General features: G+C 69.7%; 44 protein-coding genes and 3 tRNA genes (1 of these 47 running past the window's edge). 17 read left to right on the plus strand and 30 right to left on the minus strand.

The annotated features are described in order from the left end of the window. Positions 1-303, plus strand: a 303-nt coding sequence (locus HZB25_14155; GenBank protein ID MBI5838378.1) for a hypothetical protein, incomplete at its 5' end; no start/stop codon positions are given. A gap of 43 nt (positions 304-346) precedes the next feature. After that, positions 347-3,316: a protein kinase gene (locus HZB25_14160; GenBank protein ID MBI5838379.1), complete on the plus strand. Its 2,970-nt coding sequence runs from the start codon at positions 347-349 to the stop codon at positions 3,314-3,316. Here HZB25_14160 and HZB25_14165 read toward each other — a convergent pair. After that, complete coding sequence (locus tag HZB25_14165) at positions 3,313-4,374, minus strand: hypothetical protein (protein ID MBI5838380.1); 1,062 nt, start codon at positions 4,372-4,374, stop codon at positions 3,313-3,315. The genes HZB25_14160 and HZB25_14165 overlap by 4 nt on opposite strands. Before the next feature lie 411 nt (positions 4,375-4,785). On the opposite strand from HZB25_14165, the gene HZB25_14170 reads away from it, so the two are divergent. Then, a complete protein-coding gene (locus HZB25_14170; protein MBI5838381.1) occupies positions 4,786-6,654 on the plus strand; it encodes an OPT/YSL family transporter in 1,869 nt (622 codons plus the stop codon). A gap of 46 nt (positions 6,655-6,700) precedes the next feature. After that, positions 6,701-8,584 (plus strand): OPT/YSL family transporter, encoded by a 1,884-nt coding sequence (locus HZB25_14175; protein MBI5838382.1) that lies wholly within the window; start codon positions 6,701-6,703, stop codon positions 8,582-8,584. Here HZB25_14175 and HZB25_14180 read toward each other — a convergent pair. From HZB25_14180 to HZB25_14210, 7 genes are all read right to left on the minus strand, one after another. Further along, entirely contained in the window at positions 8,568-9,113 is a 546-nt protein-coding gene (locus HZB25_14180) for an archaemetzincin family Zn-dependent metalloprotease (GenBank protein MBI5838383.1), read from the minus strand. The two genes, HZB25_14175 and HZB25_14180, sit on opposite strands and share 17 nt — an antisense overlap. Next, entirely contained in the window at positions 9,113-10,459 is a 1,347-nt protein-coding gene (locus tag HZB25_14185) for a sigma-54-dependent Fis family transcriptional regulator (protein MBI5838384.1), read from the minus strand. The genes HZB25_14180 and HZB25_14185 overlap by 1 nt, the downstream gene beginning before the upstream one ends. Then, positions 10,456-12,060, minus strand: a complete 1,605-nt coding sequence (locus tag HZB25_14190; protein ID MBI5838385.1) for a HAMP domain-containing protein — start codon at positions 12,058-12,060, stop codon at positions 10,456-10,458. Before HZB25_14190 ends, HZB25_14185 begins: the two co-directional genes overlap by 4 nt. A 583-nt stretch (positions 12,061-12,643) precedes the next feature. Then, complete coding sequence (locus HZB25_14195) at positions 12,644-13,348, minus strand: hypothetical protein (GenBank protein ID MBI5838386.1); 705 nt, start codon at positions 13,346-13,348, stop codon at positions 12,644-12,646. A gap of 43 nt (positions 13,349-13,391) precedes the next feature. Further along, the gene (hybB, locus tag HZB25_14200) at positions 13,392-14,618 is read right to left on the minus strand and encodes a Ni/Fe-hydrogenase cytochrome b subunit (GenBank protein ID MBI5838387.1); all 1,227 of its coding nucleotides are present in this window, start codon (positions 14,616-14,618) and stop codon (positions 13,392-13,394) included. Between the two features lie 14 nt (positions 14,619-14,632). Next, positions 14,633-15,436 carry a 4Fe-4S dicluster domain-containing protein gene (locus HZB25_14205; protein MBI5838388.1) on the minus strand — a complete coding sequence of 268 codons (804 nt, stop codon included), beginning with the start codon at positions 15,434-15,436 and terminating at the stop codon, positions 14,633-14,635. A gap of 25 nt (positions 15,437-15,461) precedes the next feature. Continuing rightward, positions 15,462-16,127 (minus strand): hypothetical protein, encoded by a 666-nt coding sequence (locus tag HZB25_14210; GenBank protein ID MBI5838389.1) that lies wholly within the window; start codon positions 16,125-16,127, stop codon positions 15,462-15,464. A 637-nt stretch (positions 16,128-16,764) separates the two neighbouring features. Between HZB25_14210 and HZB25_14215 the strand changes: the two genes are divergently transcribed. From HZB25_14215 to HZB25_14235, 5 genes are all read left to right on the plus strand, one after another. Then, entirely contained in the window at positions 16,765-17,277 is a 513-nt protein-coding gene (locus HZB25_14215) for a type II secretion system protein (protein MBI5838390.1), read from the plus strand. A 14-nt stretch (positions 17,278-17,291) separates the two neighbouring features. After that, a complete protein-coding gene (locus HZB25_14220) occupies positions 17,292-17,726 on the plus strand; it encodes a prepilin-type N-terminal cleavage/methylation domain-containing protein (protein ID MBI5838391.1) in 435 nt (144 codons plus the stop codon). Positions 17,727-17,824: 98 nt separating this feature from the next. Next, positions 17,825-18,289, plus strand: a complete 465-nt coding sequence (locus HZB25_14225) for a hypothetical protein (GenBank protein MBI5838392.1) — start codon at positions 17,825-17,827, stop codon at positions 18,287-18,289. Next, entirely contained in the window at positions 18,276-18,755 is a 480-nt protein-coding gene (locus HZB25_14230) for a hypothetical protein (GenBank protein MBI5838393.1), read from the plus strand. Before HZB25_14225 ends, HZB25_14230 begins: the two co-directional genes overlap by 14 nt. Further along, positions 18,755-19,357, plus strand: coding sequence for a hypothetical protein (locus HZB25_14235; protein ID MBI5838394.1), 603 nt, complete (start codon positions 18,755-18,757; stop codon positions 19,355-19,357). The genes HZB25_14230 and HZB25_14235 overlap by 1 nt, the downstream gene beginning before the upstream one ends. 7 nt (positions 19,358-19,364) lie before the next feature. Here HZB25_14235 and HZB25_14240 read toward each other — a convergent pair whose 3' ends face one another. From HZB25_14240 to HZB25_14270, 7 genes are all read right to left on the minus strand, one after another. Then, entirely contained in the window at positions 19,365-19,802 is a 438-nt protein-coding gene (locus HZB25_14240) for a nucleoside deaminase (protein ID MBI5838395.1), read from the minus strand. Positions 19,803-19,837: 35 nt separating this feature from the next. Continuing rightward, positions 19,838-21,400 carry a hypothetical protein gene (locus HZB25_14245; GenBank protein ID MBI5838396.1) on the minus strand — a complete coding sequence of 521 codons (1,563 nt, stop codon included), beginning with the start codon at positions 21,398-21,400 and terminating at the stop codon, positions 19,838-19,840. A gap of 63 nt (positions 21,401-21,463) precedes the next feature. Further along, positions 21,464-21,540: transfer RNA gene (locus HZB25_14250), tRNA-Arg, on the minus strand. Positions 21,541-21,590: 50 nt separating this feature from the next. Then, positions 21,591-21,683, minus strand: a tRNA-Ser gene (locus HZB25_14255). 276 nt (positions 21,684-21,959) lie between these two features. Then, a tRNA-Ser gene (locus HZB25_14260) sits at positions 21,960-22,049 on the minus strand. 58 nt (positions 22,050-22,107) lie between these two features. Continuing rightward, complete coding sequence (locus HZB25_14265; GenBank protein ID MBI5838397.1) at positions 22,108-23,085, minus strand: HNH endonuclease; 978 nt, start codon at positions 23,083-23,085, stop codon at positions 22,108-22,110. Positions 23,086-23,401: 316 nt separating this feature from the next. Continuing rightward, on the minus strand, positions 23,402-25,024 hold the full coding sequence (locus tag HZB25_14270; protein ID MBI5838398.1) for a T9SS type A sorting domain-containing protein: 1,623 nt from the start codon (positions 25,022-25,024) through the stop codon (positions 23,402-23,404). Between the two features lie 274 nt (positions 25,025-25,298). Here HZB25_14270 and HZB25_14275 point away from each other — a divergent pair, with 274 nt between their 5' ends. The 3 genes from HZB25_14275 to HZB25_14285 all read left to right on the plus strand — a co-directional run bounded on the left by HZB25_14275 (position 25,299) and on the right by HZB25_14285 (position 29,288). Further along, positions 25,299-26,261, plus strand: a complete 963-nt coding sequence (locus HZB25_14275) for an HNH endonuclease (GenBank protein ID MBI5838399.1) — start codon at positions 25,299-25,301, stop codon at positions 26,259-26,261. A 9-nt stretch (positions 26,262-26,270) separates the two neighbouring features. Next, the gene (locus tag HZB25_14280; protein ID MBI5838400.1) at positions 26,271-26,762 is read left to right on the plus strand and encodes a hypothetical protein; all 492 of its coding nucleotides are present in this window, start codon (positions 26,271-26,273) and stop codon (positions 26,760-26,762) included. Positions 26,763-26,861: 99 nt separating this feature from the next. Then, positions 26,862-29,288, plus strand: coding sequence for a hypothetical protein (locus HZB25_14285; GenBank protein MBI5838401.1), 2,427 nt, complete (start codon positions 26,862-26,864; stop codon positions 29,286-29,288). Position 29,289: 1 nt separating this feature from the next. Here the strand turns inward: HZB25_14285 and HZB25_14290 are convergent, their stop codons facing one another. The 3 genes from HZB25_14290 to HZB25_14300 form a co-directional block, all read right to left on the minus strand. Then, the gene (locus HZB25_14290) at positions 29,290-29,631 is read right to left on the minus strand and encodes a DUF86 domain-containing protein (protein MBI5838402.1); all 342 of its coding nucleotides are present in this window, start codon (positions 29,629-29,631) and stop codon (positions 29,290-29,292) included. Continuing rightward, the gene (locus HZB25_14295) at positions 29,621-29,929 is read right to left on the minus strand and encodes a nucleotidyltransferase domain-containing protein (GenBank protein ID MBI5838403.1); all 309 of its coding nucleotides are present in this window, start codon (positions 29,927-29,929) and stop codon (positions 29,621-29,623) included. Before HZB25_14295 ends, HZB25_14290 begins: the two co-directional genes overlap by 11 nt. Positions 29,930-30,141: 212 nt before the next feature. Beyond that, entirely contained in the window at positions 30,142-31,800 is a 1,659-nt protein-coding gene (locus HZB25_14300; protein MBI5838404.1) for an ATP-binding protein, read from the minus strand. A 396-nt stretch (positions 31,801-32,196) separates the two neighbouring features. Between HZB25_14300 and HZB25_14305 the strand changes: the two genes are divergently transcribed. After that, positions 32,197-32,973, plus strand: coding sequence for a VOC family protein (locus HZB25_14305; protein ID MBI5838405.1), 777 nt, complete (start codon positions 32,197-32,199; stop codon positions 32,971-32,973). Between the two features lie 79 nt (positions 32,974-33,052). Here HZB25_14305 and HZB25_14310 read toward each other — a convergent pair whose 3' ends face one another. From HZB25_14310 to HZB25_14335, 6 genes are all read right to left on the minus strand, one after another. Then, positions 33,053-34,183 carry a hypothetical protein gene (locus HZB25_14310; protein ID MBI5838406.1) on the minus strand — a complete coding sequence of 377 codons (1,131 nt, stop codon included), beginning with the start codon at positions 34,181-34,183 and terminating at the stop codon, positions 33,053-33,055. A 70-nt stretch (positions 34,184-34,253) separates the two neighbouring features. Then, complete coding sequence (locus tag HZB25_14315) at positions 34,254-35,600, minus strand: PQQ-binding-like beta-propeller repeat protein (protein MBI5838407.1); 1,347 nt, start codon at positions 35,598-35,600, stop codon at positions 34,254-34,256. After that, positions 35,597-36,523 carry a DUF882 domain-containing protein gene (locus HZB25_14320; protein MBI5838408.1) on the minus strand — a complete coding sequence of 309 codons (927 nt, stop codon included), beginning with the start codon at positions 36,521-36,523 and terminating at the stop codon, positions 35,597-35,599. The genes HZB25_14315 and HZB25_14320 overlap by 4 nt, the downstream gene beginning before the upstream one ends. A gap of 156 nt (positions 36,524-36,679) precedes the next feature. Next, positions 36,680-37,405 carry a PRC-barrel domain-containing protein gene (locus HZB25_14325; protein MBI5838409.1) on the minus strand — a complete coding sequence of 242 codons (726 nt, stop codon included), beginning with the start codon at positions 37,403-37,405 and terminating at the stop codon, positions 36,680-36,682. A 179-nt stretch (positions 37,406-37,584) separates the two neighbouring features. Continuing rightward, positions 37,585-38,979: an OmpA family protein gene (locus HZB25_14330; GenBank protein MBI5838410.1), complete on the minus strand. Its 1,395-nt coding sequence runs from the start codon at positions 38,977-38,979 to the stop codon at positions 37,585-37,587. 70 nt (positions 38,980-39,049) lie between these two features. Next, positions 39,050-39,244, minus strand: coding sequence for a hypothetical protein (locus HZB25_14335; GenBank protein MBI5838411.1), 195 nt, complete (start codon positions 39,242-39,244; stop codon positions 39,050-39,052). A gap of 1,081 nt (positions 39,245-40,325) precedes the next feature. On the opposite strand from HZB25_14335, the gene HZB25_14340 reads away from it, so the two are divergent. From HZB25_14340 to HZB25_14350, 3 genes are all read left to right on the plus strand, one after another. Then, positions 40,326-40,748: a hypothetical protein gene (locus tag HZB25_14340; protein ID MBI5838412.1), complete on the plus strand. Its 423-nt coding sequence runs from the start codon at positions 40,326-40,328 to the stop codon at positions 40,746-40,748. A gap of 26 nt (positions 40,749-40,774) precedes the next feature. Beyond that, complete coding sequence (locus HZB25_14345; GenBank protein MBI5838413.1) at positions 40,775-40,969, plus strand: hypothetical protein; 195 nt, start codon at positions 40,775-40,777, stop codon at positions 40,967-40,969. Positions 40,970-41,065: 96 nt separating this feature from the next. Continuing rightward, entirely contained in the window at positions 41,066-41,353 is a 288-nt protein-coding gene (locus HZB25_14350; GenBank protein MBI5838414.1) for a hypothetical protein, read from the plus strand. Between the two features lie 114 nt (positions 41,354-41,467). On the opposite strand, the gene HZB25_14355 is transcribed toward HZB25_14350, so the two are convergent. The 4 genes from HZB25_14355 to HZB25_14370 all read right to left on the minus strand — a co-directional run bounded on the left by HZB25_14355 (position 41,468) and on the right by HZB25_14370 (position 52,327). Then, positions 41,468-42,532 (minus strand): BON domain-containing protein, encoded by a 1,065-nt coding sequence (locus tag HZB25_14355; protein MBI5838415.1) that lies wholly within the window; start codon positions 42,530-42,532, stop codon positions 41,468-41,470. 393 nt (positions 42,533-42,925) lie between these two features. Beyond that, the gene (locus HZB25_14360; protein ID MBI5838416.1) at positions 42,926-47,116 is read right to left on the minus strand and encodes a T9SS type A sorting domain-containing protein; all 4,191 of its coding nucleotides are present in this window, start codon (positions 47,114-47,116) and stop codon (positions 42,926-42,928) included. Positions 47,117-47,373: 257 nt separating this feature from the next. After that, on the minus strand, positions 47,374-48,570 hold the full coding sequence (locus HZB25_14365; protein MBI5838417.1) for a PP2C family protein-serine/threonine phosphatase: 1,197 nt from the start codon (positions 48,568-48,570) through the stop codon (positions 47,374-47,376). A gap of 28 nt (positions 48,571-48,598) precedes the next feature. Further along, positions 48,599-52,327 (minus strand): alpha-amylase, encoded by a 3,729-nt coding sequence (locus HZB25_14370; protein ID MBI5838418.1) that lies wholly within the window; start codon positions 52,325-52,327, stop codon positions 48,599-48,601. Between the two features lie 485 nt (positions 52,328-52,812). Between HZB25_14370 and HZB25_14375 the strand changes: the two genes are divergently transcribed. Further along, positions 52,813-54,150 carry a cytochrome C gene (locus HZB25_14375; GenBank protein ID MBI5838419.1) on the plus strand — a complete coding sequence of 446 codons (1,338 nt, stop codon included), beginning with the start codon at positions 52,813-52,815 and terminating at the stop codon, positions 54,148-54,150. Positions 54,151-54,334: 184 nt separating this feature from the next. Here HZB25_14375 and HZB25_14380 read toward each other — a convergent pair whose 3' ends face one another. Then, on the minus strand, positions 54,335-56,056 hold the full coding sequence (locus HZB25_14380) for a hypothetical protein (GenBank protein MBI5838420.1): 1,722 nt from the start codon (positions 56,054-56,056) through the stop codon (positions 54,335-54,337). After that, positions 56,053-57,671, minus strand: the 3' end of a protein-coding gene (locus tag HZB25_14385) for a hypothetical protein (GenBank protein MBI5838421.1). Its footprint extends 3,169 nt past the window's final position; only the last 1,619 of its 4,788 coding nucleotides appear in the window; its start codon lies off the right edge, out of view; it ends in the stop codon at positions 56,053-56,055. The genes HZB25_14380 and HZB25_14385 overlap by 4 nt, the downstream gene beginning before the upstream one ends.

A 57,671-nucleotide genomic window follows, 5' to 3' on the forward strand; every position in this document is an offset into this window, starting at 1 on the left:
GACGGGGCCGCGGGGCTCCAGGGCCCCGCGGCCCACCTGTCGCTGCACGACTGGGGGGTGGCGGAGACGCTTCGCGCGATGAGCCTGCTGGGACTGCATCCGCACCACCTCACCGTCGTGGGCGCCGAGCCGGGGCGAATGGACCCCGGCACGGAGCTCTCGCCGGAGCTGGCCCGGGCCCGCGACAGTCTCGTGACCCTGCTCCTGCAGCAGGCACCCGAGCCCGGGGAGCCGCGGCCCGGAGGAGACCACCCGCCCCAGGCGGACCACCCGCCCCACCCCACCGGCCCGCCGGTGGTGTAGACTCCACGCAGTCGCACCCACGCTGGCCGCGGGGACACGCTCCTTGGCAGCCCCCGGCACCCGCTTCGGTTCCTACACGATTCTCGGCCCGCTCGGTTCGGGTGGCATGGGCGAAGTGTACCTGGCGTCCGACTCGCGGCTGAACCGCGAGGTGGCCCTCAAGTTCCTGCCCGACGAGCTCTCGCACGATCCCGACCAGCTGGCCCGGTTCCAGCGCGAGGCGCTGGCGCTGGCCTCGCTCAACCACCCCAACATCGCGATCATCCACGGGCTGGAGGAAACCCCCGGCGGGGACCGCTACCTGGTGCTGGAGCGCGTGGAGGGCGAGACCCTCGCGGCGCGCCTGGGACGCGGGCGCCTGCCCCTCGAGGAGACGCTGTCCGTCTGCGGCCAGCTGGCCGAGGCGCTCGATGCAGCCCACGAGCGCGGCGTGATCCACCGCGACCTCAAGCCCGGCAACCTGATGGTCACCCCGCGCGGGCGGGTCAAGGTGCTGGATTTCGGCCTGGCCCGGCGGGGAGGCGAAGCGGCGCCGGGGAACGCGGGCCGGGAAGGCGCCGACGCGGAGGATCCGGGCGAGGCCGGCCTGGTGATGGGCACGCCCGGCTACATGAGCCCGGAGCAGGCGGTGGCCCTGCCCCACGATCACCGCACCGACTTGTTCTCGTTCGGGTGCATCCTGTACGAGTGCCTCTCGGGACGCCGGGCTTTCCCGGGTGGGCACGCACTGGAGATCACCGCGGCGCTGCTCAACGAGGACCCCGACTGGGGCGCGCTGCCGGCGGAACTCCCCGGCCCGCTCGACGAGCTGCTGCGCGCGTGCCTGCGCAAGGATCCCGGCGGGCGTCCCGCCAGCGCCACGGCGGTGTGCGCCGCGCTCGCCGCCGCAGCCTCCGCTCCCGCTCCCGGCGCCCCCGCGCCCACCGCCATCCCCCACAACCTGCCACCGGCGCTCACCAGCTTCGTGGGCCGCGAGGCGGTGGCGGCGGAGTGCCTGCGCCTGGTGGGACAGGCGCGCCTGCTCACGCTCACCGGCGCGGGCGGCTGCGGCAAGACGCGCCTGGGGCTGCACCTGGCCGGGCGACTGCTCCCGGAGCACCCCCACGGCGCATGGTTCGTGGACCTGGCGCCACTTTCGGACCCGGAGCGCGTCCCCGGTGCGGTGGCCGCGGCGCTGGGCGTGCGCGAGGAGCCCGGCCGCACGCCGCTGGAAGCGCTCGTGGAGCACTTCCGCGCCCGCCGCACGCTGCTGGCGCTGGACAACTGCGAGCACCTGCTGGCCGCCTGCGTCTCGCTCACCGGCGCGCTGCTGGCGGCCTGCCCCGGGTTGCGCGTGCTGGCCACCAGCCGCGAGGCCCTGGGCATGCCGGGCGAGCAGGTGTACGCGGTGCCCACGCTCGCCGTGCCCGGCCCGGGCGCGGTGCGCGACGCATCGGGCGCGGCGGCGTTCGAGTCGGTGCGGCTGTTCGTGGAGCGGGCCGCGCTGGTGCGCCCCGACTTCGTGCTCGACGACGCCGGCGCGCCCGCCGTGGCCGAGATCTGCCGCCGGCTCGACGGGATCCCGCTGGCGCTGGAGCTGGCCGCGGCGCGGGTGAAGATGCTCACCGTGGAACAGATCCGCGCGCGCCTCGACGACCGCTTCCGGCTGCTCACCGGCGGCAGCCGCTCCGCGCTGCCGCGCCACCAGACGCTGCGCGCCACGATCCAGTGGAGCTACGACCAGCTGGTGGACGAGGAACAGCACCTCCTGCGCGCGCTCTCGGTGTTCCACGGCGGCTGGAGCCTGGAGACCGCCGCGCGGGTGCTCCCTGGAGCCGCGGACGAGTTCGAGGTCCTGGACCGGATCACCCGCCTGGTGGACAAGTCCCTGGTGGTGGTGGAGCGCTCCCGCGCCGAGGACGCCCGCTACCGCTTCCTCGAAACGGTCCGTCAGTACGCCCAGGAGAAGCTGGGCGAATCCGGCGAGGGCGAGGCGGTGCGCGCCCGCCACCTGGAGTGCTTCCTGGCGCTCGCCGCCATGGCGGAGCCATACCTGCGCGGACACGACCAGGCGCAGTGGCTGCGGCGGCTGGAGCTGGAGCACGAGAACCTGCTCGCGGCGCTCGACTGGTGCCCGCACTCCGCGGACGGTGCGGAACAGGCGCTGCGGCTCTCCGGCTCGCTGTGGCGGTTCTGGTACGCCCACGGCCACTTCCGGCTCGGCCGGCGGCTGCTGGCCGGGGCGCTGCAGGGCACGACCGCGGCCAGCCCCGCGCGGGCCGCGGCGCTGCGCGGCGCGGGGGCCATGGCCTACGTGCAGGGCGACACCCAGTCCGCCCGTCCGGTGTACCAGGAGCTGCTCGAAGTGTGCCGCGGGCTGGGGGACCGGCTGGGAGTGGCGCGCGCGCTGAACGGCCTGGGGCTGGTGGCTCAGGGCGCCGATGACGCCGCCACCGCGGGCGCCCGCTACGAGGAGAGCCTGGCGGCCTACCGCGAGGTGGGAGACCAGGCCGGGATGTCGGTGGCGCTGGGAAACCTCGGCAACCTCGCGCTGCAGCAACGCGACTTCGAAGCCGCCCGGGGCCACTTCGAGGAGGGGCTCGCCCTCTGCCGCCGGCTCGACAACCGCGAAGGCATGGCCGCCGCCGTCCTCAACCTCGCCATGGCGTTCACGCGCCTCGGGAACACCGGGCAGGCGCGCGCCAGCCTGGGCGAGGGCCTGGGGCTGGTGGTGGAGCTGGGCCAGAAGCGGTTCGGGGCCTATGCCCTGGAGTGCGCCGCCGGGCTGGCGGCGCTGCGCGGCGAGCCCGCGCGGGCGCTGCGCTGGTGCGCGGCCGCGCAGGCGCTCCGCGAGCAGATCGGCTCGCCGCTCCCCCCGGTGGAGCAGCGCGAGCTGGACCAGCTCGTGGAGCGCCTGCGCGCGCTACCGGGCTTCTGCGACCCGGACGAAGCATGGGCCGCCGGCGCGGCGCTCTCCTTCGCGGCCGCGCTCGACGACGTGCTGGCGTGGGTGGCCGCCGGCCCCCCGGGCTAGCGGTACCGCGTCTTCAACTGTCCCCATGTCTGCGGCTTCACCGGGGTGGTGACACAACCGCCCGGACCGATGAGACCGTGGTTGTAGTCGCTCAGCACCTGCCAGTCCGCCACGCACACGCTGAACTCCAGGTAGCCTGAGCCCAGCGGCGGCACCACCAGCGCGCCGATCAGCGCGTCGGCGTCGGTCATGGCCGCCTGCACCACGGCGGGCACCGTCGCCCCGTTCAGCTCGTTGCACCGGGCGGTGATCAACTGGTGGGCCAGCGCGATCAACCCGTTGCCGGCGCTCATGGCGGGCAGCATCCCGGGCCTCGGGCCCACGATGTCGGGCTCGCCGATGCCGGAGACTGCGCCTAGGATGGCCACGAGCTGATCCTTGGTGTAGGCGGTCGATCCCAGGGGAATGGTGGACGCCGCGGTGCCCCGGGCGCCCGCGGGCCGCGCACCGAGGCGGCGGGACGCCTGGAGCGCGGACTGCCCTTCGTCGAGGGGCCACTGGTCGAGATGGTTCAGCCACCACGTCATGGTCTGGGTGCAGTTCACGTTGGCGAGCGTGGAAGCGAACACGATCTGCGAGGCCTCGCTGGCCTCGCCCCCGCCACCGGCCAGGGCGAAGGCGCGGAACACGTAGGCCGTGGCCGGATCAAGGTCCAGCGGCGCGTTGGTGCTCACGCCGGTCTCGTCGAAGAGGTCCCCGATGGGGACCTGGGCCGGCGCACCGGGTGCCAGCAGGTAACTGGTGCACAGCCCGCCGAGGGTGAACAGAGACGGCGAACCGATGAAGTAGGCCTCCCCCTGCGCCGGGCTCGTGCCCGACTCGGCCCAGAGGTTGCCGCCGGCCAGGAAGTCACTGCGCTTCATCCACCAAACCGCGAAACCGGCCGGCGCCCCGCTGGCGCCCGCGGTGATGGAGAGCAGCACCTTGCCGTGGCCCACGGCCACGACAGCCAGGGCGGGTGGATCGTGCGCCGCACCCAATGCGGGCGCCGCGGGAACGAGGAGCAACGCTAGCAGCGACAGGAGCGCCGATAGAGGCGGGATCCGCTGGACGGGCATGGCGGGCCTCCTTGGGAAGCGTGAGAGACTCGGATATCGAGGCGGCCCCTACTCGTGGAGGGAATTGTAATACTTTAGTATACCAGCGATCTACCGCCAAGCCCAGTGCCGGTGCCCCGCGCCGGTGTACCAGTGCCGGTGCCCCGGTTCCCGTGCCCCAGACCGGCGCGCGGGCGGGGACGATCCGCTCAGTCGGGGGCTCTCCTGGTCAATAATACGTATCTCCTTTGACGGTTGCCGCAACCCCCTGCCGGTGCTAGCTTTTCGGACATTCCGCCGCTCCCCTTCCCGCGGTGGACGGACCACCTGCCTGCTCGGCTTTTCAGCGCCACCATCCGGGCGCGCGACGGAGAGCGGGGCGAGCCCGGCGCTCCCCACCGGGCGTTCCTGTCCCTGAGGAAAGGTCCCCACATGACGGTTCTGGATCCCAAGGCTGCCGCCCCTTCGTTCGAGCAACTCGAACGGGAGTGGTACGAAAACGTCTACAAGGGCGTGGGCGACACCGGTCCGCAGCTCACGGTGCGCGCCATCGTGATGGGCTCGATCCTGGGCTGCGTCATGTCGCTCACCAACATCTACGTGGGGCTCAAGACCGGCTGGGGGCTCGGGGTGGCGATCACCGCCTGCATCCTGTCGTTCTCCATCTGGAAGGCGATGCGCGGCATGCGCCTGGTGCGCAGCGACTTCAGCATCCTCGAGAACAACTGCATGCAGGCCACCGCCACCGCCGCGGGCGTCTCGGTGGGCGGGACCATGATCTCGGCCATCGCGGCCATGATGATGATCACCGGCAAGGTGATGGACTTCTGGGTGCTGTTCGGCTGGAACGTGCTGCTGGCGGTGATCGGCGTGGCCATGGCGGTGCCGATGAAGCGCCAGCTGATCAATCGCGAGCAGCTGCGCTTCCCGAGCGGCACGGCCGCGGCCGAGACGCTGCGCAGCCTTTACGCCCACGGCGGCGACGGCGTGCAGAAGGCGCGCGCGCTGGCCGTGGCGGGGCTCCTCGGTGGCAGCGTGGCCTGGTTGCGCGACGCCACCTTCCGCTTCATGCCCTGGAACATGCCGGGCTCGCTGCCCTTCGGCAGCCTGGCGGCGAACGGCATCCCGTGGAGCACGCTCACCATGAAGTGGGACATGGGGCTGATCATGATCGGCGCGGGCGCTCTGATGAGCTTCAAGGTGGGCTGGAGCCTGCTACTGGGTGCGGTGATCAACTACCTGGTGCTGGTGCCCATGATGATCCAGCAGGGCGTGATCGTGGCCAGCAACCCGGCCAACGGATTCGCGTTCCGCGACATCACCCGCTGGAGCCTGTGGATCGGCGCCTCGATGATGGTGGTCTCAAGCTTCGTACCGCTCGCGTTCCAGGCCAAGAGCATCCTGCGCTCCCTCTCCTCCATCCGCGGCATCCGCGGCGGCGGCGGCGGGTCGCAGGATCCCCTGGCCTCGGTGGAAGTGCCGCAGACGTGGTTCTGGGCGTTCTTCCTCACGGCCATGGTGGGCGTGGTGGCCATGCAGAAGATCTTCTGGGACATCTCGATCCCCATGGGTGTCCTCTCGGTGCTGCTGACGTTTGTCCTTTCGGTGGTCGCCTGCCGCGCCACCGGCGAAACCGACACCACTCCCGTGGGCCCGCTGGGCAAGGTGACGCAGCTCACGTACGGCATCCTGGCCCCCTCCAGCATGACCACCAACATCATGACCGCCTCGGCCACCGCCAACGCCTCCGGCTGCGCCGCCGACCTGCTCACCAACCTCAAGTGCGGCTACCTGCTGGGTGCGAATTCGCGCAAGCAGTTCCTGGCCCAGATGCTGGGCATCCTGCCGGGCGCCATCGTGGTGGGCCTGGCCTGGAACGTCCTGGTGCCCGACGCCAGCGTGCTCGGCGGCGACAAGTTCCCCGCGCCCTCCGCCATGGTGTGGAAGAGCGTGGCGGAGCTGATGAGCCATGGCGTGCGCTCGCTGCACCCCACGGCGCGCATGGGCGCGCTGCTGGGCGCGCTGGTGGGGCTGATCCTGCCGCTGCTGGACCGCTACCTGCCCGAGCGCTACCGCAAGTTCGTGCCCTCGCCCATGGGGCTGGGGCTGGCGTTCGTGGTGCAGGGGTTCAACTGCATCTCGATGTTCGTCGGCGCCTCGCTGGCGCTGCTGTTCGGGAAGCTCCACGAGAAGCTGGCCGACACCTACGTGGTGCCGGTGGCCTCCGGCCTGATCGCGGGCGAGAGCATCATGGCGATCGTGATCACCGTGATGCAGCTCGACTTCTTCCACCTGACCTGACCGGGCCGGCCCCGCCGCCGCACGGGGCCGCCCTCCGGGGGTATCCGTGTCCACAACGCTGCCCGTCAACGACGAGACCCGTCCCAGGACACCCGAGGAAATCGAGCGGCACTGGTTCGAGAACGTGTATTGCGGCGACTCCATGCCGCAGCTGACCTTCCGCGCGGTGGCCGTCGGCATGGTCCTGGGCATGGTCATGGCGTGCTCCAACGTGTACGTCTCCCTCAAGTCGGGCTGGAGCATGGGGACCGCCATCACGGCGTGCATCCTGGCCTACGTGTTCTTCAGCGGGCTCAGGGTGCTGCGGCCGAACATGCGGCCGTACAACATCCTCGAGAACAACTGCACCCAGTCCACCGCCTCGGCCGCGGGCTGTATCACCAGCGCCGGGGTCGCCAACGCCATCCCGGCGCTGATGATGCTCGACCCGCACGCGCTCCCGCTCGACTTCCAGACCCGGCTGCTGTTCCTCATCCCCTGGATCGTGACCATCGCCATGATGGGCGTGTTCCTGGCGGTGCCGTCGAAGCGGCAGATGATCAACATCGAGCAGTTGCCCTTCCCCACCGGGACCGCCGCGGCGGCCACGCTGCGCAGCCTCCACGCCAAGGGCAGCGAGGGCGGCGAGCAGGCCCGCGCGCTGATCCTCGCGGGAGTGGTGGGCGCGGGCATCACGTGGTGGCGCGACGCGATCTTCAAGTGGACCACGTACTGGCACATTCCCCGCATCTGGGGCACGGAGTGGATCCGCATCGGCAAGTACAATGCGCAGGAACTGACCATGGCCTTCGAGGGCTCGCTGCTGTTCATCGCCTCGGGCTCGCTGATGAGCTTCCGCCAGACGTGGAGCATGCTGCTGGGGGCCGTGATCAACTACTGCGTGCTGGCGCCGATCATGCTCGACCGCGGCATCATCGAGGTGGCCTCGTTCCGCAAGATCTCGGCGTGGAGCCTGTGGACCGGCGTGCCCATGATGGTCACCTCCGGGCTGCTGCTGTTCTTCATGAACTGGAAGACGGTGGTGCGGGCGTTCAGCACCATCACCGCCTTCTTCTCGCCCCGGGGCGTCCAGAAGGACGACCCCATGGACCGCATCGAGGTGCCGGGCTCGTGGTTCCTGGGCGGCTACGCCGTGCTCGGCATGATCGTGGTGACGCTGGGCATCACGCTGTTCCACATCACGTGGTGGATGGGGATCATCGCGGTGCTGGCCACGTTCCTGCTGGTCGTGGTGGCCGCGCGCGCCACCGGCGAGACCGACGTCACCCCGGTGGGCCCGCTGAGCAAGATCACGCAGCTCACCTTCGGCGTGATCAAGCCGGGCGACATGGTCACCAACCTGATGACCGCCAACATCACCGCCGGCGCGTGCAGCAACGCCAGCGACCTGCTGACCGACCTCAAGAGCGGCTACCTGCTGGGAGCCAACCCGCGCCGCCAGTTCATCGCCCAGTTCTTCGGTGTGCTCGTCGGCGGGCTGGCGGTGGTGCCGGTCTACTTCGTGCTGATCCCGGACGTCTCGGTGCTGGGGACCGAGCAGTGGCCCGCGCCGGCCGCGCTGGTGTGGAAGGGCGTGGCCGAATTGCTCTCCAAGGGGCTGAACGCGCTGCATCCGACCGCGCGCATCGGGCTGCTGGTCGGCGCGTCGCTGGGGATCGTCCTGCCGCTGCTGGAGATCGCCTTCCCCAAGGCCAAGAAGTTCATCCCCTCGGCCACCGGGCTGGGCCTGGCCTTCACCATCAACGGATTCAACGTGATCTCGATGTTCCTCGGCTCGTGCCTGGCGCTGGCGCTGCGCAAGGGGACCCCGAAGTTCGCGGAGAAGTACATCGTGCCGGGCGCTTCGGGGATCATCGCCGGGGAGAGCCTGATGGGCGTGGGCGTGGCTTTTCTGAAGATCGCTTCCGACAAGCTCAGGTGGGGCTGGTAGGGCTGGCCGCAAGGGTCCGCGCGCACGCCGGGCACATCGCGGCGCGCTTGAGGTCGATCTCCTCCACGTAGGTGGACGAGCGCATCACGCACTCGAACTGCCGGCAGTGGGTGAGCCCCAGGGTGTGGCCCAGCTCGTGGAGCACTTCCTTGGCCAGGCGCGACTCCAGCAGCGCGTCGTCGCGGGGCAGGCCGTAGAAGGGGTTCGCGAGGCGCACCGTGGAGACCACCGCCGCGGGACCGGCCAGCTGCGCCTCGCCGAAGACGAAGGTGAGCACGGGGATGAACAGGTCCACGTCCACCACCGCGATGCGCCGCTCCCCCGCCGCGCCGTCCAGGTCCAGCACCTGCGCCAGGAGTGCGGTGGAGTTGTGCTGACCGCGCGAGCGGTCCCACGCCGCGGCCAGGTCCAGCTGCACCCGTTCCACCGACACGGGCAGGCCCAGCGCGGCGCCCACCGTGCGCGCCACCCCCTCCAGCCGCGGCACACCCGCGCCGCCGGCGCTGAGGACGCGGATCCTCCCGGGCACTACGGCTTCCTCAGCCCGTATTTCTCGATCTTGTGGTAGAGCGTGGCGCGATCAATGTGCAGGATCTCGGCGCTGCGCGAGATGTTCCACTTGTTCTCCCGGAGCACCGCCTCGATGTGCGCCTTCTCCACCGCGGCCAAGGAGCCGCTGGCAGGCACGTGCTGGGTCTCCCCGAGCACCTGGAAAGGCAGGTCCTCCGGACGGATGGCCGGCGGGCGGCCCACCACCATGGCCCGCTCCACCGCGTTCTCCAGCTCGCGCACGTTGCCCGGCCAGTCGTAGCGCACCAGCGCGTCCATGGCCTCCGCGGCGATGGCCAGCCCCGGCCGGCCCATGGCCCGCGCGTACTTGTCCACGAAGTGCCGCGCCAGCGCCGGGATGTCCGACTTGCGCTCGCGCAGCGGCGGCAGGTAGATGGAGAACACGTTCAGGCGGTAGTAGAGGTCCTCGCGGAAATTGCCGTCGGCCACCCCGCGCTCCAGGTCGCGGTTGGTGGCGCAGATCACGCGGAAGTCCACCTTCACCAGGTTGGTGCCGCCCACGCGGGTGAACTGCTTGGTCTCCAGCACCCGCAGCAGGTCCATCTGCGCCTTGAGGTCGATGTTGGACACCTCGTCCTGGAACAGCGTGCCGCCGTCGGCCAGCTCCAGCTTGCCCTTGCGCCGGTACTGCGCGCCGGTGAACGCCCCGCGCTCGTGCCCGAACAGCTCGCTCTCCAGCAGTCCCTCGGCCATCGCGCCGCAGTTCACGGTGACGATCGGGAAGTACCGCCGCTCGCTGTTGCAGTGGATGGCGCGCGCGATCAGCTCCTTGCCGGTGCCGCTTTCGCCGCGGATCATCACCGTGGTGTCGGTGGAGGCCACGGTCTTCACCATCTCGAAGACCTTCTGCATCGGCCCGGCCTCGCCCACCATCTCGTCGGCCTGCGAGAACTCCGAGATGCGCTCCTTGAGCTGGAGATTCTCGCTCGCCAGCGCCCGCTGCTTCATCACGTTCTGCACGATGTGCGAGAGATGGTCGGGATCCACCGGCTTGGTCACGTAGTCGAACGCGCCGGCCTTGAGCGCCTGCACCGCGGTGTCCACGGTGGCGTGCGCGGTGATGAACACGATGGTGGCGCCGGGGTCCACCTCGGAGACGCGCTGCTGCACCTCCATGCCGTCCATGCCCGGCATCTTGATGTCCAGCAGGATCAGGTCCCAGCGCCGCTCCTGAAGTTTGCGCAGCGCGGCGGCGCCGTCCTCGGCCGACTCCACCGTGAAGCCGTCCTCGAGGAACCACTTGGTCAGGGCGTCGCGGACGATCTTCTCGTCGTCGACGACCAGGATGGATCCGCGGCTCGTCATGTGGTCGTTCCCCCCATTCCCGAGTGGGGCAGCCGGAGCGTGAACGTGGTCCCGTTCCGCGGGCTCGACTCCACCTCGATGTCCCCTCCGTGCCGCTCCACGATGCCGTACGCGATGGAGAGGCCCAACCCGGTGCCCTTGCCTTCCTTCTTGGTGCTGAAGAACGGCTCGAAGATGTGCGGCAGGTCGTCCTGGCGGATGCCCACGCCGGTGTCCGAGATCCGGATCCGCACGTCGGCGTCGTGGCGCTCCTGGCTCACTTCGACGCGCAGCGTGCCGCCCTCGGGCATGGCCTCCACGGCGTTCACCATGATCGCAACCAGCGCCTGCTGCAACTGGTTCTCATCGCCGATGAACGAGGCGTCCTCGGGCCGGAAGCTCACCTGCGGCTCGACCTTCGAGATCTCCAGATGGTGCGCGATCAGCTTCACCGACTTGTCCACCACGTCCCTGGCCCGCACCACGCCCACCTCGCTGGTCTGCTTGCGCGAGAACAGCAGCAGGTTCTTCACGATGTTGCCGCAGCGCTCGGTCTCACGTGCGATCAGCGCGAGGTCCTCCAGCGTCTCCTGCGTCTTCTCCGGCGAGAGCGGCCCGGTGCGCAGCCGCCGCGCCACCAGCTTGGCGTAGGCCAGGATGCCCGCCAGCGGGTTGTTCAGCTCGTGCGCCACGCTGGCCGCCAGCTTGCCCAGCGAGGCCATCTTCTCGATCTGCGCGATCTGCCCGTGGATGCGCTGCAGCTGCTCGGTCTTCTCGCGCACCCGGTCCTCCAGCGTGCTCGCCCACTCCTCGTTTTCCTGGCGCGCCCGCTTGAGCGAGGTGGTCATCTCGTTGAACGCGCCGGCCAGCTGTCCCAGTTCGTCGCTGCCGGTGACCGGGATCTGGTAGTCGAGGTTGCCCGCGGAGATCTGCCGCGTGCCGCGCATCAGCCGGCTCACCGGGCGGCGGATGGTGAGCAGCACGTACAGCCCCGCCAGCAGCGCCGTTCCCAGCAGGATCAGCACCGCGTTCAGCACCGTGCGGCGCTGCACCTCGGCAATGGACTGATCCACCTGCTGGAGCGACATGCGCACGTCCAGCACCCCCAGCACCGTGCGCTCCCGCGGCTGTGCATGGCACGCCGGGCCCGCGCAGCCCTCCTCGTTGCGGATGGGGTTGATCAACCCCACCAGGCGATAGCCCCCCGCGCCCTGGTACACCCGCATGCGGTTGGGGATGGGCAGCGCCTGCAGCGGCTTCTGGCGCTCGTGGCACACGAAACACGCCTCCGCGTGGAGGTCCACCATGGTCCCCTCCTCCTTCTTGTCGGTGGAGAAGGTGATCACGCCGCGCTTGTTGTAGATCCGGATCCCCTCCACCCCCGGCTCGCGCCCGATGGTGGTGATGATCTGGTACACGTCCTGCTTGCGGTTGAGGAGCATGCTGTAGTACGTGGAGGACTTGATCAGGTCGCTGACGCGGTAGGCCGACTGGTAGACCTGGGCCTGCATGCGGCTGGTGAATATGCGGACGGTGACGTAGGAGTAGAGGCAGAAGGTGGAGAGCAGGAGCAGCAGGAGGCCGACGAAGAGCCTGAAGCTCAGTGTCTGCGAAAACCGCATTCTGCCGCCCTCCCCGCTCGCGGTACCACGTCCCGAACTGATTGTCCCACCTTTGCGCGCGCCTGGGAAGGGCCGTCCCTTCGCCTGTCCCTTCGCCCGCTCGGCCCTGCGCCACGCGGCGTCCTCGGAGACCTCTCCCGGACAGTGGGTGTACCCCTCACGGCCCGCTCGGCTCCGCGCCACGCGGCGTCCTCGGAGACCTCTCCCGGACAGTGAGGAGCGGACCCCGAAGCGCGGGGCGCCGAGGTGCCAGACATGGATGGCTGCACTGCGGGCCCAACTCGCGAATCGGCAGACCCTCCTCCCGGGCGCGCATGCGCGGCACGGCACAACCCTCTTCCGTGGCGTGGGTGTACCCCTCACGGTGCGTCTGCGACCGACGTAGCCAGGAAGGCGAAGGAGGGAGCAGCCGCAGCGATGTCGCGCCAGGATGGCGCGACGAGCGGGCCGTGAGGGGTACACCCACGCCACGGAAGAGGTCTCCGAAGAAGCCGCGTTGAGCAAGCCCAGAGAGCGGTCTGCGATGAAGCGGGGTGGCGGCAGGGCAGGGCACAAGAGCCGGCCCTGCCGCCCCGCGCGAAGGCTAGCGGAATGCCTGCTGCAGCAACGTGAAGTACTTCACCGCGCCCAGCATGTCCGAAACATGCTGCAGCGCCACCCCGCCATCGGCCAGCGTGGCCCCCAACCTCGGACTCTCGCCCCGCAGCGCGTCCGCCAGCCGGTTCTGGAACCGCGCGTGGTCGTCGCGGAATTCGCGCTTGGCCTGCTCCGTGGCCAGCAGGCTCCCACCCCGCAGCTCGTTCTCGCACACGTCCATCTCGAACGCCCAGCCCTCCTCCAGCGGGTCGGTGCCCAGGCGGTACGGGTGCTGCGCCAGGTTGGCGTTCACGGCGCTCACCACGCCGTCGGTGGGCGCGGAGATGGGGAACGTGCCGCCGTCGGTGACGATCCACATGTGCGTACGACGGCGCTTCAGGTGCTCTCCCACCGAGGGGAGCACCACGGCCTTGGGGGCCAGCAGCGCGTCGGCCAGGCCGGGCTCGATGCCCACGCGCGCCAGGCGGTGGCGCTCGGGAGTGCGGCCGTGGACCCGCACCCAGCAATGGTTGCGGCTGTAGAGGCGGTCGCCCGGCAGGCTCGCGGGGCGCTCCACCGGGACCGCCGCCGCGGACTCATCCGCTCCCCTCTCTGGCCGCTTGAAGTGGCAGCGGATGGCGGCGTCCAGGGGGCAGTGGTCGCAGTCGAAGCCGCGCTCGCACAGTTGATATGACAGGATCCCACCCGTCATCCAGACGCACTTGTGCTCCTGGGGCGGGACCACCGGGTGCCGGCTACTTGGCGACGAGGATTCCATGGTCCCCTCTCTTCGGCGCTTGCCGCCGCGCATCGCCGGCGTCCTCGACCCAGGCGACGGGTACCACCGACTCCTCCTCGCGGGCGTGGCCGTGCTCGTCCGTGAAGATGGGCAGGTAGCGGGCCGCCAGCGCGAAGGCGATGAAGCCGACGGTGACGATGCTCATGGTGATGGCCAGTTCGCTCCACTTGGGCACGTAGGCCACGCCGGCGGAGCGCTCGAGGGCGGTGGTGGCGACGTTGAGGCGGTTGAACACGAACCCCACCACCACCATCACGGCGCCGGCGAAGAGGCCGTGGTAGTTGGCGCGCACCTTCGCGCGGCCCAGCCACAGCATCGGCGCGATCACGCCGACCACGAGCTCGGCCCAGTAGAACGCGGTCTCCTTGCGGGGCAGGAGCAGCAACCCGAACATGTCGCGGGAGGCCAGGTCCACCACCTTCATGACCAGGTACACGCCCAGCACCATCACGCACACGCGGCCGATCTCCTGGAGCAGGTGCATTTCCAGGCCGCGGCCGAAGGCGCGCGAGCTGAGGTAGGACTCGAAGATCACCATGGCGCAGCCGGCCGCGATGGCCGACACGTAGAAGAATGCCGGCAGGTAGGCCGAGTACCACAAGCCGTACATCTTGCCCGGCACGATCAGGAACAGCGAGCCCAGGCTGGACTGGTGCAGCGTGGAGAGCAGCACCCCCAGGATGATGAACACGATGCTCACGCGGCCCATGATGCGCACCAGCTTGAACAGCCGGAACCGCTCCAGCACCACCGGCGCGAACTCCATCGCCAGCACCGTGGTGTAGAGCATCACGCACCAGGCCACCTCGAACATCACCGAGTTCGGGTTCCACATGATGATCGCGTGCCACACCGAGAAGGGGCGGCCGAGGTCGAACATCAGCCCCACGATCACCAGCAGGTAGCCCAGGAACGCGGTCAGGATGGCCGGCCGCAGCATCGGCTCGAAGCGCTTGATGTGGAAGATGTGGACGATGGCGGCCATGGTGAAGCCGCCGGCCGCCAGGCCCACGCCGCACAGGATGTCGAAGGCGACCCACAGGCCCCACGGGGTCGCGTCGGTGAGGTTGGTGCTGGCGCCCAGGCCGCCGGTGACGCGCAGCCAGGTGGCCGCCGCGCCCGCAGCGAGGGTGAGGATCGCGACGGCCTTCCAGAAGGTGAACTTGAACGGATTGGTCTTCATGTCGGTCCCCCGCCCTACTTCCCGTGGCCGATATGGCCGTCGTGATCGTCGGATCCCCGCGTGAGCTTGTCGCGCAGGACGGCCGGCCCGCCTTCGGCCCGGGCCACTTCCTCGCGGCGGTTGGTGATCCAGTAGATGCCGTACAGCAGCGCCGTGCCCACCGTCACCACGCCGGGGATCTTCTCCATGGCGTTGGCGGTGAGCGCCGGCAGCGGGGTGGTCTCCACCTGGGTCTTGAACCCCAGCTTCTCGAAGGGCACCGCGGAGAGGTACAGCACCGAGGTGCCGCCCACTTCCGTGACGCCGTACACGCGGTGCACGTAACCGGTGGGGTTGTTGCGGATGCGCTCGTAGGCTTCCTTGAGCAGCTCGTCGCGGTCGCCGAACTTGGTGGCACCGGTGGGGCAGGCCTCGGCGCACGCGGTGGGCTGGCCCGCAGCCACGCGCTCCGCGCACAGCCGGCACTTGCGCACCCGCGGGTTGTTGCTGCTCCACTCGTAGCGCGGCACCTGGAACGGGCACGCCTGGATGCAGTAGCGGCAGCCGATGCACTTGCTCTCGTCATAGAGCACCGGGCCCTCGGCGGTCTTGGTGAACGCGCCCACCGGGCACACCGACGCGCACGTCGGTTCCTTGCAGTGCTGGCACATGCGGCGCACGTACACGCCGCCCTCGTACTCCTGCAGCGCGGTGTAGGCGGTCGGCGTGAGCCGGTTCTCCACCGTGTCGGGCTGCCTGTTGGCCTCCTTGCACGCGGCCTGGCAGTTGTTGCACCCGACGCACTGAGTGATGTCAATCAGCAGGGCCTTCGCCTTCATGCTCGTCTCCCCCTCGTCCCGTGCCCTACACGACCTGCAGGAACTCGTCCTCGAACCGCGCCCAGGCCTTCTGGTCCAGCTGCTTCAGCGCGCCGGTGACCGGCGGGCCGCCGTCCTGCAGCGCCACGGCACCCAGCGCCGGAGTGGCGCCCGCGCCCGCGAACACGTCGCGCAACCGGGCGAACTCCTCCTGCACCCAGCGGCGGGTCTCCTCGCCCAGCAGCATCTGGCGCATCTGCCCCGCGCGGCCCGGCTGGACGGCGTAGGCCCAGCCTTCGGTGAACAGGTCCTCGTGCATCAGCTCGGGGCGCTTCTCCAGCTCGGTGTTGGGGGTGAGGATCTCGCCCTCGATGGGCGAGCGCACGGTGAGCGAGCGACCCTCGGACTCCAGGCGCAGCATCGGTTCGCCCTTCTCCACATGCTCGCCGGCGCGCTTCAGGAGCGTCACGCGCGGCGTGTCGAGCAGGCGGTTCACGAAGTCGTCCACGCCGACGAGCAGCTTGCCCGAGGGGTACATGCTGAGCCAGGTGTGCGAGCGCGCGAAGAACACCCCCGCCGGAACGCGCACCCGCACCGGGTGCGACTTGCCGCGAGCCACTGCGGGCACCCCCGCCGGCTGCTTGCGGATCCGGACCAGCCAATCCATCCCCAGGAAGAGGAGGATCGTCGCGACTACCAGAATGACGGTCATGTTCGTGCCTCCCGTGTCACCCGCTCCGTTCCGGTTTCTCCGGTTCTTCGCGGGGAAGTAAGCCTGTCTGCCCAGCCCTTCCAAGCCCCAGCCGGCATGACCCGGCGTCTATTTACTATTGGAAGGAACGTGCCACGGGTGTGGAAGGATGCGGCACGCCGACACGAAGGTGCTCGACTGCAACGCGTTGCGCGTTTGAGGTGGGGGTCTCGAAGGTGATTTCATGCCGGAATGCCGATGCCGGGAACGTAGAGAATTGCGGCAATCCGAGCCTGGCTGAGTGTGGAGAACTGCGAATGTGATTGTGCGCGCTGAGATTACGACGCTGTAGCGATTTCCGGCAGCGAGTTGTGGAGGATCGCCACAGAATCGGGGTTTTGGGGGCATCCGCGGCGGGCAAGGCGCTCCCGTGACGTGGGACTCGTCAGATCCGGCGTCTCAGGAGCGAGACGGCGCGCGGCTGCTCCACTCCTCTGCACACGCGAATCGGCCGCCGCGGGCGTATTCAGCGACACCCGCCAGGCCGGCTCTCCCGCCCCTACAGGCCGCCCGCCGAATTGCCGATATTTCGAGGGTGAACCCGCGTCCTCGCCGATCCGGCCTCAATTGCGCCCCGGCGGACCCGGTGGGCCGGTCCATGCCCGCCGGGCTCGCGCGCAACGGCTACACCATGGTGGAGCTGGTGCTGGTGATCGCCATCATCGGGATCCTGGCCGCCTCGTCCATTCCGGCCTGGTTCGACCGCGGCCGCACCAACCTGGACATCACCCGGCGGCGGCTGGTGGGCGACCTCACCTACGCGCGCGAGTACGCGATGCTCCGACACGACCACGTGAGCGCCAATTTCTCGGTGGCGGGCAACAGCTACACCATCTACTACACCCCCACCGGGGCGGCCATCACCGACCCTTCGGACACCCGCGGCAACCTGAGCTTCACGCTGAACGGCTCGAGCTACTCCGGCGGCGTGGCCATCACCAACGCCAACTTCGGCGGCACGCCGGGGGTGCGGTTCAACTCCTGGGGCACGCCGTGCGACTCGGCCGGCAACGTGCTCACCACCATGGGCCTGGTGATCCTGACCGGCACCGGCTCCTCCACCTACACCGACACGGTGCGCGTGGAGCCGGGAACGGGGTACGTGCGATGAGGGCGTGTCCGAGGGTGGACGCACCGGCGCTCGCCGCGCGGGCGCAGCGCGTTCCCCGGGCACACGGCGCTTCCCGCGGCTTCACGCTGATCGAGCTGGTGCTGGTGCTGATGGTGCTCGCCGTCGGCATTCCGCCGCTGATCAGCCTGGGCAACAACTGCTTGCAGAGCCTGCACCAGGGGGCCTACGTCACCACGGCCACCTCGCTGGCGCAGGAGAAGCTGGAGAACGTGGCCCAGGACCGGGCCCTGGTGAGCCGCGGCTGGAGCTACATCGTGGCCGGCAACTACCCCGCCGAGAGCCCGGTCACCGGGTTCCCGGGCTACGCGCGGGCCACCACCATCGCCACCGATTCCACCTACAGCGGCGTCACGTACCGCAACGTCTCGGTGACCGTGACCGCGCCCGACAACACGCAGGTGACATTGTTCGCGTGGGTGGTGCAGTGAGGACGCGATCCGCCATGGCAGGCCGGCGCGGCGGCGAACGCGGAGGGCGGGGGGAAGGCCCTCGGGACGAAGGCGCGCGGGGCGAGCGCGGCACCACGTTGATCGAACTCGTGATGGTGATCGTGATTCTGGGCGTCGTCGCCGCAGGGGTGGCCACCGCGTTCCGCGCGGCCACCGACATGGCGGCCACGCAGGCGGCCCTCGCGGCCGAGACGGCCGAATCGCGCCGCGTGATGGCCACGCTGGTCTCGGAGATCCGGCTGGTGGACGGCGGCGTCTCGTTCGCGCAGTGGTCCGCGCAGGACTGCGGCTTTGACACGGTGCGCGGCGACTCGGTGCGCTTCACCTGGAGCGGCACGCCGGGCGCCCCGCTGCTGGCCAAGTACGACACCCAGGTGGACACGCTTTCGCGCAGCGTGGACTCGCTGGCGTTCGCCTACCTCGACACCCTGCGGAACCCGGCCGCCTCGGCGGACCGGATCAGCACGGTATCCGTGTACCTGCGGCTGAGCCGCTCCGGGGCCCAGCTGGCGCAAAGGAACGTGGTGTATGTGCGCAACTAGCCGCCCCGCGCATCGCGGGCAGGCCTCGCGCGGCCCGGGCGCCGCTCGCCGCGAGACTATCGCCTGCCGCGGGATCATCGCCTGTCGCCGCGCGGCGAACCCGGGCGAGCGCGGCTCCCTGCTGGTGGGCGCGCTGGCGCTGCTGATCATGGTGCTGGGCTTCCTGCTGGTCACCTCGCGCGCGGTGGTGACCGACGGGGACGCCGCCTCGAAGCACCGCGCCCGCACCTCCGCGTTCTACGTGGCCGAGGCGGGCCTGCAGTACGCGCTGGCGGAAGTGAAGCTGGACACGGCGTGGGCCGGGCTGGCCGCGCCGGGCAAGAACTGCCAGGAGGGCAGCTTCGTGGTCACCGTGACGCGCAACGACGTGGACGGCTCCCCCCTGCCCGCGGACATCAAGCGGTACGTCTCCACCGGCACGGTGAACTCGGCGCAGGCGGTGGTGTCGCTGCAGGTGCAGTTCTGATGCGGGCCCGGGGCGCGGCGTCCCTGCTGGTGTGCGTGGCACTGGTGGGCTTCGCCGCCGGCACCGCGCGGGCGACCGTGGTCTTCTCCGAGGACTTTGAATCCGCCCAGGGACTCAACAACGGCAAGTGGACGAACAACAACTCGGGCGTGATCGTGGCGGGTGCGGGCAACGGGGGCACCAAGGGGCTGAAGTTCAACCAGAAGACCGCGGTCGGCAGCCGGGACCTCCGCTCGGCGAGATACAACATCACCCAGAACACGGACTACTACATCTCCGTGGACTACAAGGAGACGACCGCGACCGGCATCCTGGTGTTCCAGGAACTGAACAACGGCAACAATACCGTCCGCACGACGTACGTGTTCGGAGACGCGTCGGTGAGCCCGCTGGTGACGTGGAACGGCCCGGGCCTGGGTTACACCACGTACACCGCCATGATCCACACGCTCCCGCAGACGCGGCGGTTCCGGGTCATTCTGTATGACCGACAGAGCGCGGTGCCCATCGGGAACGTGTACTTCGACAATCTGCTGATCTCGGATGTGCCGCCGGCGGTGGCCACGCCGACGCCGGTGCAGTGGCGGGAGATTGTGAAGTAGCGCCGCGCTACGGCTTCTTCCGCATCTGCTCGAAGAACGCCGTCAGGATCGCCCCGCACTCTTCTGCCTGGATTGCCGGGATCACATCCACCCGGTGATTCAGGCGGCGCTCCCTCAGGATGTCCAGCACGGAGCCACAGGCGCCCGCCTTGGGGTCGGCGGCGCCGTAGACCAGCCTGGGCAGCCGGGCCAGGACGATGGCCCCGGCGCACATGGTGCACGGCTCGAGGGTGACGTAGAGGGTGCAGCCGTCCAGTCTCGCGGAGCCTCGGGAGTTCATGGCGGCCCCCAGGGCGATCATCTCGGCGTGGGCGGTGGCGTCCTGCAGCGATTCGACCTGGTTGTGTCCGCGGCCCACCACTTGTCCTTCCCACACCACCACGGCACCTACCGGCACCTCGCCTTCGTCCAGCGCGCGGCGGGCTTCGTTTAGGGCCAACTCCATGCCCTGCTCATCGGAGAGAACGCGGCGGAAGGTGCTCATGGACGGGTTCCTCTCGATGTGTCGGACAATTCATGGCCCAGCCGGTCCAGGCTCTCAAGCAGGGCGTCCAGGTCGGATTCGCGGGTACGGAAGGACAGGATGCAGGTGCGCAGCACGGAGCGGCCGGCGAGGCGGGTGCCGGACATGAAGGCCTCGCCGCTGCGCTCCAGTGCCAGGGCCAGGCGCTCCTGGATGCGGTCGAGCGTGTCGGGATCGGGGCGCGGGCCCGGGGGGAGCCAGCGGAAGCAGGAGATGCTCAACTGCGCCTCGCTGCACAGCTCGAAGTTCGGGTGCTGGCGGATCTTCTCGTCCAGCAAGCGCGCCAGGCGGCAGTGCTCCTCGATCGCATCGGCATAGGCGCGCCGTCCGTAGGTCTTCAGGCTCATCCACACCTTGAGGGCGCGGAAGCCGCGCGAGAGCTGCGGGCCGTATTCGAACAGGTCGGTGCGTTCGCCTTCGGCGGCCAGAGCGTCCTTGTCCTCGCGCATGTAGCTGGCGGCGCCGCCGTAGGCCTTCCTCAGCAGTTCCGGATCGCGCAGCAGGCACGCGCCGGCCTCGTAGGGCACGAACAGCCACTTGTGCGGGTCTATGGCGATGGAGTCGGCGCGCTCCATGCCCGCAAGCAGGGGTTGCGCGGAGGGGGCCAGCGCGGCCAGGCCGCCGTAGGCGCCGTCCACGTGGAACCACAGGCCTTCCTCGGCGGCGAGGTCAGCCAGGGCGTCGAGTGGGTCCACCGCGCCGCTGTTCACGGTGCCGGCGCTGCCGATGATGGCCAGGGGCACCGCGCCAGCCTTGCGGTCGCGGGTCAGAAAGTCGCGCATGGCGCGCACGTCGGCGCGGAAGTGGCGGTCCACCGGCGTGAGGCGCACGTGCTCCTCCCCCAGGCCCAGCAGGCCGGCGGATTTCACCACGCAGCGGTGGACTTCCTCGGAGGCGTAGACGGTGAGCGGGCCGGGGCCGGCCTGCAGCCCCAGCCGGCGCACGTCCCACGGCGCGCGGGCGCGGAGCGCTGCGCCCAGGGCGGCCTGGCTGGCCATGGTGCCGCCGCTCACGAGAATGCCGCCGGCGCCGGGCGGCAGGCCCACGATCTCGGCGAGCCAGCGCATCACGCGCTTTTCGAGATGGGTGCCCGCGGGGCTGTTGCGCCATGCGCCCAGGTTCTGGTTGTATGCGGCGGCCAGCAGCTCGGCGGGCGGCGAGGCCGCGTTGGTGCCGGGGTTCACGAAGGCGAAGAATCGCGGGTGGCCCAGGGCGGTGACGTGGGGCTCGAGCTTGGCGATGGCCTCGCGCACGACGTCCGCGAGGGGCGCGGGGCCCTCCGGGAGCGGCTCGTCAAAGAGGGCGTCCAGCTCGCGCGGAGTGACGGACGGAACCACTGGGCGCGCTGAGATGCTCTGCCAGTGGCGCTCGAGGGCCTCGAGGGCCAGCAGGCCGGCGGCGTGGATGTCTTCGGGCGTGGCGTCGAATGCGGCGCCGGGGACGGCGGATGCGGGCGGGCGCGGCGCGTCCGCGGATGCGCGGGGCGGCGTGCGGCGACCGGCGACAGGGTTCTCGCTCACGCAGTCCCCCGGAAACGGAAAAGCCCCCCGTGGGTGCGGGAGGCTCGGCCCGTGGTGAAGAAGTGGTGCGCCCAGGAGGACTTGAACCCCCAACCTACTGATCCGTAGTCAGTCGCTCTATCCAATTGAGCTATGGGCGCACAGGCCGTGCAAGATGTGAATCTACAGCGCCTTGGCACTTGCGTCAAGGTGGCGGAGGGGAGAGGATTCGAACCTCCGGTAAGGTTTTACCCCTACAACCGCTTAGCAGGCGGCTGCCATAAGCCAGCTCGGCCACCCCTCCGGGTACTTCCAAGTTCTTTCAAGTCTGTTCCGCGGGGCTGGTTGCCGGCCTCGAAAGGGTTTGGCTGAGGCGGACCTGCGACTGCGGGGCGCTGACGGGGCTTCCGATTGGTGGTTCGGGAAGGCCCGGCAGCGCGGGAAAGATAGCATATGGCCGGGGGGTATGTGGGGGGATTTTGGGGGCCTTGACGGGCAGTTCCCGCGATGCGCTCGGGGGCGGTTGCTGGTGCGGAGCGGCCCCAAGCGGGGCCTGGGGCCGGCTCTGGGGCTCAGAGAATGGCGGAGGGAGTAGGATTCGAACCCACGGTGGGTGTGACCCCACAACGGTTTTCAAGACCGCCGCTTTCGACCGCTCAGCCATCCCTCCGGGCGCCCCAGAGAGTAGCGGAGAGCGACGTGCGGGTCGAGTCTGCCTCCGTCGAGACTTAGTCCGAGTGCCGGCACTTCAAGAGGACGTTCTCCCGATGGTATTCCAGAAACCGCCTCTGGCCCGCCGAGAACTCCCCGACGTTAGCAGGCCTGCCAGAGTCCACACCCATTCGTTCGAGGGACTCACGGTGCGCAACTGGAGAGATGAGCAGCTCCCCGTCATTGGCGAAGCCGATGAAGCCCCGGTCGAAGAGATGGTCAATGCTCGGCGTTAGCAGCAAGCCGTTCTCCGGATCCAGTCTCTCCTCGTTCGATGAATCGCGCCAAGGCTTGCAGTGGCTGGCGCGCAGGTGTTCAATTCGGTCCACTCGCGTAACCCGACAAGCCCTCTCCAAGGCCCGAACTCGCGCCTTGAACAGGCCCTGCCCCCGACGAGCCAGAATCAGTGCCTCTCGAGTAGTCTCGGGCAAACTCTCATCCCGGCTAAGATCTGCGATCTGGTGTTCCTCCCACTCTACCAATCCGACCGCGGGCTGGATCTGGGAAGTGTCGGCGACCTTGGTTCCCCGCATCAGTTCCTGAGCTTCGCGACCGATGAGATTCACGATCGCTCCGGCAAACTCGGAAGAGAGCTGGGTGAGATAAACACCCTGCAAACCGTCTCCGCTGCGGCGAAGCGGAGAGTACTTCTCAGGGAGCAGCGGCGCCAGTACGCGGATATGGTCCTTGGGGCGAACCGCCCCGGTGAGCCGTGTGAACCTCACGTCCACACGCCAGCCGATCTGATTCCAGTAGGCTCCCTTTGAGCCGAACTCAAGCGGTTTGGGTGCCTCGTAGGCGTGCGAGGCGGCAAAGCCAAGCGCGATGATGAAGGTCCCTGCAAATGAGAAGACAATGTCTCCCGGAGAGACTTCCCGCATGAAATCGTAGAACGGATTCAAGACTCCATCAGCCCGCCGCTTGGGTGACCAAAGGTATCCACCTTCGATTTCCTGACGAGATGTCTGGTTCTGGTTGACCCACCAGTAACGCATCAGTCTTCCCGTCTCTGCCTGGCAACTCGCAGGGGAATCTGGTGAATGAGATCGAGGGCTCTCTCGACGATTCGCACCCAGGGAATTCGTCCAGTCTCACGCCCTCTTCGGTGCGCAAGCCCGAGAATACCAGCACAGACGCGCCTCAGCGGCCGACTCGCACCTGACTGTGCAGTCGCGCATCTGCCGGGGTCGGTGCTCCGTGCAGACTAGGTCAGTCGCACCGACGGACCAAGGAGAAAGCAGCCAGCCGGGCTCGGGGGATCTGGCAGCTCCAGGGCCGGAGCTTCTCAGCCCCAGGCCTTCCAGTCTTCTCCTACCGCGCCAGGACGACCTTGGCATGCGCAACCTGGTCCTCCGCCTCCACCCGCACCACGTACACTCCCGATGACAACATCCGTCCCCGCATGTCCGCCCCGTTCCAGCCCCGCCTATGGCTGCCCGCGGGTTCGTACCCGTCCGCGAGGACGCGGACCAGCCGCCCCTGCGTGTCGTACACCCGGACCGAGACCCGGGCAGCCTTGGGCAGATTGAAGGCGACGGTAGTGCCGGAACGGAACGGGTTGGGGGCGCACGCGAGTTGGATGCGACGGGTGATCCTCCCGCCGGGGCCCGTGTCCACGCCGGTCACTCTCCCCATCAACTCCTCGTACGTGGCATCACTCACCGGGAAGTTCAACCCCCGGAACTCGTCGCGAAGGTCGGTTCCGAACGCAAACGACTGCGCCGCCACCATCAAAGTGGCCCGAAACGTATCCGCCTCCGCCGTGTTGTTCCACTGATCATACCGATCCCGCATCTCCCCATCGAACGCGGCCAGCAGCCACATCATCCGCTTCGCCGGCTCGCGGTAGCCCTCCCCCGCGTTCTCGGCGTGCTCGCAGAACTTGTACGCCACCGTCATGAAGGTGTCGAACGTCTCGTCGTCCGATGACCCGGGCTCGTTCCAGGACGAGAAGTTCATGCCCGTGGAGATGTAGCGCTCGTAAGCGTTCCTCACACCCTGGATGGTCTGGATGGCGTTTTGCCTGATGTCGAGCACCAGGTCGGGGCTCAGCCCGTAGGCGGCGCCCTGGTTGACCAGGTCGTAGGCGGTCGCGTGCTGGTAGATCTGGGCCATCGTCTCGGAGTAGATGGCGTTCGCGCAGCCGTCAATCTTGCCGCCGTAGTAGTAGCCGGCCGGAAAGTTCAGCGTAAGGTTGTGCCCCATCTCGTGCAGGAACGAGGACCACCCGATGCTCCCCTGGAATCCCCAGTCGCCGGCGGCAAAGCTGACGGGGCTGGTGTACCACAGCGAGTACATCCCCCCGAAGTCGGAGTCGCGGAGCACGACCTGCCGGAATCCCCCGTCCACCAGGAAGACATCCCCGTTCACCATGTCCTTCTGGATCGCCGCCGCGGCCGAGAGCACGTACTCCACGGTGGGCCTGGGCACGTCGGTGAAGAACTCGTCGCCAAAGGGCTGGAGGTCGCCGGGGATCCCGTAGCCGGGCATGCGGCTGGTAAGCTCCACGACGGTGCCGGGAATCGTCACCGCGGTCTCCTCGGGAAGCGGGACCGGGTTGATCGAGGGCGGGGCAAATCGAACCACGGTCTGGGCCGAGTCGGTGCCCCCGCCGACGTAGCTGGCCATCACGGTGCAGACGTAGGACCTGGACACATCCTCGTACGTGTGGGTCATGGGGAACCAACCGGGTTCCACCACGCCGTCCCCCCAGTTCCAGGTGAACGGGCCGGTCACCGGCCTGGTGTCGACGCCATTCAGGAGTGCATAGCCAGTCGCTTCGTTCTTCTCGACCACCATCACACTCAGCGTCGCCGGTTCCCCGAAGAGGTACCTGCTGAAGTTGAATGCCGGCTCCCCGGCGGCGGGCGGCGCCCCGCCGATCTGGGAGATCGCCAGCGCCAGCGCGGCGAGCCCTGCGATACGTCCTCTCATGACCACTGCCTCCCGGAATACGTGGCGGCCAACCCGGGCTGCTGGGTGAGACCCGTGGGGCCCGGGGCACACTCCTGGAGTGAGGATTGATCTCATGTTATCACCTCGATCGCCAGGGAACAAATGCCCGGGCGGCTCGCTGGGCACCGTCTGGATCGGCCGCCAGCGCCCCGGCAGGAGGTCTCAACCGCGCCTGTCTTGCGCGGAGGCACGGTGAATCCTAAGCTGCTTCCCGAAATCCACCTGACGACTCTCTCCCACAGGAGCTTCCAGGGTGACGGTCTCTCTCGATCCAACCGGGGTTGTGGCCCTCACGGATGACCGCTGGTTCCGCTTCCTCGGCACCAAGGCCACCGATGGGCGGCTGGACGAGGCGAACTTCTGGCGGCCGAGGGCCCAGACCGAGTTCCACGCCCTGAGCCCCGGCGGGCCGTTCTTCCTTCGCCTCAAGAGCCCCATCAACGCGATCGCCGGGTACGGCTTCTTCGCCGCGTCTGCGTTGCTGCCGCTCAACGAGGCGTGGAGAGCATTCGAGTGGCGAAACGGCGACCCCGATCTGATGAGCTTCGTGACCCGGATCGGTGAGTACCGTGGCCAGTCGGGCGAGGAGGCTCTCTTCAGCGGCCGGCCACTCCGCTGCCTCGTGCTCCGGAACCTGCGCCTGCTTCCCAAGTCAGAGTGGCTGAGCTGGGCGGAGCCGCAGAGGTGGCCGCGCAATCTTCAGGGCTACAAACCCTACTCCCTGCATGAGGAACCGGGGAGGGCCCTGGTCAGGCTCCTGCGCAACGGTCACCCGGAGGAGCTCTCCGAGGGATTTCGCCTGGCCACCGCAGATCAACGCCAGTACGTCGACACTCCCATGGTCGTCCGCGAGGGACAGGGGACGTTTCGCGTCCGCATCCTGGACGCCTACGGCAGGCGTTGCGCCGTCACCGGTGAACGATCGGAGCCGACGCTCGAGGCAGCGCACATCCAGCCCTACCTGGGGCCGGCTTCCAATCACGTGCAGAACGGGATCGCCCTGCGGGCCGACATCCACAGGCTCTTCGATGGCGGGTACGTGACCGTCACTCCCGACCTGCGGTTCCGGGTGAGCCCGCGACTCAGGCAGGAGTTCGAGAACGGGCGGGACTACTACAAGTACGACGGCGCACCACTCGCGGCCAGGCCGAGTGCCGCGACCTGCCGGCCGAGCGAAGATGCGCTTGAATGGCACAACAGGAAGGTCTTCAGGTAAGGCGGCGCCATGTTCAAGACCCCATACGAGGACTTCGTCCTCCGCCAGATCCGCGTCGTCGCCGAGATGCTGGCGCGCATCTTCCGACTGCGCACGGACGGAAAGCTGGAGCACGCCCGCGCCGAGCTGAAGCGGGCGTACGCCCTGCTCGCGGGTCCGCAGGCTCCCTTGATTCGGCAGTTGGACTCCGCAACGGCTGCCATGCTCCTGCGGCACCCCGAGAGCATCAGCACATTTGCGCATCTGCTCTGCGAAGAAGCCGCCCTGCTCGAAGACGCAACCCAGGCCGGGGCGCTCTGGCTTCGCGCCATGGAGTTGTGCCTTGAGTGCGAGGCGAAGAGCCCCGGGATCCCCGCCGTCCACGATCTGATTCGGTCCTTGGTCCCGCTCACGGATCCCACCCAGCTCGCGCCCGGCTACCGGGCCGGGTTGAATAGAGTGGTGAGCGGGGGGCCTCAGACTTCACCGGACGCACCCCCTGCGGATCGCCACGACGCCTAGACCCCTCCACGTCACACGGAAGCCCCTTCACGAGCATCCCGCCCGGTGGGATAATCACCATCAACGACCCCACCACCTCCCCGGATGGAAGGCCGCCCCATGCGCCGCGCGCTCGCCTTCATTCTCCTCGCCGCGTCCCTCGCCCTCCCGGGAGCCGCCAAGTCCGCGCACCCCACCTGGCCGCACGATTCCACGACGAACGTCGCCGTGTGCCAGGCCGAAGGCGAGCAGCTCTCCCCCGTCGCACTCCCCGACGGCTCGGGCGGTGTGTTCCTGGTCTGGACAGACGGCCGCGCCCTGCCCGGTCACGATATCTACGCCCAGCACCTCGACGCATTTGGCCGACCCCGCTGGGCCGAGGGTGGCGTCGTCGTGTGCGCCACCCCCGACGACGAGACCCATCCCCGCGCCATCACCGACGGCACCGGTGGCATCCTCGTGGCGTGGCAGGGCCAGCGCGACGGCATCGAGTGGCGTGTGCACGTGCAGTGTCTGGACTCCCTGGGCATCCGGCAGTGGCAGGCGAACGGTGTGGCCGTGTGTGCGAACGCCGGCAATCAGACGTTCCCGGTCCTCGCCTCCGACAGTGCCGGCGGCGCCATCGTGGCCTGGGGCGACGACCGCAATCACGCCTCGCGCATGTACGCTCAGCGCATCGGCCCGGGCGGAAACCTGCTGTGGAGCTCCAGCGGCCTGCCGGTGTGCGAGACGCCCGGCACGCAGATCAACGCCGCGGTGGCTCCCGACGGCGCGGGTGGCGCCATCGTGGCCTGGCAGGACGGCCGCGTGATTCCGACATCGACCGTCTACGCGCAGCGCCTCGGCCCCACCGGCGCGCGGCGCTGGGCAGCCTCCGGCGTGCCCGCGTGCGCCACTCCCGGCACGGCCTACGGCGCAGTGCTCGCCCCCGACGGCCGCGGCGGCGCGATCGTCACCTGGCCCGATTACCGCACGGGCACGTACTTCGACATCGTCGCCCAACGCTTCGACTCGCTGGGCACGAAGCTGTGGGGGGCGGAGGGCGTTCCGATATGTGACGCGCCGCAGGACCAGTACGCGCCCGCGCTCGCCGTGGACCCCGCCGGCGGCGCCATCGTGGCGTGGCACGACTACCGCATCTACAACAGCCTGCAGATCCGGGCGCAGCGGATCAGCCACTCGGGCGCGCCGCTGTGGGCCCCCGGCGGTGAATTGCTGTGCGCGCAGGGCAACGGGCAGATGGCACAGGTCGTCTCCGACGGCGCCTCCGGCGCGGTGGTGGCGTGGCAGGACGGGCGCTCGGGAAGCTGGAACGTCTACGCCCAGCACCTGGACTCGACCGGTGTCGCCGCATGGCGCGCCGAGGGCGTGGCCGTCTCCGCCGCGTATGGCAGCCAGTGGAGCGTGAGGCTGGCCTCGGACGGAGCAGGCGGCGCCATCGCCGCGTGGCAGGACACCCGCGCCAGCGACTACTGCGACATCTACGCGCAGCGCGTGGAGCGCTCCGGCTATCTGGGCAACCCGGAGCCGTTCATCATCGCGGTCGTGGACGTGCCCGGCGACCAGGGCGGCCGCGTGCGCGTGAGCTGGGAGCCGGGTTACGTGGATACCCTGCCCGGGGGCATCGTGGATCACTACGAGGTCCGGCACCTCGTGCCGCCGACGCCCGCGTCCGTGCCACAGTCCGCGCGGCGTACGCGGGGCTCGGTAGGGCGCGGAGGCGCGGTGGTGACCGGGCGACCGGGAGCAGCCGCGGCCGCGCATGCGGGAGCGGGCCTCGCGTCAGGCCCCTGGGACCTGGTGGGCACCGTGCCCGCCACCGGCCTGGCCCAGTACGCCTTCGACGCCCCCACCGGCCGCGATTCCATTCTCGGCCCCAATCCCCGCACGCTCTTCCGCGTCCAGGCGCGCGCGAGCGCCACGGACTGGTGGGCTTCCCGCGTGGACAGCGGCTATTCCGTGGACAATCTCGCGCCCGTGGCGCCGTCCGGCCTGACCGGCATCGCCGCCGGCGGCCACGTGACGCTGCGCTGGCGCGCGAACCCCGATCCCGACGTGGCGGCCTACCGCCTCCACCGCGACGACACACCCGACTTCACCCCGTGCGCCGGCAACCTGGTGTGCTGCACGTCGGACACCGCGTTCGCCGACCGTCCCACGCGCCTCTGCGACTACAAGCTCTGCGCGGTGGATATCCACGGCAACGTGGGGCCGTACACAACTCTCGCGGAGGCCGACATCGTGGCCGTGGGGCCGGAGCCATTCGCGCCGAGCGCGCCGCTGGGCCGGCCGGTCCCGAGCCCGGCCCGCGCGCGGGCGCGAGTGAGCCTGGACCTGCCGTCCGCCGGTTCGGTGGACCTCGCGCTCTTCGACGCCAGCGGGCGCAGGGTCCGCACGCTGCACCACGGCGCAGCCGCGGCCGGCCCGCGGGAGGTCGCGTTTGAGATGCGCGATGAGTCCCGGCGCGCGCTGCCGAGCGGGGTGTACTGGCTCAGGTTGGCGATGAACGGGGAGTCCTGGGTGCGGCGGGTGGTGGTGGCGAGGTAGGTCAGTCCTTACCGAGCATTGCGGCGACTTCTGTCGTCAGTGAAGTGACCTTGGACTGCACGATATCCCACACGAGCCTGTCATCCACATCGGCATACCCGTGGATCAGGATGTTCCGGAAAGCAACGATGCGCCGGCAATCGCTGATCCTCCCCGCAGTCGCCGGATCGAGCCTGTCGAGCTGCGCGAGAGCCTCACCCACAATCTCGAACTGCCGCTCCACGGCGGCCCGGAGCATGGGGTCACCCGAGTAGTTCTCGAGACTCTTCCCGGCGGTGAACCGTGCAATCAACCCGGCCGCCTGCTGGACATCGTGCAGGTACTTCCTGCTCTCAAGCCGCATACAGGAGGGTCCTGGTCCGCTCGACCGACTGCATGAAATACGGATTCCTGATCGCGGCGTAGACCACGACATCCACCTTGCACCCGAACATCTTCTCAAGACCCTCGAGAAGGCCAAAGTACGCTTCGGCGTAGCCGCCTGGTGGATCGGGCACGAATTCGACCAGAAAGTCGAGATCGCTTTCCCCGGGTCGATAGGCTCCGGAGGCCGCAGAGCCGAACAACTCCAGCCGGCGGACCCCCTGGGCGCGACAAAGCACCTCGATGTCTGCCCTGCGTTCGGAAACGTCGCTGATCATTGGAAGCTGCTCCTGGCGTTGGGCTGCTGATCGCTCCGCCTGGTGGGGAATGCGGGCCTCGACCGGGGCCTGACATCGAGTCACGCAGGCCGATGGACTCCGCACCCGACGCAAAGAGCAAGTCTAGCATCCGCGGCCCCATGACTCCAGAGACGCCATGGTGTGTGCTCTGGCTGGCCTGATATCGCGGGGAACAGGCACGCATCACGTCGTTACGGGGAAGTTCGCCCCGACCTACTTCTCCCCGCCTTCCCCTTCCCCAGCGCCTCGCCCCATTTGGATAGAAACCTCGTCACGAACGCATGCTCCCCGGCCGGCTCCACCGCGAGCGGGGCCAGCGCCAGGGCGACGGCCAGTGCCACATGGTAGCCTTCGGATCGCGAGGCGGTTGCGCGGCTGTATGCCGGGTGCGCCTCGTTGATCCAGACCGTGGACTCCACGAGCCGTCCCAGTTCGGGGTCCCCGGGGCGCGGTTCGAACTGAATTCCGAGGCCGTACTTTGGAGCGCGTGCCGAAGGGCCCCTTCCTGATCCTGCCGGCCCATCGCCCGCGATGCCTCCTGCGAATAGCGGGCTCTCGCCCACAGGGGGGTTTTCAATCGTCCCCGATGCAGACTCTTCTGCCTCCTCCATCGCGCCTGCCTCACCACCGGCCTGTTGGGGCGACGCGGGGGATGCATCGTCCGGCGCTCCAGCGCCCGCTCCGGGGACCACGCCACGCATCTCCTCCATCTCACCCGGCACCGCATGGCCCGGCTCCATGCCACCGCTCCCCATCGGCAGGCTCCGCTGTCCGCCCTTGCGGTGCTCCACCAGGCTCGCAAGGAGCGGAAAATCCCCGGCCAGGTCCAGGAGCACGCGCTCCAGGTCCCGCTCCAGGGGCTTCACCATCCGGCGGCGCGCCGCGTCCGCCACTTCCCGTTCATCCCCCCAGGCCGCCAGCTGCCTCGCCACCGCTTCCTGGATCGCCTTGCGGTACGCAAGGTACACCGCGCCGCGGGGCCCGCTGCGTATGAAATCCGCCTTGTTCAAGGTCAGGCACGCAGCCAGCGCGGGAGCCTCGATACAGCCGCCGATACGGTCGAGTGCGGCGGGGCCGAGGCCCAGCCAGTCCCAGCCACCCTTGATGGCCTTGCCCAGCGTGCAGATCGTCAGCCCCCGCTGATCCTCCGGGAGCGGCAAGGGCTCGCGCACAAGATAACCGGCCGCCGACGGCTTGCGCTTGCGCGCCAGGCGCATCTCCATCCAAGCCCGCTCGGTGCCAGTGGCCGGAGCCGGCTGCACCTCGCGGCCGTCCACCTCGAACCGCATACCGTGGGGGTAGTGGGGCCCCAGCAGCAACTCGAAGGCCGGGTCCAGGAGCGAGCGGTAATGGCGGTGCAGCGCGCCCTCGATGTACCCGCGATCCACCAGCGGCGACAGCGCGTTGTGAAGTCTCAGTTGCACGGCGGTTCCCCGGGTCTCCACGACGCCCGGGGGCGGGATCCACTTCCACGGCGCGCGGTGGCGCGAGGCCAGGTGCCACAACGTGGCCACGTGGCTCTTGCCGCGGCGGGTCTCAGTAAGAACCTCGCGGCAGAGCAGCAGGCTCAGCTTGATGCCCACACCGGCGAATCCGATGCCGTCACCGCGGGCCTTGGTACTGGCGGCGATGTCGTGGTAACGCGACAGCTCGCGCCGCAGCATGCCGCAGCCGTTGTCAACCACGACCAGCGTTGCCTGCGAGGTGTCGGTGGCAAAGGAGATCCGCGTCGCGCCCGAGTCCAGCGAGTTGGCGACGATCTCAGAGAGGATCGTCTCCTCGAGCGAGCCGGTGTAGGCGTCGCGAAGGTCTTCGAGCAGGTGCAGGAGATCGACGCGGGTTTCACCCAAGGGTGCCTCCGGGAGTCGTGGCGGGTGACTTCGGGGTGGGGCCCGGGACCGGGCACACGCCGCACGGGCCTTTCCCGGGCAGCAGCTGATTGTAAGGTCTCATGGCGGCCAATGGAAACCCTGCCATGGGCCCCGCCGGGGCACCACGCCATTCGTAACCACTGCCCCCGGAACCGCATATCCACGGTGCCTCTCCAGCAGGCCGCGATCCAAGAGTAGCACCTGGGCGGCCGGATCACGGAGCTGATCACCCACGGCGAGCACCCGGTCCTGCCGGACCCACCGCCCGGCTGGGACAAGGCCGTTCTCTTCGCGCGCATGAACATCGGCGAAAGTGAGATCATGGGCAGCGATCAGCGGCCGCACGACCACCCGTCCAACTGAGAGGAGGCTCCCATGCCCGCAACCAAGACCCAGTCCTTCTTCTGGTACGAGTTGATGACCACCGACCGCAACGCTGCCTACGCCTTCTATCGCAAGATCGTGGGCTGGGAGGGCAAGGACTTCGGAGGGGGCGGAACGCCGTACACGGTGCTCTCCGTGGGAGCCTCCGGAATCGGCGGCATGATGGATCTCAGCCCGGAAATGTGCGGCGCGGGCCTGCGTCCGTGCTGGATGGGCTACATCAGCGTGGATGACGTGGACGCGTGCGTCGCGCGCATCGTGGCTGCCGGCGGCAAGATCCACCGGGCCCCCGCGGACATCCCCGGCGTCGGCCGCTTCGCCGTGGTGGCCGATCCGCACGGCGCGGGGTTCATGCTGCTGAAGGGCTCGAGCCCGGAGGGCTACACCCCGCCGGCGCCGGGCGCGCGGGGCACCATCGGCTGGCACGAGCTGCACGCGGGCGACGGCATCCCCGCGTTCGAGTTCTACTCGAGCCTCTTCGGCTGGACCAAGGCCGAGGACATGGACATGGGCCCGCTCGGCGTGTACCGGCTCTTCGCCGCGGGGGACGCGCCGATCGGCGGCATCATGACCAAGATGAAGGAGTCGCCCATGCCATTCTGGCTCTTCTACTTCAACGTGGACGCCATTGACGCGGCCACCGCACTGGTGAAGGAGAACGGCGGGCAGGTGATGAACGGCCCCATGGAAGTGCCCACGGGCCAGTGGATCGTGCAGTGCCTCGACCCGCAGGGCGCGATGTTCGCGCTGGTCGCGCCGGGCAGGTAAACGGAAGCGCCCCGGCCGCCACGAGGGCAGCCGGGGCGCTTCCGTTGCTGGCAGGCACATCTGCCCTATCTGCAGACAGTCATCGGAGGTAGACCACCCGCGCAATCTTCTCCTTGCCTCCTCCCGTCACCCGCACGAAATAGACCCCCGCGCCGGCGCCGGACTCCGCCGGCCGCCACGTCGCGCTCCCCGCCCCCGCGGTACCCGCCGCCAGCCCCGCCACGCGAGCCCCGCGGATGTCGAACACTTCCGCGTGGAAGGTTCCGGTTCCCGAGAACCGCACCGTCAGTTCATCCCGAAACGGCGTGGGCCCGATCTCGAATCTCGCGGCCGCCACGGGGCCGCCATCCACCGTGACCGTGGAGCCCGGCACCACCGGCCGGCCCGCGTTCACCCACGCGGTGTACACGAAGGAGGCCGTGACCACCGTGGCGGAATCAATGCGGCTGCGCGTCATGGCCTGGGTGTTGTTCCACAGCGAGCCATAGTACGTGGAGTTGTAGGAGCCCCCCGAAGCGGCCTTGGCGGTGTTGTCCGCCGCCAGGAGGCCGCTCACGGCTGCCCAGGACGACCCGATGACCGAGAACATCTCCTCCACCGAGCTGGGATAGTACGCCACCGTCATCGGCGCGGTGCCCAGGTAGGGCAGGTACGTGGACATCATGGTGCTCTCGTAGCGCGAGTGGATGCCCGAGTTCCCGCTCAGCTGGCCGTTGTAGTTCTGGGTGCAGTGCAGCGGCTGGTGGGCATCGCCCACGTAGTGGCACAGGTCGGCGATGGTGACCGCGGCCGCGCTCCACTGCTGCGCCTGGAACTGCTGCGTCAGGGTGGCCATGACGTCGCCCACGGCCCACGGCAGGACGCCGTTGGCGGTCACGGTGGACACCCCGTACTGGGCTTCCAGCGCGGCCCGGTTGTGGGTCAGCGTGCCCTGCAGGAACTCCGGGTAGGCATCAATATCTATGAAGTGCTTGGGGCTCTCGCCGGGCGTGGACGACTTCCGGGAATCCGCGTCGGTGACTTTCTGGTCCACCGTGCCGTCGTAGGCGCGCAGCCCGTCAATATAGGCCGGCAAATGCTGCGAATAGTGCTGGGCGATGTAGTGATGCGTGGCGCCGCCCCACGGCCAGGCGGTGACGGGGCAGGCGAGTGCCAGGACGAGCGAGACGGCACCCATGCAACGGCGGCGCGAAGCGGCTGGGCGGGGCACAAAGACCTCCTCCAAGGTGTTGATGGATCATACCATGGACGGGTCTTCGCGGCGACGGGCCCTGAGCGCGTCAGGGTCCCGCCCTCCCCGAGTTCTGGTTGTCCCCCCGGTACTTGGGCCAGGCAGCGGTCGCCTTCAGGCCCCGACTCGCGACCCGGATGGAATAGCAGTAGCCGTCCAGGTCGCCGATGAACAGCGAGCCCCCGGCAGCCAGGGCCGGGGAGGACCACGTGATCCCCGAGTGGGTGGCCTGCATCCATCGCACCGACCCGTCGGCGGGGTTCAGCGAGTAGACACGTCCGAGTTCCTGCCCGAAGTAGATCGAACTGTCGGAGCCGATGGCCGGGGACGAGTAGATGTCGAAGTGATCCCCCGGCACGTCCGCCGGCAGGTCGTGCGGCTCGAAGATCCAGCGCACGGTGCCGTCCGACTTGAGCGCGAAGAGCGCCGAAGACGGGCTCCCGAAGTTGAGGCCGAAGTAGATCGTGCCGTCGGCGTCCACCGCCGGCGAGGACCGCAGGAATCCCTGAAAGCCCGCCGATGCGATGTCGAACTGCCACAGGATCTGCCCCGCGGAGGACACCGCATACACCAGCCCGGGCTGGGTGGTCACGTAGAGCGTGCCGTCCGCACCGATCCCCGGCGATGAAAAGCAGTGGTCATTCACGCCCAGCGGGCACGACCACAGGATGGAGCCGTCGTCCGGATCGAGCGCGGTGAGCGGGATGTTGTGGAACACAAAGTACACCGTGCCATCGCGCCCGATCACCGGCGAGTTGTGGCGCGCCTCGAAGGTCGGCTCGAACTGCGCCCACTTGAGGGAGCCGTCGGGCCGGAACGCGTACAGCCGGTCGCCCGCCGCGTACACCGACCCGTCCGCGCCGATTGCCGGAGCCGAGAGCCCGACCTCCGTGGTGACCCCGGTGGGGTTGATGTTGCGGGACCACAGCAGCCGCCCGTCCGACGAAAACCGGCACAGGACTTCCGCGGCCAGCGAGTCCGGCGTCGGGTTGCGGCCTTCGACCATGAAGTAGACGGAGCCGTCCGCGGCCACCGCGGGGCTGGACCTCACGATGCCGGCGCCCAGTTCATAGCGCCAGCGCACGCCGCCGGTGGCGGTGTTCAGCGCCACGAATGCGTGGTTGGACTGTGGCGTGGCGAAGTGCCACAGCGAGGTGCCGATGTAGACGGTGCGCTCGTCGGGACTGAGCGCCGGCGAGCCGTAGTAGACCGCCGGCAGTGCCCGGTACGCCGAGAGGATTCGTGTGGAGGTGTCGGGGGGGGTTTCACCGGGGCGGGGGCCGGGGCGGGGGTCACCGACGGGGCGGGATTCACGACCGCAGCCGAAGGAGTGCGCCAGCGCGAGCACGAGAACGAGCGAAAGTGCACCGGCGCGCCGCCTTCGCCCCTGCTTCACCACCGCGCCCTGCCCCCGCGCGCATCCACATGCACGAACGGCCCGTGCGCCGCGTTCGCCGGGTAGGCCGCCAGGCCGCCCGCGAGATCGGGGTGCTGGCTCTCAACTTCCTCGGCAACCGCAAACAGCAACCGCGCGTCGCGAATCGTGACCTTCCCGTCGCCGTCCAAGTCATCCATCGCGCCGTCGCCGTCCGCGTCCACGAACACGTCGGCCGCATCCCCGTACATGTGGCGGCTCTCGCTGGCGCGGCCGCCCTTGCGACCCACGCCCTGCGCGTTGTACTGCGGCGTGCGGAAACCGGACATGACGTGCAGCGTCCCGGGCAGTCCCCGGCGCTCCAGCTCGTCGCCGATGAGCTCGAGCTTGTCCAGCAGCTCCACTCGCAGCACCAGGACCTTGGGCCACACGCCCTGCTGGTCGTGGGTCAGAAAGTCGCGCAGGCGGAATCTCGTCGAGACCGGCGTGGACGCGTTTTCCGGCGTCACCGGAATGAAGCCTGTGGGCGAGAGGTAGCGCGGGTCGCGCGCGCCCAGCCCGGGCGCCGGCCAGCGCCCAACGCGGTAGGCGTCGAACCGCGGGCCGCGCATCGCCGCGAAGGACTCCAGAGTCACCACCACCAGCGCATCCCCGTTGGGCGCGGGCAGCCCCAGCAGGTGCACGCCCGGAATCTCCAGTGGTACTCCGTGGAGGAGCGGCCGCAGGACCGGATTCTGCGCCAGCGAGGCCGGCGTTCCGATCAGGGCGCGCAGCTTGCCACTGGTACCCAACACTTTCAGCAGCGGTGAATGGGCGCGGTCATCGGCCGCTTCCGGCCGGTCGGGAATCAAGGACGGCGCATGGAGGGCCGGTGTCGCCGCGGAGGCGGCGATCAGGATGAGGGGCCCGCAGGCGAGAGCGGCGAATCGGCGAACCTGGTTCAAGTGGCCTTCCTGGGGGCGCCGGCGTTCACACCACGCCGGCACGGCGTATCCAGGGAGTGTACTTACATATCCGGTGCCGCGGGGGCCAATTCGGCCCAAACACACGCAAGACGCTGCCGTGCATTGCGATGGAGTGTGAGCCGGCAGGGCGGGCGGCTAGGGATCGTAGTGGCGCCGCAGCCTGGTCTCGTACTCCAGTGCCAGCAGCGCCGCCTCGGTGTACTCCGGCAGGTTCCTTACGGTCTCACGGGCCAGCTTCAGGTAGACCGTTGATTCGCTCCAGCTGACGCGCTCGACCCAGTGCGCGTCCAGCAGGACTGTTCGTCCCGCCCAACGGTTCCCCGTATCGATGATCCAGTAGCGAATCGCCCAGGTCTCGTCGTCAATGACAACGTCCTCGACGCAGCCACTGTCTCCATTCACGGCTTGGGCCTGGTAGCCGCTCACGTCGCGCGTGCTGCCCAGGTGCATTCTCCAGGCTCTCTCACCCCGGATCGGGCTCCTCCACGGGTCGCGCTCGCGCCCGGAGTCGGGAGGCGAGCCCCACATGTGGGGGCCACCCCAGTACCGCGGGGATCCAGGATCCGGGAGGCGGGTCTCCCCGGTCGGCTGCGACATGGGCACGCCGCAGCTTGCCGAGGGACTGTTCTCGATCTGTTGTGCCGTCAGTTCGACAGCGATGTGCCTCTTCTCCGGGAACAGCGGGCCCAGCGCCCGGGGCGGTATCAGGACCTTCTTCTCCGAGCGCCATGCGCCCGTTCCCGCAACCAGGTAGCGTATCGCACACTGTTGGTCATCGAAGTAGAACTCCTTGACCCTCCCCACGTCCCCGTCCGGGCTGACCAGTGTGTAGCCCTCGAGCGCGGTGGCCTTGCTCAGCATGGCGGCACTCCTGTCGTTCGCAAGGATGCGCAGAACATCCTCGCGGCATTTCCCCGCGAATGGCGGCGGCCCGCGCCCACTGGCAGATCTCGCGAAGTCGCTTCGCGGTTGGAGACCAGCGGGCGCCCGCGGGGGGACCGGTCCTCGGTCACCCCCGGGGGGCCCGCCTGCTCTCGGCCCTACTTGGGCAGCATGTGGCGGCGCTCGCGCGCCTTGGTCAGCTCTTCGGTGTTCAGGACCTTGAACTCCACGCGGCGGTTCATGGCCATGCCTTCCACGGTCTTGTTGTCGCCCACCGGCTGGCTCTCACCGTAGCCCGCCGCCGTGTACTGCTCGCGGTTGATCTTCGGGAAGTGCTCCAGCAGGTAGGTGAGGACCGAGTGGGCCCGCTTGTTGGACAGGTCCAGGTTGTAGGCGTCCGATCCACGCGCGTCGCAATGTCCGCCGATCTCGATGCGCAGCTGCGGCCACTGCTCCAGGATCTTGCCGATCCCGCTCAGCGACTCGTACGACTGCGGCAGGATGTCCCACTTGGCGGTCGCGAAGTGAATGTCACGCGCCGTGATCTTGCCGGTGTCGAGCAGCTCTGTTTCGCGCTCGTTTACGACGATCGGGCAGCCGTCCCTGTCCACCCGTGCGCCCTGCGGAGTGTCCGGGCACTTGTCCAGCCCGTCATAAACGCCGTCCCCGTCCGAGTCTCTGGGGCAGCCCGACGCGTCCACGGTGGCGCCCCTGGGCGTGTCCGGGCACTTGTCTAGGCCGTCGTAGACACCATCCCCGTCCGAATCCAGGGGACATCCCGAAGCGTCCACGAGCACTCCGCGGGGGGTGTCCGGGCACTTGTCCTGGTCGTTCATCACGCCGTCGCCGTCCGAATCCACGGGCGGCGGCGGCGGCGGCGCGTCCACGACGATCGTGACCGGCGCCGGCGGCGGCGGCGGGGGCGCCGGCCCCTTGTGGCCCAGCGTCAACTGCAGCCCCAGGTTGTAGAACACGCTGTGGGTCTGGGATTCCCCGGGCGGGTTGGAAGCCGGCGGGGACTTGAACCGGAACATCACGTCGCGCACTTCCGCGCGCACGCCCAGGACCTTCGTGACGTTCAGCCGGGCGCCCAGCGCGGCATCGAACCCGTTGTAGTTGTACACCGTCTTGGCGGCGTCCGAGCCGGAGGTGAACTTGTAGTGGCGCCAGCCTCCCGCCACGTACGGGGTGAATTCACTCGACAGGAAGTTGTACAGCAGGTCGGCGCCGTACTGCAGGCTCTTCATCTTCACGGACGGTCCGGTGGCGGCGGCGTCCACCCAGGGGGCCGTGCCGCGCACGCTGTTCGAGGAGACCATGCCGAAGGTGCCCTCGATGCCGACGCGGCCCCGCAGGAGCGCTCCCACGGAGGCGCCGTAGATCGGCTTGCGCTCGATGTTGACGTGCTTCGACCAGGTCGTCTTGCCCACGTAGGGCATGATCGTGATTTCGACGTTCTGGGCATGGACCGGGACGGGGTCAACCATGAGCGTCGTGGCCAGGGCGGCCATTCCGAGCGCCAGGCGAACCCCGGAATATCGCATCTGTGACATCTGGGACCTCCGAGTCAAGTTTTGGGGCCGCGCGGCTCGAATGCCCGCGACCATCCGGATGACAGCCCGATTAGTGCCGACCCAAGCCGAAGTTGCCGAAGCCGGAGATCAGGCCGAACGCGCTGAGAAGCCACACCAGCACCAGGATCACCACCACGGCGTTGAGGATTGTCTTGATCGAGGACGCCATCGGGATGTAGGTGTTCACCAACCAGAGCAACACCCCGACGACGACGAGGACCAGGAGCAGTTGAACGATGGGCATGACGCCCCCCTTTCTGTCTCACGTCCCGGACACTACCTGCTGGGGCAAGTATTGTCAATACATGCCCGAGCAGCTACAGAGACAACCATCGCCCGGGGGTCCCCACCTTCCGTAGCCGGTAACCGGCCAGTTGGAGCCACGCCCCAACCACCTATCCCAACACGACTTGCCCATGAGTCCGGTGGTCATCCCCGCTCCGTCGCAGCCCCCGGGACGCGCGCTCTGATAGATGCCCGGGCAGGTATTGACAATACTTGCCCCTGCAGGTAGTCTGCGGAGATTGAAGCGGATCCCAGAGAGTCCACGAAGCTCGCCGATCGGGTTTGACGGAGGCGGCGGCGCGGCCGAGGAGTCCAGGACGTCTCAGCTGCGCCGCCCGCCATCCAGATCCCCGTGAGGCAAGTCCAGCTGGAAGGACATCTTCAAGGAGGTGGCGATCATGAATCGCAACAGCATCCCCGGGCTGCTCGTCCTCATCGGGTCGATGGCAGCCCTCCAACTGTCCGGGGGAGTCGCATGCTCCCAGGACAGCACCCAGGCACAGCCCCCCGCGTCCAAGCCCGCGGAGCAGCGAGCGGAGCAGCGAGCGGAGCAGCGCGCTCCCAGGAAGGACCCCGAAGCGGTGAAGCCCGTCCAACAGAGGGCGGAGAACCGGTCGCCGAAGAAAAACCCCGAGGCGGCCCGAACGGAACAGCGGCCACAGCGGCTCCAGCCGCAGCCGCAGGACGGCATGCCCGGCGCGCGCCGCCTGCCGCCGGGCACCCGCCCGCAGCCGACACCGGCGCCCGCCGAGCCGGGCGCTCGGCCGCAGCAGCAGCCCTCGCCGGCACCTGCCACCCCGGCAGGAGTGGCCCGCACCAACGTCCAGCCGCCACAGCCGCCGGGCTGGCAGCCGCGCCGCGCGGTACCCGCGCCGCCGTCCCCCGCTCCGGTCCGGGTCGGCCGCACCAACGTCCAGCCGCCGCAGCCGCCGGATTGGCAGGCGCGCCGCGCCGTACCCGCACCGTCGTCCCCCGGCCCGGTTCGGGCGGGACGCACCTACGTCCAGCCACCGCAGCCGCCGGGCTGGCAGCCGCGGCGCGTGTCCCCGGACTACCGCGGGTACACCTATCGCCGGCCGGACAACCTCCAGAGAGGCTGGCGGCCGCAGGCGTTCTACTGGCAGCCGTCCGCCTGGGCCACGCCGTCCTGGGGCCCCCGGGTCGAGTGGTCCAACAACTGGCACATGGGAAGATCCGGAAGTCGCTGGCAGTCGATGACATTCAGGCCCAACCGCCACGCCCGGGCCATCTCGATCCGGTTCGACAACTACGTGGTCCTGGACCGGGCGACCCTGTGGTTTTCCAGCGGCGACATGCAGGAGGTAAACTTCGGGCGCCAGGGCTGTGAGCCCGGGGAGTACAGTCTGATCGACGTGGACGGACCGTGGCGCATACGGAAGCTCAACCTGAGGGCCCGCACGCCGTACGGTCCGACCGACGTGACACTGCGCTACTTCCGGTAGGCCGCGCCCGGCAGGGGGCAGCAATCGTGAATCGTAGTCTGCGGAGAACGGGGCTCACTGCGGGGCTGCTGCTGCTGGCCGCCATCGCCGTTTCCGGCTGCGAGAAGGCCGGGCCCTCGGCTCCCCACCTGAAGCTGGGCCGGGACTTGTCCGCGGCGCGCGCCGCCTTCAACGCCGACTCCGGAAAGGTGCGCATCCTGCTGCTGCTCTCCCCCACCTGACACGTATGTCTGGGGGGGGCCTCCCAGGTTGCGTCTCATCTCTTCAATCCGACTCCGGACCCGCGACTGCGGGGCCAGTTGTTCTGGCTGGGTGGGATGTGGATCTCGAAACGCGACATCCGCTCCGCGAGCGGGCGCCTGCTCGATCCGCGCGTGACACACTACTGGGACTCGCGCCGGGCCATGGCGAAGGCCTTCCGTCGCACGCTGAAGCTGGACCAGGATGCCTGGGACGTGTACCTGATCTACGGACCCCGTGCCCGCTGGACCGATCCCGATCCTCCGCCCCCGGATTACTGGATGCAGATGCTGGGCGTGCCGCAGGCGCCGGTCTTTGACGCGGCGGAATTCGCGGCGAGGGCGAGGGCGGAATTGGAGCACTGACGGCGCGGCGGAACGTCCCGCGGCCGGGGCAGAAATGCAACAGGGGTGGCAAGGCCCGGGGGCAAGGCCTCGCCACCCCGTCGCGTCGGGGAATCTCTCTTCGGGGAATCTCTCTCAGGAAACCGCCTTGACGGTCAGCTCGCTGCGGACGGAGCGCACCCCGGCCGTGCCTCGCGCCAGGACGGTGGCGTCCAGAACATCCAGCTCGTGGGCCACGCTACCGGTCAGGCGCACCACTCCATTCTTCACCTGGACGTCCACGCCCTTCAGTCGCCCGTTCGCCTTGTAGGACCTGCCGAGGGAGGCCTCCAGCTGGTCGTCCCCATGGTCCACTTGGGCCTTCCGCGACGGCGCGACCACTTCCAGCTGGTTCTTGACTTCGCGAACCCCACCCACCTGCCGGGCCTCGGCTCCGGCCGCGTCGCGCGAGGCCTCCGAGGGGACGACGCCGAAGAGCGTGACCACGTGGTCGTCGGTGTCCACGTTGATCTCACCCGCCGGAGTCTGGTCGTTGGCCATCAGGCGCAGCTTGGTCTTGAGAGTGATCCAGTTGTCGGAAATCCCCGTGCCCGAGAGCGTGTCCGGGTTGGCCGGCGCGCTCCCGTGACTCCAGAGTTCCAGGTCGCCGGCGCTGTCGGGACCCTTGATGTCGCTGGCCACCTGGTGGACTCCGGCCGTGCCGCGCGCGATGCGGATCGCCTGGAGCTGGTCCGAGAGGGTGGTCGCTGTGCCGGAGAGCACCACCGTGCCCGCGCTGACTCCCTTCACCTGGATGTGACTGTCCGCAAGGGTCGCGTCGGCGCCCAGGGAAGCCTCCAGCTGCTTGCGGATTTCATCGTCGGATCGCTTCACCATGGCTTCGGCCGTGGGGTTCGTGGCGATTTGGAGCAGGTTGCGGACCAGGGTCACGCCCGAGACCCCGCGGGCAATCTCCCCGGCGCGCGTCCGCTGCGCCCGGGTGTCCACGCGCCCGAACAGGGTGACCCGGCCGCGCAGGGCGTCCACGTGGATGTCCATGCCATCGACTCCGCGCGAGGTAAGCAGCGCGGCCTTGGTCTTGAGCGTGATCCAGGAGTCGTTCGGCTCCTCCCCTGTCCGGGTGCTGGCCCCGGAAGGGTTGACGCTGGCGGCAACCAGCCCGGCGAGGAAGAGAGAGGCTAAGAGGGCTTTGGGGCTCATGCGGAAGGTCCTTTCAGTGGTCTGTCACTGTGAAGAACCGTCGGGAACGCCCCGGCGCGGGCGACGCTGTCCGGCGATATGCGGGAGTCTCGCTCACGCCGGGTGCGGGACCGGCGGATGCCGCGCTCCAGGAGGCCCGGGGCAGGTGCGGTGAGCGGGGTGGCGGGCGGTCTCGGGGCAGTCCTGCGAGTTCGGGACCGTGCCTCTAGCCGGAACCATACATGCAGGGGCAAGTATTGTCAATACTTGCTCGAGCCGCGACGAATGGACCGGCGGGGCCGGCCGGCTGCGGGCGCCCCCATGCAAAACGGCCCCCCGGAACCGCCTCCGGGGGGCCGTCAACTCTCGGGATCGCCAACGCCCGCGAGGCGGGCGTAAATGCCTGCACTGCCCCTACCCCACCCGCACCAACCGCCCGGTCTTCGTCCCCCACTGCGTCTGCAGCCGCAGGAAGTACATCCCGGCGCCGGCCCTCGAGCCGGCGGTGGTGCGGCCGTCCCAGGTCCAGGAGTGCGGGCCGGCCGGGAAGGGCTCGTCCACGCGCCGTACCACCCGCCCGCCCACGTCCATCACCTCGAGCACCGCGCGGCCGCCCTCGGGCAGGGAGAAGCGCAGCGTCACGGACCCGGTGCTGGGGTTGGGACGCGACGGGTAGAGCGCCAGGACCCGCGGGCCACCTCCCACACCCACGATGACTCCGGATGTGAAAGCCACGTCAATGGTGTGGTTGGCGGTTACGTTGGTGAAGGTGTAGGCGGTGTCCGGACCCACACTCACTCCATCCACCAGCACGTCTGCCACCACGTAGGCCGGGGCGGGCGTGATGGAGAAGTGCTGACTTCCCCCCACGTTCACCGACACCGCGCCACTCGGCGTGATGCTCCCGTTGGAGCCCGCGGTGGCGGTGATGGTGTAGCTGGGCACCTTGAACTCGGCCACGGCGAAGTCCCCCCAACCCGTGAGGCCGGTGGCCTGGGTGCTGGTGGCGGTGCGCGCGCCGATGGCCGTGGGGTTCCAGCCACCGCTGTAGCGGCGGACCAGGAACGCGGCCGTGCTGGCCCCGCCATCCACGTCGCCGGCCGGGTACGCCAGCGTGACGTCGTAGCCGGTGAAGCTGGGCGTGCCGGTGGGCGTAAGCGACCACCAGCGGTTGACGGACTTGGCCGGGTCGAGGTCGGAGGCGGCCAGGCTCGGGTGGTCCGGGGTGGCGCAGGTGGCCGCCAGGTCGAAGACGCCGCTGTTGCCGCTCATGGTGACCGTCGCGGGCGAGTAACGGAGCGCATCGCCCACGTCGAATCTCACGGTGGGCGCGCCGGCGGCCATGCTCCGGTGCAGGTTGCCCACCACCCATCCCGTGGACTGCGCCGCGCCGGACACGCTGCCGGTGGAGCCCATGGTCAGCGCGCTGCCCCCCGTGGTGAGGTTGCCCAGCGCGAACATCAACCCGCCGCTCAGCGTGACGTTGCTCAGCAGGGATACGCCGCTGGCGTTGTTCACCGCGATGTTCGACGTGGCGCTGGTGTTGAGGGTGCCCTGCACCAGGATCGCCTGCGGCGCGGTGCCACCCAGCGCGAGCGTGAGCGCGCCGGCGGGGCTGAACGTGAGCGTGGCGCCACTCCGGACCACCACGTTGCCCTTGAGCGTGCCGCCACCGGTGAGGCTGCCCAGGTTCAGCGTGCCCGCGGACACGATCAGGCTGTCCATGATCCAGGCGTTGGAGCCGGTCGGCGCCAGGCTGGCGGCGGCGTTGTTCAGCTCGAAGTCGGCGTAGGTGCGGCCGGAGACCGACGGCGTGAGCGAGCCGTCCATGCGGAAGCGGCTGCCGTGCTGGAACACCGTCACGGCGTTGGGCGCGCTGGCGCCGAACGGGTTGGCGCCGGCGGACTGGATCATCAGCGAGCCGGACTGGAACACCGCCGAGTTGAGCGCTCCCGGCGCGACCCCGGTGCCGAAGAAGTTGCCGCTGAAGCCGGTGCCCAGCGTGAGCACCGCGCCCGACTGGAAGCTGAGGCCGCTGGCGCTGCCCACGATCATGCGGTGTGCCGCGCCGCCGACGGTCACCGCACCCCGTACAGTCCCCGTCGTGCCCGCGCTCAGTTGCAGCGTCAGCGCGCTGGTGCCGTTCAGCAACAGCGCGGATCCCGCCGCCACGTCCAGCGCCAGGCCGGAGGCCCCGCTGAGGGCCAGCGTGACCGCGGCGGAGGGCTGCAGCGCCACGGAGCTGTTGTTGGAGAGCTGCAGCTGGCCGATGGTCTGCGCCGGCACGCCGGTCACGGTCACCATCCCGCCGCCGTTGAAGATCAGCACGTCGTCGGTGGCCGGCGTGGTGCGCGTGGGCGTCCAGTTGGTGGCCGTGCCGTAGGCCGCGGTGCCGGCCTGGTTCCACACGTAGGCGTGCTGCGAGAAGGTGGCGGTGATGTTCTTGTTGCCGTCAATCAGCACATTGAGCGGGTTGGTGGCCCCGCTGGCGTCCCCGCTCCAGCCGGCGAACACCCAGCCGACCGTCGGATTGGCGGTGAGCTGGACCGTGCTGCCACCCAGGTAGTCGGGCTGGTCGGGGCTCTTCGCCACCGTGCCGCCGCCCACCGTGGTGATGTTCACGGTGTAGCTGGAGGGATCGAACGAGGCGCTGATGGTCTGGTCGGCGTGCACCGCCGGAAAGGTGTAGTCCGTCACGGCGCCCACCGAGCCGCCGTTCACCAGCACGTCCGCCACGTGGTAGCCGGCAGAGGGCGTGATGGCAAAGGAAGGCGTGGCGCCGTCGCCCACGCCGATGGCGCCGCCGGGCGAGATGCTGCCGTTGGCGCCGGCGGTGGCGGTCACGGTCCATCCGGTCAGCGCGAAGTTGGCGTGGCTGGAATCGCGGCCCGCATTGCCCGCGCCGTCGTGCGCCGTTACGCGCACCCGTGCGGTGGCCGTGGGAAGCCCGGCGACGGTCCACGCGTGGCTGCCGCTGTTGGCGATCCCGCTGGCGATGACGGTGGGGAACGTGGCCCCGCCGTTGGACGAGTACGCCAGGTCCACCGAGGTCACGCCCACGTTGTCCGTGGCGGTCCAGGTGATGTTCTGCGAGGAGCCGATGGCCCAGCTCTCCCCGCCCACCGGGGCGGTGACCGTCACCACCGGGGCCTGCGTGTCCGAGGTGTTCACCGCGAAGGACACCGAGATGGTCTGGTTGGCGTGCACCGGCGCGAAGGTGTAGCCCGCCGCCGCGCCCTCGGAGATCCCGTTCACCAGCACGTCCGCCACGTGATAGCCGGCGACCGGCGTCATGGTGAAGGTGGGGCTGGCGCCGTCCGCCACGCCGATGGTGCCGCTGGGCGCGATGCTGCCGTTGGCGCCCGCGCTGGCGGTGATGGTCCAGCCGGCGATGGTGAAGTTGGCGTGGCTCGAATCGGAGCCCACGTGGCCGGCCGCGTCATGCGCGATGGCGCGCACGCGGGCCGTGGCCGAGGGCAGCCCGCCAAGGGTCCAGGAGTAACTGCCGCTGTTGGCCAGGCCGGTGGCGATGACATTCGGGAAGGTGGCGCCGCCGTCCACCGAGTAGGCCAGGTCCACCGAGGTCACGCCCACGGCGTCGGTGGCGGTCCAGGTGATGTTGTGCGCGGAACCGAGGGCCCAGCTTTCGCCGCCCACCGGGGAGGTGATGGTGACCACCGGGGGAATGGTGTCGCCGGCGCCCGCGTCGCGGCGCGTGACCCAGATGGCCGCGTTCATGAACACCGAGCTGTCGGTGGTGCCGGCCTCGGTCCATCCGGTGAAGAGCGTGTTGCCGGGCTGGCCCGTGCCGTCGTCCATGGGGCTGCTGTCGCCGACGAAGACGATGCGTCCATTGCCGTACACCGAGCTGGCCACCATCGCCTGGGTGGTGCCGGCCTGCGAGGCGCCGTTCATCCAGACGTTGCCGCGCACCGTGGGATTGGTCGCCGGGTACAGGGTGAAGGTGTTGCCGGCGTGGAAGGACAGGTTGCTCACCGTGCCAAACGGTCCGTGGATGATGGAGTCCGTGGGTGAGCTGGACACGTTGGTCGAGACCTGGCTGATGCTGTTGCTGGGATCGCCGGTCACGCCCCAGTGCACGCCCAGGACGTGGCCCGGGTCCAGGGCGTTGTACACCCGCGGCGAGTCCCAGCCGTCGCTGTCGCGGTCCGAGGAGTTGTGGTCGCCCACCGCCACGATGCCGCCCCCGTTGCGCAGGAACGCGAAGATCGCGGTTGTCTCCGCCGCGGAGAATGGGTTCTGCGGCTCGGGGATGATGAACACGTCGTAGTTGGAGAGGTCGTGGGGGTTGGCCATGTTGCCGTAGGTGATGCCATAGGCCGAGGTGAGCGTGGCCACCGTATAGCCGCGCTTGACCATCGCCACGCCCCACGCGGAGATGCCGCCGAGCCAGTAGTTCTCGGCCGTGCCCGCGGTGATGCCAGTCTGCGCCGGCGCCGGAACGGGCATGTCCGTGTCGATGATCCAGTCGGACTGGCCGGCGGTCTCGCTCTTGGTGAAGTCGAACAGGGCCTTCTTGGGCGCCGCCAGGGCGGGCGCGGAGATCAGCAGGACGAGCAGCAGCACGGAGATGACCGGACGCATGGATACCCTTTCCCGGATGGCGGAGCGCGATGTTGGTCTGGGGGCAAGTGCGGCGGTCGCGAACCGGGGATGGCTCCCACGGCCTGCCAGCGGGCGTCCGACGCGATGGTCCTCGTGATCGAGACAATTATATCATGCGCGGCCGGGGAACGGCCACGGGAATGGGGGCGGGGATGGGGACGAGAACGGGGACAGGATTACGCGTCGCGCGGGTGGGGCTGCCGGTTCAGGCCCGCTCCGCCCCGTCCGCGCCGGCGCTATTCCGGAATTCTCAGCGCCATCACCGTAATGTCGTCCCCCGGCTCCACCTCCCCCAGGAAGGCGTTGAGCCCGCCCAGGGTGCGGTCCACGATTCCGCGGGCCGACAGGTCCGGCGGCAGCCCGGCCAGCAGCGAAATGAGCCGCTCATCGCCGAACATCTCCCCCGCGGCGTTCTCCGCCTCGGTGACGCCGTCGGTGAAGAACACCAGCCGGTCCCCGGGCCGCAGGGTCACGCTGCCCTCCGCGTAGCCCAGGCCCTCGAAGGCCCCCACCACCGTGCCGCCCTCCTCCAGGGTCTCGCGCGCGCCCGAAGAGCGCAGCAGCAGCGGCGGGTTGTGCCCGGCGTTGGTGTAGCGCAGCGCGAGCGTGCGCTTGTCCAGGTGGGCCAGGAACATGGTCACGAACTTCCCGGTGGAGCCGGCGCCGGTGGCCAGCGCATTCACCGTGCCGGTGATGGCCGCGGTGGATTCCTTGTCGGCGGCCTGGGTGCGCAGCGAAGCCTGCAGCATGGAGCCCAGGAGCGCGGCGGGAAAGCCCTTGCCCGACACGTCGGCGATGGCCAGCAGCAGTCCGTGCTCGCCCGCGGGCATGACGTCGTAGAAGTCCCCGCTGACCTGCCGCGAGGAGATGTTCACCGCGTGGACCTCGAAGCCCGGGCCCGTGGGGAACACGTCCGGCAGGAACGACTGCTGGATGCGGCGGGCGAGCTGCAGCTCGCCGTCCTCGCGCGCCCGCTTCATGGCGTCGAGATAGTACCGGTTCGCCATGACGATCCCCATGAACAGCGTGGTGAAGATCAGGATGAACGCCAGGAACACGCCCAGGCTGCGCAGGGACCCCAGCAGGCGCAGCCCGAAGAAGGCCTCCGACACGAAGGCCGCCAGGAACGCCCCCGCGATGCTCAGGCTGCTGAAGAACGTGATCGTGTGCGCCACCGGCCGGGAGCCGTCGGGCAGCGGCCGGACCACGCGGGGAAACAGCGTGTGTTCCCCGACCCACATGGTCAGCGCGATGGTGTAGGTGAAGACCGCCGAGACGAGCATCAGCCCGGCCAGGTCGCCGGGCTTCCGGCCCAGGAGCAGCCCGAAGAGCAGGCCGAACCCGATCGCGATGAGCGGCGAGCGCCACAGCAGCGTGATCAGCCCGCGCACCGCGGAGCGGCGCGCGCTGGGGGTCCGGCGTTGGAGGCCCATGGGCGGGGAGTGTAGCAGATGGATGCGGTCAGGGCTTGGCGGACGCCTCGAGCAGCACATCCACCCGGTAGCCGCCCGCCTCGGCCGCGCTCCGCCGTTCCTCGACCTGGCGCTCGATGTCGCGCACCGCGGCGGCATCCGGAGCGCCCGCCGCGGCAACGTCCAGCAGCGCCCGCAGCGCCATCCACCACAGCAGCCGCTCGAAGGGCTCCTGGACCAGGTACTGCTCCCCCTCGTGCTCGTGCACGCCCACGGCCCACGCCGCGTTGGGATCGCGCAGCCAGCCGAAGGGGGATCCGGTTGGAGCCGGGCGCGGGCCCGCGTACGGCGCCCACTCGGCGTGCGTGAACGCCGCGCGCACCCGCGCCGCCACGCGCCAGCGTTCCTCGCCCTCGACGCCCAGCGCGCCCAGTGCGTCGGCCAGCGGCTCCTGCAGGCGCATGGCGTCGAAGAGCGCCGAGGCGGCGGCGTCCGCGTGCACGGGATCCTGGTATCCGCCGAGGGCTTCCAGCGCGCACCACGCGAGCACCGTGGCCCAGGTCGCCGCGGCGTGATCCGGTGGAGCCGGCGCGGACGTGGGGGCGGACGCGGTCGCGGGCGCCGCCGCAGGCGACACCTCCGGCGCCACACGGCCGGCCGGCGAGGGCGCCACCCCGGGCCTGGCCCCCGGCGCCACGCTTCGCACTGCCGCCGGCAGGACCTCGCGCGCCGCCTCCGGCCACGGCCCGGAGAACAACTTCTCGAGTGCGGGGACGCGCACCGCGGCTTCAAGGCGCGCGCGTAGCGCCGAACAGGCTGATTCCAGCCCGCCCCGCCATTCGCGCGACGCCCCCAGGCCCACCGCCTGCCCGGCCTGCCCGGACGCGAAATGGCGCCCGGCCTCGAGGAACCTGCGCGTGCGGCGCACGGCCCTTTCCACGAGCGGCTCGAAGGCCGAGGGGGCGGCCGGGGCCGCGTCGGACCCCCCCGCCTTCGCAGCCGGCGCCGCAGCTTCCGCACCCTTCCCCGCACCCGCCTGCGCCAGCCCCCTCGCCAGCGCGGGCTCCAGCAGCGAACGCAGCGCGTCGTGGACCGGCTGCAGCTCCAGCTTGCGCAGCGCGTCGTCCAGGCTGGGCACGCCGTGGCCGGCCAGCATGTGGCTCAGCGCGCCCCACGGGCGCCCGCCGTCGTCGGGGATGTCGCGCCAGTCCAGGAGCACCCGGCAGGCGTAGCCGTCGAGCTTCAGGTGCATGCCGCGCTCGGCGAGGTCGCGGGCGCGGTGCACGTACTCGAGGCCGCTGCGCGCGTCGCGGAAGGCCACCAGGCCGCCCGGATCGGCGCCCAGCCCGAAGGCCTCCCCCAGGCTCCTCTGTCGGAGGATCCGCGAGCCGTCGGGGGCCTTGGTGGCGTAGGCGCACGATACGCGGATCCAGCCTCGGGTGCCGGCGTGGCGGTTGTTGTAGACCACCAGGCCGCGCTCTTCGCCGCGCCGGTTGGAGTAGGCGTACACGTCCTCGTTCACGTGGCCGGCGTCGGTGTAGAAGTCGTACAGCAGGAAGTCCTGCGCGTCGGCGAACAGCGGCCGGCGGTGCAGCAGCGGGAAGATCTCGCGCTCGTGACGCCCCACCAGCCACGGATCGGGCTGCTCGTCGTAGTAGGCGCGGCGGTACTCCATGCCGTACTTCTCGGTGAGCCCTTCGATCTGGCCGTGTCCGAACATCGGCAGGCCGGGCAGCGTGATCATCAGGGTGCACACGCCGAAGTACTTGTCGCCCTTGCCGAACTGATCCACGGATGTCCGCTCGTCGGGGTTGCTCATGAAGTTGACGAAGCGCTTGAGCACCTCGGGGTCGAACTCGAGCGTGTTCTTCATGACGCTGCGGTAGTTGGCGTTCTCCTCGTCGCGCAGCATGTTCATGAAGGCGCTGTTGTAGACGCGGTGCATCCCCAGGGTGCGCACGAAGTAGCCTTCCATGAGCCAGAAGGCCTCGGCCAGCAGCAGCGTGTTGGGGGCCTCCGCGGCTACGCGATCCACCACCTCGCGCCAGAACTCTGCGGGCATGGCGGCGTTGAATTCCGCGCGGGTCAGCCCGTGCTCGGCGCGCGTGGGAATGGCCCCGCCGGAGCCTGGCTCGGGGAACCACAGCCTCTGGTAGTGGCGCTTGGTGAGCGTCATCGCCGCGTCGAAGCGGATGATGGGAAACTGCCGCGCCACGTGCAGGATCGTCTGGATCACCGCCTCGCGCACTTCCGGGTTGAGGTAGTCCAGCTGGGCGGTGTCGTTCCACGGCATCGCGGTGCCGTCGTTGCCGTGGTAGAAGTAGCGCGTCTCGCCGGTGTGACGGTCCAGCCGCCGGAACACCACCGACGCGTCGGTGCGATCGTAGTAGTGGTCCTCGATCTTGATCTCCACGCGCCCGTCGTTGGAGAGGTCCGGCCCGTTGAAGCTGTACGCCGGGAAGGGCAGGTGGCGAAGCTGCACGAACCACTCGGGGTGGCGGATCACCCACGGCGCGTCAATACCGACATGATTGGGCACCATGTCGCTGGCCAGGCGCAGGCCCCGCGCCGCGGCACGCTCGCGCAGGCCGGCGAAGGCCTCCTCCCCGCCCAGGTCCTGCGCGATCACGTAGTCGTCCAGCGAATACGCCGAGGCCACCGCGTCGGGATTGCCGCACAGGCGCTTGATCCGCTGCGAGGCGCGGCTGCGCTCCCAAACCCCGATCAGCCACAGCGAGTTGATGCCGCGGCGCACCAGTGCATCCAGTTCCTCGTCGGGGACCTGGTCCAGGCGGGTGATGGCCCTGCCGCAGCGGCGCGAGAGCTGGTCCAGCCACACGTACACCGTCTTGGCGATGAGCACCGTGCGCGGCATCCAGTCCAGGTCGCGGCTGAATCGCTCGTATTCGGGGTCCAGCCCCGCGTAGGAAACGACCCAATCGCGCCCCGACGGCCCCAGTCCCGGCGGGGCCCCGCCGAACTGCCGCGCCGGGTGATAGCGCAGGAAGATGGCCAGCTCCTCCTCCTTGAGCACGTCCAGGGCGGTGAGCAGGCGGCGCACGAAGTCGCCCAGCAGCGGCTCCCACTCATCGCGGATGTAGGCCAGCTGGCCCTCCAGCGAGTCGGGCGAGGCCAGCGCGGGCGCACGCAGCAGGTCCACCAGGTTGCGGTCCCCGGGCCCGAACCGCGGGCGGGTGTCGAACCAGGCGCGCAGCGCGCCGGTGATCTCGCGATAGGCGGTGCCGGTGGCCAGTGCGCGGTCGTCGAACAGCTCGGCGAAGGGCCGGAAGGCCGGGTTCAGGTTGGCCAGCCACAGCAACATCATCTCTTCGAGGGCCACCGCGCGGTGCGGCACGCCGCCGGTGGCGCCGGCGAGCCACTCGGAGGCGCGGACCGTGCCGCGATACACCGGCACCACCGGGAACTCATCGGCGAAGGCCAGCAGCGCCCGGTCCAGCGCCTCGCGGCCCAGGCGCGCCTCGAACCACGGCAGCGCGTCGGTGAGGGCGCGGGGGTCGCGCTGCGCCCGGTACAGCGCCACCATGGCGTGCAGCGCCTCGTCAATGAGACCCATGGCGTAGAGCGCCCCGGGGTTGACCGCCAGCTCGGGATGCTGCCGCGCGCCGCGGACCGTGTTGATGCGGTGGGCGAAGTCGCGCGCGGCGTCCACGCCGGCGAAGACCACGTTCCCGCTCAGGACGAACAGGAGCGCGTCGAAGGCATAGCGGTCGCGCGCGGCGCGGGAGACGTGGAACTCGAAGACCGGCTCGGGGGTCATGGGGGCGATACTACCATGTTGCCGTGCCGTCGGCCGGGCCGCCTGCGGCTCGGTGCCCCGGGGTCTTCGAGGCACGCCCTCCGCCGCCGGGTGCCCGCCGGGGTTGTTTCATCCGATGATGGAGCAAACTAGCTCAGCGCATTGAGTAGTCCGCGGGGCCTTCCGTGCGAACCCTCGCGGGAGCAGCGAACCCACAATCCGCCCCGCGGCTCGTAAAAGGTGCGTGCGCATGGCGGGGAGCATGAGTAGCCGGGCTGGTGAGTGGCGCGTGAAGGCGCGGCACCAGAACCACTCAACTCATTGTCCCGCATGGTCTTTCCGGGCCATTCCGTGGACCCAGGCTGCGGGTGCAGCGGGCCCGGCCCCCGGCCCCGCCCGCGGGGCACGTCGCAGCCCGTATGACCTGCGTCATGTTCACGGCCCGAATCACCCGGCAGGATGTTGCGCGAACCCCGGTGCCACCGGTCCCAACACAGGAGGAACGAATGTCCAGGCTGGCCACTACCTTGATCGCGCTCACGGTCCTGCTCCCCGCCGCTGGCGGGAACCCGGCGCGCGCGCAGGCTCCCTCCACCGCGCCCGCGGTCGCACCGGCTCCCGCACCCCCGGTGCCACCACCCAGCGACGCCTGCGTGGACTGTCATTCCCGCAACACCCCCGGCGCCGTGGCCGACTGGAAGCTGAGCAAGCACAGCGCCGCCGGCGTGGGCTGCGCCGAGTGCCATGGGGACGGGCACAGGATCAACAGCGACGCCGCGAAGGCCCTCCTGCCCACGCCCGAGACGTGCGCCCGCTGCCACGCCGGGCGCGTGGAGCAGTTCAAGCACGGCAAGCACGCGGCGGCGTGGACGGTGATGAACGCCATGCCCACCATCCACTGGCAGCCCATGGCGATGATCGACGGCATGAAGGGTTGCGGCGGCTGTCACAAGATCGGGATCAAGAGCGAGGCGGAGGCCAGGAAGCTGGCCACCGAGGGCCGCGGTTTCGGCATGGGCAGCTGCGACGCGTGCCACACGCGCCACACGTTCTCGGTGCAGGAAGCGAGGCGCCCCGAGGCCTGCCAGACGTGCCACATGGGCTTCGACCACCCGCAGTGGGAGATGTACTCCGCCTCCAAGCACGGCGTGCGCAACGCGCTCAAGCAGCAGGGCGCGCTGCCCCCCAGCGCCTCGGCTCCCACCTGCCAGGACTGCCACATGGGCGACGGCAACCACGAGGTGCGCACCGCGTGGGGCTTCCTGGGCGTCCGCCTGCCGCTGCCCGCGGACAAGCAGTGGGCCGCCGACCAGGTCACCATCCTGCAGGGCCTGGGCGTGCTGGACCCGGCCGGCAAGCCCACCGCGCGGCTGGAGGCGGTCAAGGCCGCCGACGTGGCGCGCCTGGACGAAGAGAGCTTCCGGAAGGAGCGCGACAAGATGATGGAGGCCTGCGCGAAGTGCCACTCGCGCACCTTCGCCGCGGAGCAGATGTCCAAGGGCGACGACATGATCCGGGAGGCCGATCACCTGATGGCCGAGGGCATCCGCACCGTGGCCGCCCTCTACAAGGATGGCGCGCTGGCCCAGCCGAAGACCTACGCGGCGGCCTTCCCCGACCTGCTCACCTTCCACGACGCGCCCACGGCGATCGAGCAGAGGCTGTTCGTGATGTTCCTGGAGCACCGCATGCGCACGTTCCAGGGCACGTTCCACGCCAGCCCCGACTACGCGCTGTGGTACGGCTGGAGCGAGATGCGCCGCGACCTGACCGAGATCAAGGAACAGGCGGCACAGCTGCGCCGGGAACATGGCGGGGGCAGGAAGGCGGCGGCGAAGCGATAGTTCGCGTGCACGGCGGGGCGCCGGGTTGCGCGAGGTCCGCGCTTCGCTTGCGCCCGATGCGGGAGCGCCCGCATCCCAGGCACTCCCTCCCCCGATGGGCTGGGCCCGGGTGGCATGGCCACCCGGGCCCTCGCTTCGCTTCGCCCTGGGGGTAGATCCTGCGGCGGCAGCCGCGTCCAGTTCCTCAGTACCTCCAGCTCAGTCCCACCCGCGCCTGCGTGCTCGGCGTCAGGCCCCCGTGATTGCGCTCCACGGACAGGTTCAGGTACCCGCGGCGCATCAGTACCAGGTCCAGGTCGGCGCTTTCCCATCGGGCGTTGTCGTTCACGCCCACCAGCGGGTTCTCGGTGGTGCGCGAGCCGCCGGCGAACTCCAGGTGGCAGCCCATGACGGGGTCCAGGCCCAGGCCGAAGCTGCTGAACCGGGTGATCACGCCGGATCCGCTGGCGCGGCTGTAGCGCGCCCGCAGCGCGCCGTTCACGCGCCCGATGCGGTGGACCTCGGCGCTGGCCGACCCGCTGGTGAAGCGCTCGGCGCCACCGATGGCGCTGGTGCGGACGTCCCCGCCCACCCGCAGGTGCGAAAGTGGCTCAGCCGACACGCCCACCCACCCGCCCTGCCGGTAGCGATCGTCGAACTCGGTCTCCGGAGTCTCGCGGTCCCGGTACAGCCGGACATTGCGCCGGTTGTCGTAGCCGCCGCGCACCGACAGCGCCTGCGACGCGCGCACGTTCACCGTCAGGAACGAGCTGGTGATGGAGAGCACCGACTGGCCCGGCGCGCGGCGCCAGCCGCGGTTGATGTCCACTTCCTGCGCCGCGAACACCGACAGCGCGCGATACATGTACGAGCCCTGCGTGAACAGGAAGTCGCGGTTGGGCATGCCGCCCTGCTGCGAGAACACGACGCCGTTGGCCACCGACCACCGCCGCTCCGCCATCGGGGCCTGGTGCCATTCCACGAACCCGCCGGCCTCCACGATGTCGCTGGAAAGGCCCAGGTGCAGCGGCTCGGGCTGCGCGCCCACGAACACGCCGGTGCCGAAGCGCTCGCCGCGGAACTCCGCCAGCCCGCCGTCGAAGAGGCTGACCGGCGAGAGCGCGGCGGCGCTCTGGCGGCCCAGTGTGACCAGGTAACGCCCCCGGGTGTCGTGCGCGGTGAGGCTGAAGCGGTGGAAGCGGGACAGGTTGTCGCTGGTGGTGGCCCCCGAGACGCGCTGGAAGCTGGTGCGCCGGGCGCGCAGGTCCACCGCCACGTCCACGGGCGCGCCCCACATCTGGGTGCCGTCCAATCGCACGTCGAAACCCAGCTGGCTCAGCTTGCCGCTGCCCTGGGTGTCCACCAGCAGGTAGGCCAGTCCCACGCGGCCCTGCACGCGCGGCAACGTGGCGGACTTCCGGCCGCGCCCCTGCGCCGCGAGCGCCCCGCCCGCCGCCCCCGCGGAGTCGGCGGCCGCCAGGCCGTCCTGCGTCGGGGCCACGGGCCGCGGAGTGAACAGCGCGACGTCCCCGATCGCCACAGGGGTAAGCGTTCGCAGGGTGTCGCACGCGGCGCGGTGCGAGGCCAGGAACGCCACGCGCAGCCACGCCACGCTGCGGGCCTGGCGCACCACGGTGAGCGTGTCCCCCACCGCCAACCCGTCCTTGCTGCCGGCCTCGACGTAGACCGAGGTGCCGGAAAGATAGGTCACCTTCGCGCTGGCCTTGGCGGGCGCGATGGGGGCCGCACCCTTTGCGGCGGCGGGCTTGGCGACCGCGGCACCCTTGGCCGCATGCGCGGGCGGCGCGGCAGCCAGGAGGAGCGCGAACACGAGCGTGGACGCGACCGTGGCCGCGAGCGTGGGCTGGTTCCAGCAGGCACGAACCTCTGCGGAATCGCGGCGGTTCGTCAGGCAGCCGGGCATCATGAGCTCCCCCGCGGGTGGCAGGAGTAGCAGGCGGCGCTGTCGTAGCGATAGCCGGACACACCGGTGTGATGCGAATTGGTGACAGTCTGCGCGTGGCACTTGAAGCAGCTGAACACCGCGAAATTAGTGGCCACGGTGTGACAGTCCGAGCACTGGGCCCATCGGTTCAGGTGCTTCCCGGAGTAGATCGGGAAGTACCGGCTGTCGTGGTTGAACGTGGAGGGCGCCCACGCCGTGGTGTTGTGGCACGAGGTGCAGGTGGTCGGGAACCCGGCCGTCCGGTGGGCCGGGCTGGTGGACGCGTTGTAGTTCGACACGTGGCACGCGTAGCAGTCCTTCGACGGCTTCACCACCCACGGGGTGCCGTGGCACTGCACGCAGGTCGCGGTCACGTGCGACCCGGTGAGCGGGAACGCCGTGGTGGAGTGGCTGAAGCTGCCCCCGCCCCACGAGGTCGGGCTGTGGCACGTGGCGCACGTGGTCGGGATGCCGCTGCTCGCGTGCGGCGGGCTGGTGGTGCCGTCGTAGTCCGCCCGGTGGCACGCGTAGCAGTCGGTGGACGGCGACACCCTCCACGGGGCGCCGTGGCACTGCACGCACGCGGTGGTGGTGTGCGAGCCCACCAGGGTGAAGCCGGTGGTGGCGTGGTTGAATGTCCCGCCCGGCCAGCCGCTGGTGGTATGGCACGTGGAGCACAGCGTCTGGATCCCGCTCAGCGCGTGCGGCGGGGCGGTTGTGGCGTCGTACTTGGACTTGTGGCACGCGAAGCAGTCGGTGGACATGCCCACCTTCCACGGGGTGCCGTGGCACTGCACGCAGGTGTTGGCGGCGTGCGCGCCGGTGAGCGCGAAGCCGGTGCTGGCGTGGTTGAACGTCCCGTCTCCCCAGCTGGTGGTGTTGTGACAGGTGGTGCACGTGGTCGGCAGGCCACCCGCGACGTGCGGCGGGCTCGCGGCGGCGGTGTAGTCCGTCCGGTGGCACGAGTAGCAGTCCGTGGCCATGCCCACCTTCCACGGGCTGCCGTGGCAGGTGGCGCACTGCACCGCGACGTGCGCGCCGGTGAGCGCGAACGGCGTGGTGGAGTGGTTGAACGTGCCCGGCTTCCAGGCCGTCGTGGTGTTGCAGCCGGTGCAGTTGGTCTGGATCGCGCTGGTGGCGTGCGGCGGCGTGGACGTGGCGTCGTACTTGGACTTGTGGCACGAGTAGCAGTCGGTGGACATGCCCACCTTCCACGGGGTGCCGTGGCACTGCACGCAGGTGTTGGCGGCGTGCGCGCCGGTGAGCGCGAAACCGGTGCTGGCGTGGTTGAAGGACCCGTCTCCCCAGCTGGTGGTGTTGTGACAGGTGGTGCACGTGGTCGGCAGGCCACCCGCGACGTGCGGCGGGCTCGCGGCGGCGGTGTAGTCCGCCCGGTGGCACGAGTAGCAGTCCATGGCCATGCCCGTCTTCCACGGCGTGCCGTGGCAGGTGACGCACTGCACCGCGGTGTGCGCCCCGGTGAGCGGGAACGGCGTGCCGGAGTGATTGAAGCCGGTCGGCTTCCACGCCGCGGTGACGTGGCAGCCGGCGCAGTTGGTCTGGATCCCGCTGCTGGCGTGCGGCGGCGCGGCCGTCA

The organism is Candidatus Eisenbacteria bacterium (genome assembly GCA_016235265.1).
Taxonomy (GTDB): domain Bacteria; phylum Eisenbacteria; class RBG-16-71-46; order RBG-16-71-46; family JACRLI01; genus JACRLI01.

Bases quoted from the DNA above. Each gene is read 5' to 3' on its own strand.
- HZB25_14165 (MBI5838380.1), bottom strand. From the start codon at position 4,374: ATGCCCGTCCAGCGGATCCCGCCTCTATCGGCGCTCCTGTCGCTGCTA.
- HZB25_14170 (MBI5838381.1), top strand. From the start codon at position 4,786: ATGACGGTTCTGGATCCCAAGGCTGCCGCCCCTTCGTTCGAGCAACTC.
- HZB25_14185 (MBI5838384.1), bottom strand. From the start codon at position 10,459: ATGACGAGCCGCGGATCCATCCTGGTCGTCGACGACGAGAAGATCGTC.
- HZB25_14190 (MBI5838385.1), bottom strand. From the start codon at position 12,060: ATGCGGTTTTCGCAGACACTGAGCTTCAGGCTCTTCGTCGGCCTCCTG.
- HZB25_14195 (MBI5838386.1), bottom strand. From the start codon at position 13,348: ATGACGGGTGGGATCCTGTCATATCAACTGTGCGAGCGCGGCTTCGAC.
- hybB (MBI5838387.1), bottom strand. From the start codon at position 14,618: ATGAAGACCAATCCGTTCAAGTTCACCTTCTGGAAGGCCGTCGCGATC.
- HZB25_14205 (MBI5838388.1), bottom strand. From the start codon at position 15,436: ATGAAGGCGAAGGCCCTGCTGATTGACATCACTCAGTGCGTCGGGTGC.
- HZB25_14210 (MBI5838389.1), bottom strand. From the start codon at position 16,127: ATGACCGTCATTCTGGTAGTCGCGACGATCCTCCTCTTCCTGGGGATG.
- HZB25_14215 (MBI5838390.1), top strand. From the start codon at position 16,765: ATGCCCGCCGGGCTCGCGCGCAACGGCTACACCATGGTGGAGCTGGTG.
- HZB25_14230 (MBI5838393.1), top strand. From the start codon at position 18,276: ATGTGCGCAACTAGCCGCCCCGCGCATCGCGGGCAGGCCTCGCGCGGC.
- HZB25_14235 (MBI5838394.1), top strand. From the start codon at position 18,755: ATGCGGGCCCGGGGCGCGGCGTCCCTGCTGGTGTGCGTGGCACTGGTG.
- HZB25_14240 (MBI5838395.1), bottom strand. From the start codon at position 19,802: ATGGAGTTGGCCCTAAACGAAGCCCGCCGCGCGCTGGACGAAGGCGAG.
- HZB25_14265 (MBI5838397.1), bottom strand. From the start codon at position 23,085: ATGCGTTACTGGTGGGTCAACCAGAACCAGACATCTCGTCAGGAAATC.
- HZB25_14270 (MBI5838398.1), bottom strand. From the start codon at position 25,024: ATGAGAGGACGTATCGCAGGGCTCGCCGCGCTGGCGCTGGCGATCTCC.
- HZB25_14280 (MBI5838400.1), top strand. From the start codon at position 26,271: ATGTTCAAGACCCCATACGAGGACTTCGTCCTCCGCCAGATCCGCGTC.
- HZB25_14285 (MBI5838401.1), top strand. From the start codon at position 26,862: ATGCGCCGCGCGCTCGCCTTCATTCTCCTCGCCGCGTCCCTCGCCCTC.
- HZB25_14290 (MBI5838402.1), bottom strand. From the start codon at position 29,631: ATGCGGCTTGAGAGCAGGAAGTACCTGCACGATGTCCAGCAGGCGGCC.
- HZB25_14295 (MBI5838403.1), bottom strand. From the start codon at position 29,929: ATGATCAGCGACGTTTCCGAACGCAGGGCAGACATCGAGGTGCTTTGT.
- HZB25_14305 (MBI5838405.1), top strand. From the start codon at position 32,197: ATGCCCGCAACCAAGACCCAGTCCTTCTTCTGGTACGAGTTGATGACC.
- HZB25_14325 (MBI5838409.1), bottom strand. From the start codon at position 37,405: ATGCTGAGCAAGGCCACCGCGCTCGAGGGCTACACACTGGTCAGCCCG.
- HZB25_14330 (MBI5838410.1), bottom strand. From the start codon at position 38,979: ATGTCACAGATGCGATATTCCGGGGTTCGCCTGGCGCTCGGAATGGCC.
- HZB25_14335 (MBI5838411.1), bottom strand. From the start codon at position 39,244: ATGCCCATCGTTCAACTGCTCCTGGTCCTCGTCGTCGTCGGGGTGTTG.
- HZB25_14350 (MBI5838414.1), top strand. From the start codon at position 41,066: ATGTGGATCTCGAAACGCGACATCCGCTCCGCGAGCGGGCGCCTGCTC.
- HZB25_14355 (MBI5838415.1), bottom strand. From the start codon at position 42,532: ATGAGCCCCAAAGCCCTCTTAGCCTCTCTCTTCCTCGCCGGGCTGGTT.
- HZB25_14360 (MBI5838416.1), bottom strand. From the start codon at position 47,116: ATGCGTCCGGTCATCTCCGTGCTGCTGCTCGTCCTGCTGATCTCCGCG.
- HZB25_14365 (MBI5838417.1), bottom strand. From the start codon at position 48,570: ATGGGCCTCCAACGCCGGACCCCCAGCGCGCGCCGCTCCGCGGTGCGC.
- HZB25_14370 (MBI5838418.1), bottom strand. From the start codon at position 52,327: ATGACCCCCGAGCCGGTCTTCGAGTTCCACGTCTCCCGCGCCGCGCGC.
- HZB25_14375 (MBI5838419.1), top strand. From the start codon at position 52,813: ATGTCCAGGCTGGCCACTACCTTGATCGCGCTCACGGTCCTGCTCCCC.
- HZB25_14380 (MBI5838420.1), bottom strand. From the start codon at position 56,056: ATGATGCCCGGCTGCCTGACGAACCGCCGCGATTCCGCAGAGGTTCGT.